This is a genomic window from Pseudomonas flexibilis, assembly GCF_000806415.1.
Taxonomy (GTDB): Bacteria; Pseudomonadota; Gammaproteobacteria; order Pseudomonadales; family Pseudomonadaceae; genus Serpens; species Serpens flexibilis.
Map to the genome: position 1 here is coordinate 218,150 of NZ_JTAK01000001.1, position 56,503 is coordinate 274,652.

The window sequence follows — 56,503 nt, forward strand, 5'->3', positions numbered from 1 at the left end:
CCGGCGAAGCGGTGGCGCGTCAGCTGCATCGCCTGCTGGCGGCCCGCGACCTGCTGGCCGCCGGCCCGGCCGCGCCGGCGCGCTTTCACACCAGTGGCGATCCCGAGGCGCTGCGCCGGGTGTTGCCGGTGCTCTGGCCGCATGCGGCGCGGCTCGAGGCGCTGCCGGTGGAACTCGGCGCGGCCTGAGTCTTCAGATGACGGGAAGTCCCAGCAAACGAGGACATTCCCGATGCGCAACGGATTACCCCTGGTGGCGGCATTTGCCCTGGCCGCGGCCACCTCCCCGGCAGCCCAGGCCGTGGATCTGACCCTGTCGGTCGGAGAGAGCCACGACTCCACGACGGTCGTGCGAATTGCCCTGGAATCGAGCTTCTCCCGCAGCTGGTGGCAAACCTCCACCGGACGACTGACCGGCTACTGGGACGCCGGTTACACCTGGTGGGAGGGCGACCTGACCTCCGACAACCACAGCCTGTCGTTGGCGCCGGTGTTCGTCTATGAATTCGCCGGCGAACGGCTACGGCCGTTCATCGAGGTGGGCATCGGTGTGGCGGTATTCGCCGACACGCAGATCGAGGACCGCGACCTGGGATCGATGTTCCAGTTCGAGGACCGCATCGGCGTCGGTCTGCGCTTTGGCCAAGGACATACTCTGGGTCTGCGTGCCATCCACTATTCCAACGCGGGCATCAAGAATCCCAACGACGGAGCGGAGGTCTACAGCCTGTATTACCGGTTGCCGCTGTAGGGGAAAGGGCGCACCGCTGGCAGGGAGAGAAGGCCTCTCCCTTGACGGGAGAGGGGGCGGGGGGAGAGGGTTGAGCACCCTACCTTCACGCACGTTCGGGAGGACTTCCCCCATGCGCATCCTGCTCACCGGCGGTACCGGTCTCATCGGTCGTCATCTCTGTCATCTCTGGCGTGCCCAGGGCCATGAGGTCTGGGTGTGGAGTCGCCGGCCGCAAGCCGTGCCGGCGATCTGCGGCGCCGGCGTGCAGGGCGTCGCCGAGCTGGTCGAGCTGGACGACCAGCCGCTGGACGCGGTGGTCAACCTGGCCGGCGCGCCCATTGCCGACCGGCCCTGGACGGCGGCACGCCGCCAGGAGCTGTGGGACAGTCGCGTCACCCTGACCGAGCAGCTGGTGGACTGGCTGGCGCGCCGCGCGCAGCGGCCGGCGGTGCTGGTCTCCGGCTCGGCCACCGGCTGGTACGGCGACGCCGGCGAGCAGCGGCTGGACGAGACGTCGCCGCCCGCCGACCAGGGCTTCGCCGCGCGCCTATGCGGCGCCTGGGAGGATGCGGCCTGCCGCGCCGAGGCGCTGGGGCTGCGCGTGGTGCGCGTGCGCACCGCGCCGGTGCTGACCCTCGACGGCGGCATGTTGCCGCGCCTGCTGCCACTGTACCGGCTCGGCCTGGGCGGGCCGCAGGGCAGCGGCCGGCAATGGATGCCCTGGATCCACCTGCACGATGAAATCGCCCTGATCGATTTTCTCGTCTCCCATCCCGACGCGAGCGGCCCGTACAATGCCTGCGCTCCGCAGGCGGTGCGCAACCGCGACTTTGCCCATGCGCTCGGTCGTGCGTTGCAGCGGCCAACCCTGCTGCGCGTGCCGGCCTTCGCCCTCAAGGGCCTTGGCGAGCTGTCCAGCCTGTTGCTCGGCGGCCAGCACCTGACGCCCCGACGCTTGCAGGAGCAGGGTTTCGCGTTTCGCTTCGCCGATCTGGATTTAGCCCTGGCCGACCTGCTCGGCCGCCATCGATAGGAAGTTGCATGACCGATCACGCGCTGTTGCTGGTCAACCTGGGGTCGCCCGAATCCACCAAGGTGGAAGATGTGCGTCGCTACCTCAACCAGTTCCTCATGGACCCCTATGTCATCGATCTGCCCTGGCCGCTGCGCCGCCTGCTGGTGTCGCTGATTCTCTGGAAGCGGCCCGCCGCGTCGGCGCATGCCTATGCTTCCATCTGGTGGGAAGAGGGCTCGCCGCTGATCGTGCTCAGCCGCCGTCTGCAGGCGGCGATGGCCGATCGCTGGAGCCACGGGCCGGTGGAGCTGGCCATGCGTTATGCCGAGCCGTCCATCGAGGGCACGCTGCGCTGCCTGGCCGAGCAGGGCGTGCGGCGCATCACCGTGGCGCCGCTGTACCCGCAGTTCGCCGACAGCACCACCACCACCGTGCTGCAGGAGATCCGCCGGGTCGTCGCACAGCATGGCTTCAGCTTCGAGCTGCAGTACCTGCCACCGTTCTTCGCTGAGGAGCCCTACCAGCAGGCGCTGCTGGCCAGCGCCAGGCCACACCTGCAGCAGGGTTTCGACCACCTGCTGCTGAGCTTCCACGGCATTCCCGAGTCGCACATCCGCAAGTTGGTCAAGGACCCGAAGCACGACCTGCGCGCGCCCAACAGCCAGGGCGTCAGCCCGGAAAACCTTGCCCTGTGCTACCGCAGCCAGTGCCAGCGCACCGCCGAGCTGTTCGCCGAGCGTGCGGGGCTCAAGGACGATCAGTGGTCGGTGTCCTTCCAGTCGCGCCTGGGGCGCAACAAGTGGATCGAACCCTACACCGAGCCCACCCTCGAAGCGCTGGCCGCCAAGGGTGTGAAGAAGCTGCTGGTCATGTGCCCGGCCTTCGTCGCCGACTGCATCGAGACCCTGGAGGAAATCGGCGACCGTGGCCGTGAAGTCTTCCAGGCCGCCGGTGGCGAGGAACTGGTGCTGGTGCCCTGCCTGAACGACCATCCGCAGTGGGCCGACGCCCTGAACCAGCTCTGCGAGCAAAAGGCCGTACCGCTGCGCTGATGCTGCGAAACCGTAGGGCGGACAACGCTTCACCTGTCCGCCAAGCGGTGCGCACGGCGCCTTCAAGTTGCCTGCCTTGGCGGACAAGAACGACGTTGTCCGCCCTACGCTCTGACGAAAGTGTGTCGGTTCTAAAGGCCCCGGCACGCCCTTTGCTTCGCGGCCTGACTACCGCCTGTTTCGTGACGGTTTCTCAGGTACGCCCATGCACTCCGCGCTTCACCACCACGCCGATGCTCTTCTCGCCGATACCGACCAGCGCAGCCTGGAAGCGCGCGTGGACGAGTTGCAGGGCCGTCTGGAGCAGTTCAGCCTGCAGCGCATCCAGGAGCTGGCCGACGGCGAGCGCCTGGCTCGGCGCCTGCAGAACATCGTCGACTTGTTGCCCGGTGGCGTGGTGGTTATCGACGGTCACGGCCGCGTGCGCGAAGCCAACCCGGCGGCCCGCGAGCTGCTCGGCGAGCCGCTGGTCGGTGCGCTGTGGCGTGACGTGATCGCCCGCTGTTTCGCGCCGCGCAAGGACGACGGCCACGAGATTTCCCTGCGCAACGGCCGACGCGTGTCGCTGGCCACCCGCTCGCTGGAGGCTGAGCCCGGCCAACTGGTGATGCTGCAGGACATGACCGAAACGCGCCTGCTGCAGGAACAGCTGGCCCGCCACGAGCGGCTGTCCAGCCTCGGTCGCATGGTCGCCTCGCTGGCCCATCAGGTGCGCACGCCGCTGTCCGCCGCGCTGCTCTATGCCGGTCATCTCAGCGAGCGCCCTCTGCCCTTCGAACAGCAGCAGCGCTTCGCCCTGCGCATCAAGGAGCGCCTGCAGGAACTGGAGCACCAGGTGCGCGACATGCTGGTGTTCGCCCGCGGCGAGCTGCCGCTGTCCGACCGCCTGGCCCCGCGCGAGCTGTTCGACGCCCTGCGCGCCGCTGCCGATTCGCATATCGAGGGCCTGCAGGTGCGCTGGCAATGCGACGCGCGCGGCGGCGAGCTGCTGTGCAACCGCGACACCCTGGTCGGCGCCATCCTCAACCTGGTCAACAACGCCGTGCAGGCCGGCGGCCCGCAGGTGCGGCTGAAGATCCACCTGGTGCGCCGGGGCGACACCCTGCGCCTGACCGTCAGCGACAGCGGCCCGGGCATCGAGCCGGCAGTGCTGGCGCGCCTCGGCGAAGCCTTCTTTACCACCAAGACCGCCGGCACCGGCCTGGGTCTGGCGGTGGTCAAGGCGGTGGCCCGCGCCCATCGCGGCGAGCTGTTGCTGCGCTCGCGGGTCGGCCGTGGCACCTGCGCCATTTTGGAGTTGCCGCTGATCCTGGCGGCCGAAGGAGTTCAGGAGTACGCATGACTACCAAGGTTCTGCTGGTCGAAGACGACCGGGCGCTGCGCGATGCGCTGGGCGACACCCTGGAGCTGGGCGGCTACGCCTTTCGCGCCGTGGAGAACGCCGAAGAGGCGCTGCTGGCCCTGGAGCAGGACAGCTATTCGCTGGTGATCAGCGACGTGAACATGCCGGGCATGAACGGCCATCAGTTGCTGGTCGCCATCCGCCAGCGCCAGCCGCAACTGCCGGTGCTGCTGATGACCGCCTTTGGTGCCGTCGAGCGCGCCGTGGACGCCATGCGCCAGGGCGCCGCCGACTATCTGCTCAAGCCCTTCGAACCCAAGGCGCTGCTGGATCTGGTTGCGCGCCACGCCAACGGCGTGCTGACCCTGAGTGAACATGACGGCCCGGTGGCCGAGGAGCCGGCCAGCCGCCAGTTGCTGGAACTGGCCGCCCGGGTGGCGCGCAGCGATTCCACCGTACTGATCTCCGGCGAATCCGGTACCGGCAAGGAAGTGCTGGCCCGCTACATCCACCAGTGCTCGCCGCGCGCCGGCAAGGCCTTCGTGGCCATCAACTGCGCGGCGATTCCGGACAACATGCTGGAAGCCACCCTGTTCGGCCATGAGAAGGGCGCCTTCACCGGCGCCATCGCCGCCCAGCCGGGCAAGTTCGAGCTGGCCGATGGCGGCACCATCCTGCTCGATGAAATCTCCGAGATGCCCCTGGGCCTGCAAGCCAAGCTGCTGCGCGTGTTGCAGGAGCGCGAAGTGGAACGGGTCGGCGCGCGCAAGCCGATGCCGCTGGACATCCGCGTGCTGGCCACCACCAACCGCGACCTGCAGGGCGAAGTGGCGGCCGGGCGTTTCCGCGAAGACCTCTATTACCGCCTCTCGGTGTTCCCGCTGGCCTGGCGGCCGCTGCGCGAGCGTCCGGCGGACATCCTGCCGCTGGCCGAGCGCCTGTTGGTCAAGCACGCCAGCAAGATGCGCCTGCCGCCGGTGAAGCTCTCGCCCGAGTCGGCCGATTGCCTGCGCCGGCATCCCTGGCCGGGCAACGTGCGCGAGCTGGACAACGCCATCCAGCGTGCGCTGATCCTGCAGCAGAACAACCTGATCCAGCCCCACGACCTGTGCCTGGACATGCCCATCGGCCTGGCGCCGCTGCCGGCTGCCGCGCCTGCGCCGGTGGCGGCAGCGGCGCCCGTGGCAACGTCCCTGCCGCCGCTGGCGGAAGAGGGCGGCGACGCCGGCGCGCTGGGCGAAGACCTGCGCCGCCGCGAGTTCGAGCTGATCCTCGATACCCTGCGCAGCGAGCGCGGTCGCCGCAAGGAAACCGCCGAGCGCCTGGGCATCAGCCCGCGCACCCTGCGCTACAAGCTGGCGCAGATGCGCGACGCCGGGCTGGATGTCGAGGCCTATCTGTTCGGGTAGGCCCACAGGTTTGGGCGGCGTCGCGACCACCCGCCCTTGGCACCCACCGGCCGGCGGCATAGACTGCGCGCCTTTCAAGCCCAGCCTTTCGTAATTGCCATGGCCGCCAAAGTCCAACCCTTCTGGAAACGCAAGACCCTCGCCGAACTGGACCAGGAGGAGTGGGAGTCGCTGTGCGATGGCTGCGGCCTGTGCTGCCTGCAGAAGCTCGAGGACGAGGACGACGGCAGCGTCTACTACACCCGCATCGCCTGCAAGCTGCTGGACCTGAAGAGCTGCCGCTGCACCGATTACGCCAATCGCCGCGCGCATGTACCGGACTGCATCCAGCTGACCCCGGCGCGCACCGACGAATTCAAGTGGCTGCCGCCCACCTGCGCCTACCGCCTGGTGGCCGAGGGCAAGGACCTGCTGCCCTGGCACCCGCTGGTCTGCAACGACCCCGATGCGGTACACCACGCCGGCATCTCCCTGTCCGGCAAGATGCTCAGCGAAACCGCCGTCGCCGATGAGGACTGGGAACAGCACCTGATTTTCCGCGCCGGTTGAGGTCGAAGCGGTTGATCCGCTTTACTGTCCCCCTCTCTTGCGCAGGAAGCCGCCATGCTTGCTCGTTCCACACTGTTGCTGTCCGTTCTGCTGACCGTGCTGCCGGCCTGGGCAGCCAAGGTCGACCTGGATTACCGGGTGAAATTCCTCCCCGCCGAGGACCAGGCCGAGGTCAGCCTGACCGTGGAGAAGGGCGAGGCCGTGCACCTGCTGGACTTCAACCTGGGCGAGGCCACCACCTTCAGTGACTTCCAGGCCGATGGCCAGTGGAGCCTGGCGGACGGGCGCGGCAGATGGCAGCCGTCCAGCGGCAAGGCCAGCCTGCGCTACCGGGTGCGCATCAGCAACCAGCGCAGTTCCGGCAGCTACGACGCCCGCATGACCGAGGACTGGGTCCTGATGCGTGGCGACGATCTGGTGCCGCCGGCGCGTGCCTCGCTGCGCGACGGGGTGGAGCTGATCTCGCGGCTGCAGTTCGACCTGCCGGAGGGTTGGAAGAGCGTCGAGACCGGCTGGACCCGGATCGGCAAGCAGCGTTTCCGCGTCGACAACCCCTCGCGCAATTTCGACCGTCCCACTGGCTGGCTGATCGCCGGCAAGCTGGGCACCCGCCGCGAGCGCCTCGGTCTGAGTGAAATCACCGTGGCCGCGCCGCTTGATCAGGGCATGCGGCGCATGGACATCCTTACCCTGCTGACCTTCGTCTGGCCGCAGGTGCAGCAGCTGTTCCAGCGCGATCCGGCCAAGCTGCTGATCGTCGGTGGCGGCGAGCCCATGTGGCGGGGCGGCCTGTCCGGTCCCAACTCGCTGTTCATGCACGCCGACCGGCCGCTGGTCAGCGAGAACGGCACCAGCTCGCTGTTGCACGAGCTGGTCCATGTCATCGCGCGTGTTACCGACCACGACAACAGTGACTGGATCAGCGAAGGCCTGGCCGAGTACTACGCCATCGAGTTGCTGCGTCGTGCCGGCGGCATGACCGAGGATCGCTATCAGCAGGTGCGCAAGCACCTGGCGGACTGGTCGAAGGATGTGAAGAGCCTGCGCGGCGAGCGGGCCAGCGGCCCGGTGACCGCCCGCGCCGTCTTGCTGCTGCAGGACCTTGATGGCGAGATCCGCAAGCGCAGCAACGGCCAGCGTTCGCTGGACGATGTCATGCGCGGCCTGATGCGCCTGGAGCGGGCCAGCACCCAGGAGTTCATCGATATCAGCGAGAACGTCATGGGCGGGCGCTCGAAGGTGCTGGACACGCGACTTCTGCGCTGAGTCGCGCCGCCGGCGTGACGTTGCTCGCGTTCTGGCACACCGGCCTGGCGGGCGGGCCGCGTTGGGCTAGCTTGCCTGCCGGGCGGCATCGGCTGCCCGCAGGACTTCAATGAAAAAGGAACTTTCCATGCGTAAACTGCTGTCCGCCCTCAGCCTGGCCCTCCTGGCCGGCACCACCTCCGTCGCCGCCCTGGCTGTCGAAGCCAGCGCCCAACCCCAGGCCGCCCAGAGCGCCCAGGTTGCCACCAAGGTGAATCTCAACACCGCCGACGCCGACACCCTGGCCCGCGAGCTGGTCGGCATCGGCGCCAGCAAGGCCGAGGCCATCATCGCCCACCGCCAGGCCCACGGCCCGTTCGCCACCGTGGATGAGCTGCTGGAAGTCAAAGGTATTGGCACTGCCATCCTGGAGAAGAACCTCAACAGGCTGAGCGTGCAGTAAGGCCACTCGTGGCACCGGAAGCCGGCCCTTGGGCCGGCTTTTTCATGGGCGGCTGGTGAGAGTCCAGCGGCGAAAACGAAAAAGCCCCGACTTGCGTCAGGGCTTTGAATTTGGCTCCGCGACCTGGACTCGACGGCGCAGCCGAACGCGCTTCAGCGCGGCCCCGAAGGGGTGAGGCCCGCAGGGCCGAATAACCTGGGACGCAGTCCCTGGTGAGAGTCCAGCGGCCAAAACGAAAAAGCCCCGACTTACGTCAGGGCTTTGAATTTGGCTCCGCGACCTGGACTCGAACCAGGGACCCAATGATTAACAGTCATTTGCTCTACCGACTGAGCTATCGCGGAACAGCGCAGCGTATCTTACTGATTCAAAACGGGAAGTCAACAGCCGTGGCTGGGGGTGGCGGGCGGCGGTTCCTTCCCGGTGAATCTGCGTTAGTCTGACTGCATGGCAGCGTCGCACCGCGCCGAGCATTTCAGGAGTCCAGCATGCATCCCCGTATCCAGGCCATCACCCTGCGGCTGATCGAACGCAGTCGACCCACGCGCGCCGCCTACCTGGCGCAGATGCGCGAGGCGGCGGACAGGGGGCCGCGGCGCAGCTCGCTGCCCTGCGCCAACCAGGCCCATGGCATGGCCGGCTGTTCCCGCTCCGACAAGCAGCGGCTGCGCCTGCCCGATCAGGCCAGCGTGGCCATCGTCTCGGCCTACAACGATGTGCTTTCCGCACACCAGCCGTACCAGTACTTCCCGGCGATCATCAAGGGCGCGCTGGACGAGATTGGCTCGGTGGGCCAGTTCGCCGGCGGTGTGCCGGCCATGTGCGATGGCGTGACCCAGGGTGAGGCGGGCATGGAACTGAGCCTTGCCAGCCGCGAAGTCATCGCCATGTCCACTGCCGTGGCGCTGTCCCACAACCTGTTCGACGCGGCGCTGTGCCTGGGCATCTGCGACAAGATCGTCCCCGGCCTGCTGCTCGGTGCACTGCGCTTCGGTCACCTGCCGGTGATCTTCATTCCCGGCGGGCCGATGCCCTCCGGGCTGTCCAACGAGAAGAAAGCCGCGGTGCGCCAGCTGTACGCGGAAGGCAAGGCGACCCGCGAGGAACTGCTCGAGTCGGAGATGAAGTCCTACCACAGCCCCGGCACCTGCACCTTCTACGGCACCGCCAACACCAACCAGGTGATGCTGGAGGTGATGGGCCTGCAGCTGCCCGGCTCGTCCTTCGTCACGCCCTACACGCCGCTGCGCAACGAACTGACCGCCGAGGCGGCGCGGCAGGTCACCCGCCTGACGCGGCACAGCGGCAGCTACCTGCCGCTGTGCGAGATCGTCGACGAGAAGAGCATCGTCAATGCGGTGGTCGCGCTGCTGGCCTCCGGCGGCTCGACCAACCACAGCCTGCACATCCCGGCCATCGCCCGCGCCGCCGGCATCCTGCTGGACTGGCAGGACATGACCGAGCTGTCCGCCGTGGTGCCCACCCTCGCCCGGCTGTACCCCAACGGCAGTGCCGACGTGAACCATTTCCACGCGGCCGGCGGCACGCCGTTCCTGATGGCCACGCTGCTGGACGCCGGCTTGCTGCACGCCGATGTCAACACGGTGATGGGGCAGGGCCTGCACGCCTACCGCCAGGAACCGTATCTGCTCAGTCAGACCCTCGAGCTGGCCTGGCGACCGGCGCCGGCGGCGAGCCTGGACGAGAACGTCCTGCGCCCGGTGGCCCGACCCTTCGCCGCCGAGGGCGGCCTGCGCCTGATGGAGGGCAACCTGGGGCGCGGCATCATGAAGATCTCCGCCGTCGCGCCCGAGCACCGCGTGGTGCAGGCGCCGGCGCGGGTCTTTGCCGACCAGGCCGAACTGGCTGCCGCCTTCCAGGCTGGTGAGCTGGAGCGCGATTTCGTCGCCGTGGTGCGCTTCCAGGGGCCGCGCGCCAATGGCATGCCCGAGCTGCACAAGCTCACGCCGTTCCTCGGCGTGCTGCAGGACCGTGGCTACAAGGTGGCGCTGGTCACCGACGGGCGCATGTCCGGCGCCTCCGGCAAGGTGCCGGCGGCGATCCACCTGTATCCCGAGGCCCATGAGGGCGGCCCGCTGGCGCGGCTGCGTGACGGGGATATCATCCGCGTGGACGGCGAGCAGGGGCGCGTGGAGGTGCTGCTGGACGAGGCCGAATGGCAGTCCCGCTCACCGCTGGCGCCGCCGCCGGACCATGGCGTGGGCAGCGGCCGCGAGCTGTTTGCCTTCATGCGCGCGGCCTTCGGTCCGGCGGAGCAGGGCGCCAGCGTGTTCAGCGCCCGCCTGGAACAGTTGCGCCAAGCCTGAAAACAAGAGGAGTCGATGTGATTTATCTACTGGATCTGCCGCTCGATGTCGTGGCGCACAGCCACAGCGATGCGGCACGCAGTGCGCAGCAGCTGGCCGAAACGGTGGCCGAGGCCTTGCGCGAGGCGATTGAAAGCCATGGGCGCGCCAGCCTGGTGGTCTCGGGTGGGCGCAGCCCGGTGGCCTTCTTCCAGTGCCTGTCCCGCGCCGAGCTGGACTGGTCGCAGGTAGTGGTGAGCCTGGCCGACGAGCGCTGGGTCGATCCACGCAGCACGCAGAGTAACGAGTACCTGGTGTGCAACTATCTGCTGCAGGGGCGCGCCGCTTCGGCGTCGTTCATCGGCCTGCATCAGCCTGCCGATTCGCTGGAGGCGGCCGCCGAGGCTGCCGAGTCCGCCCTCGAGGCGCTGCCGCAACCCATCGACGTGCTGGTGCTCGGCATGGGCGAGGACGGCCACACCGCCTCGTTGTTCCCCGACAGCCCGAACCTGGCGCAGGCCCTCGATCCGGAAGGCAGCCGCCGCTGCCTGCCCATGCAGGCACCGACGGAGCCCCGCGAGCGCCTGACACTCACCGCCCCAATGCTCCTGGCTGCGCGCCACCAACTGCTAGTGATCAGCGGTACGGCGAAGGTGGAAACTCTGCGCCGCGCCATCGCCGGTAACGACGTGCGGGAAATGCCGATCCGCGCCTTCCTGCACTACCCGTTGGAAATCCACTGGCACCCCGAGTGATCGTGGGACCTGTGGGAGCGGACTTGTCCGCGAGCTTGTCCGCGAGCTTGTCCGGTGGTTGCGCCTGGCCAGCGCCCCTGGCCGGGCGCCCCTAGCCGGGTGCCCCTAGCCGGGCGCCCAAAAGCTCGCGAATGAATTCGCTCCCACAGGTTCGGTGCGGTGCCGTTTCATTGCGTGTATGATTCGCGCCCCCTATATCGGACCCGCTACACCGGGAGGTGCCCAGATGACCGATCAGAACCAAGACCAATTCCCCCAACCCGTTTCCGGCGAGAAGCTGCAGAAGGTCCTGGCGCGCCTGGGCCTCGGCTCGCGCCGTGACATCGAGGGCTGGATCAGCGCCGGACGCATCAAGGTCAACGGCCAGGTCGCCACCCTTGGCCAGCGCATCGAACCGCACGACAGTATCCAGCTGGATGACCGCATCCTGCGCCTGGACGAAGCCGCCCAGGTGGTGCGCCGCGTGCTCATCTACAACAAGCCCGACGGTGAAGTCTGCACCCGCAGCGATCCGGAAGGTCGCCCGACCGTGTTCGACCGCCTGCCGCGCCTGCAGAGCGGCCGCTGGATCAACATCGGTCGCCTCGATCTGAACACCACCGGCCTGCTGCTGTTCACCACCGACGGTGAGCTGGCCAACCGCCTGATGCACCCGTCCTACGAGATGGACCGCGAGTACGCGGTGCGTGTGCGTGGCGAGGTCACCGAAGAGATGATCGAGACCCTGAAGGCCGGCGTCATGCTCGAGGACGGTCCGGCCAAGTTCACCGACATCCAGGAAGCCCCGGGTGGCGACGGCCTGAACCGCTGGTTCCATGTGGTGGTGATGGAAGGCCGCAACCGCGAAGTACGCCGCCTGTGGGAATCCCAGGGTGTGGTGGTCAGCCGTCTGAAGCGCGTGCGCTTCGGGCCGGTGTTCCTCACCTCCGAACTGATCATGGGCCGCTGGCGCGAAATGACCCAGAAGGAAGTCGACATCCTCAGTGAGGAAGTTGGCCTGACCCCCGTGGCCTTGCCGGAAGTCACCACCAAGTTCCGCGAGCGCATGGAGCGCCTGCAGAAGAAGTCCGCCAAGCCGCTGAGCCCCAGCGAGCGCCCGGGTCGCCACAAGCCGCGCCGTGACGACGCCCGGCCCGCCCGCCCGGGGCGTTCCGAGGTGGCCGAACGTCCCGGCGACGTCAAGCGCAAGCCGCGTCCGCAGGGTGATCGTCCGTTCGACAGCGAGCGCAAGCCGCGTCCGCAAGGCGACCGTCCGTTTGCCGGTGAGCAACGCAAGCCGCGTCCGCAGGGTGATCGTCCGTTCGATAGCGAGCGCAAGCCGCGCCCGCAAGGCGACCGCCCGTTTGCCGGCGAGCAGCGCAAGCCGCGTCCGCAGGGCGAGCGCCCGTTCGACAGCGAGCGCAAGCCGCGCCCGCAAGGTGACCGTCCGGCTGCCGGTGAGCAGCGCAAGCCGCGTCCCCAGTCTGAGCGTCCGGCCGACAAGCGTCCGGCCCGTCCGAATGCCGATCGTCCGGCTCAGGGTGAGCGTCCGGCCAAGCCGCGTCCGAAGGCTCCGGTGAATCGCCGCAGCGTGCCGGCCGGCGAAGGCATGCGCCCCGGCTTCGATCGCAAGCGCTAAGCAAGCCGCCCATAAAAAAACCCGCCATCAGGCGGGTTTTTTATTTCAACCGGGATTACTGCGCGTCGAACGCCTTGCCATTCACGCCCTTGCTGTCCGGCCCCATCAGGTACAGGTACACCGGCATGATCGCTTCCGGGGTCGGCAGGGTCAGGGGGTCTTCGCCCGGGTAGGCCTTGGCGCGCATGTCGGTGCGGGTGGCGCCGGGGTTGACGCTGTTGGCGCGCACCGGGGCGATGCCGTCCACCTCGTCGGCCAGCACCTGCATCAGCCCTTCGTTGGCGAACTTGGACACCGCATAGCCACCCCAGTAGGCGCGGCCCTTACGGCCCACGCTGCTGGAGGTGAACACCACCGAGGCGTCCTCGGAGAGCTTGAGCAGCGGCAGCAGCGTGCTGGTCAGCATGAACACGGCGTTGACGTTCACCTGCATGACACGCATGAAATTGTCGCCGGACAGCTGCTCCAGCGGCGTCAGCGGACCGAGGATCGAGGCGTTGTGCAGCAAACCGTCCAGGCGGCCGAATTCGCGCTCGATGGTCGCCGCCAGTTCGTCGTACTGGTGTGGCAGGGCGGTTTCCAGATTGAACGGAATGCTCACCGGCTCGGGATGGCCGGCGGCGACGATCTCGTCGTAGACGCGATCCAGGTTTTCCTCTGTCTTGCCCAGCAGCAGCACGGTGGCACCGTGGGCGGCGTAGGCCTTGGCGGCCGCGGCGCCGATGCCGCGACCGGCGCCGGTAACCAGGATGATCCGGCCCTTGAGCAGATCGGGACGGGCGGTGTATTCGAACATGACTCGGTCTCTCTACAGAAAAGGATACGGACTCAGCAGCCGCACAGCGCCTGGTCGATGACCTTGCGCAGCTCCAGCGGGTGGTTGATCACCGCGTCGGCGCCCCAGTTGCCGGGATTGTCCTCGGGGTGGATGTAGCCGTAGCGCACCGCCACCGTGCGCGTGCCGGCGGCCTGGCCGGCCTCGATGTCGCGGCGGTCGTCGCCGACGAACAGCACGGCGGACGGCTCGATGTCCATCTGCTGGCAGGCCAGCAGCAGCATGTCCGGGTGCGGCTTGCTGCGCGGCACATGGTCCGGGCACAGCAGCACCGCCGAGCGTTCGGCGAGCCCCAGGCCGCGCATGATGGGCTCGGCGAAGCGCAGTGGCTTGTTGGTGGCCACGCCCCACACCAGCCGGGACTTTTCCAGGTCGTCCAGCAGCTCGCCCATGCCGTCGAACAGGCAGGTCTCCACGGCGCAGTGATCCTGGTAGCGCTCGAGGAATTCCTGGCGCAGCGGCTCGAAGGCTTCGTCCAGCGGCGACATGTCGAAGGTGGCGGCCACCATGGTGCGGGCACCGCCGGAGACCACGTCGCGGATCACCGCGTCCGCCACCGGCGGCAGGCCGCGCTCGCGGCGCATGGCCTGGCACACGGCGATGAAGTCCGGCGCCGTGTCCAGCAGGGTACCGTCCATGTCGAACAGAACAGCGCGCAGGCGCATCAGGCCTCCTTGAGGGTCTGGATCATGTAGTTGACGTCCACGTCGTTCTCCAGCTTGTAGTGCTTGGTGAACGGGTTGTAGGTCAGGCCGATCATGTCCTTCACTTCCAGGCCGGCGGCGCGGCTCCAGGCACCCAGCTCCGAGGGGCGGATGAACTTCTTGAAGTCATGGGTGCCACGCGGCAGCAGGCGCAGCAGGTACTCGGCGCCGAGGATGGCGAAGGCGTAGGCCTTGGGGTTGCGGTTGATGGTCGAGAAGAACACCTGGCCGCCGGGCTTGACCAGCGTGTGACAGGCGCGGATCACCGACGCCGGGTCCGGCACGTGCTCGAGCATCTCCAGGCAGGTGACCACGTCGTATTCGCCGGGCTGCTCTTCGGCCAGGGCCTCGGCGGTGATCTGTCGGTATTCCACTTCGACGCCGGATTCCAGCTGGTGCAACTGAGCGACGCCCAGCGGCGCCTCGCCCATGTCGATGCCGGTCACCGTGGCGCCCCGGCGGGCCATGGCCTCGCTGAGGATGCCGCCGCCGCAGCCGACGTCCAGCACCTTCTTGCCGGCCAGGCCGACGCGCTCGTCGATCCAGTTGACGCGCAGCGGGTTGATCTCGTGCAGCGGCTTGAACTCGCTCTCCATGTCCCACCAGCGGTGGGCGAGGGCTTCGAACTTGGCGATTTCGGCGCGATCGACGTTGCTCATGACGGTTTCCCTGAAACTGGCGCCGCAGCCGGCGGCGGAAAAAGGTCGACATGATGCCAGTTTATTCGCGGCCTTGCCCAATGCTGCGCCGCTTGTCCCGGGCGCGGCCGGAGGTCCCGTGGCCGGAACGCCGCGCCCACCGGGCGGGTCTTCCCCGCAAACACCGACGAGGATCGGCACCATGCCCCGCACCCCCGCCCATGCAGACGAAGCGGCCCTCACCGCGCTGCTGCTGCGCCACGCCGAGCCGCTGCCGGCACTGGACGATCCGGAGTTCGCCGCCGCCTTCGACCGCTTCGGCGATGCGCGGGTGGTGCTGATCGGCGAGGCGAGCCACGGCACCTCGGAGTTCTACCGCGCCCGTGCGGCCATCAGTCGCAGGCTGATCGAGCGGCATGGCTTCTCCATCGTCGCGGTGGAAGGCGACTGGCCGGACGCCGCCGCCGTGGACGCCTGGGCGCGTGGGCGAACGCTGCACGACTGGCGGCAGACGGCCTTCCGGCGCTTTCCGCTATGGATGTGGCGCAACCGTGAAGTGGACGGCTTCGTGCGCTGGCTGCGCGACTTCAACCAGGGCGCCGCACGGCCGGTGGAGTTTCGCGGGCTGGATGTCTACAGCCTGGGCGCTTCGCTGGAGGCCGTGCTGCAGTACCTGGACGGCGTGGACCCCGCCGCCGCGCAGCGCGCCCGGCAGCGCTACGGCTGCCTGACGCCGTGGCAGGACGAGCCGGCCGCCTACGGCCAGCGGGTGACCCTGGCGGGCAAGCCGTCCTGCGAACAGGCGGTGGTGGAGCAGCTGCGCGAGCTGCTGGCGCTGCGCCTGGAACGTCTGCGCGAGGACGATGAGGCGTTCTTCCACGCCGAGCGCAACGCTCGGGTGGTGTTGGCCGCCGAGCAGTACTACCGGGCCATGTACCGGGGGAGCACCGCGTCCTGGAACCTGCGCGACCGGCATATGTTCGAGACCCTCCGGGCGCTGCTGGCGCATCGCGGCCCGGACGCCAAGGCGCTGGTCTGGGCGCACAACTCGCATCTTGGCAATGCCGGCGCCACCGAGATGGGCTGGAGCGGGCAGACCAACCTGGGCGAGCTGTGCCGCACCGCCTTCGGCCACAACGCGGTGCTGATCGGTCAATCCACCGACCGGGGCACGGTGGCCGCCGCCGACAACTGGGACGAGCCGATGCAGGTCAAGTCAGTGCTGCCATCCCGCTCCGATAGCTGGGAACGGCTGTTCCTGCAGGCCGGCCAGCCCGCCGCGCTGTACGACTGGCGCGGCCCCGGGCGCGCCGAGCTGCGCGCGGCCTTGTTGGAGCCGAGGCTGGAGCGGGCCATCGGCGTCATCTACCGGCCGCGCACCGAGCGGGTCAGCCATTACTTCCATGCCGAGCTGGGCGAGCAGTTCGACGCCTGGCTGTGGTTCGAGGAAACCCGCGCGGTGACCCCGCTGCCCGGTCCGCGCGCGGCGGGTGTGCCGGACACCTGGCCGTTCGCCGAGTGAGCCGTCACGGCGGGTAGCCGGTGATCTCGCGGATGCTGCGGTACAGCGGGCGCAGCTGCCGGTACATGCGCAGGTAGACCTCGCGGTACAGGCGCTCGTAAGTCGCCGCCGCTTCGGGGTTGGGGGTGAACAACCGGCCGGGGCGGGTCATGGCGGCGATCGCCGTGGGGAAGTCCGGATGCAGGCCCAGGCCCACCGCGCAGTCGATGGCCGCGCCCAACCCGGAGGTCTCGTACAGGTGCGGACGCTCGGCCGGCAGGTTGAAGATGTCGGCGGTCAGCTGCAGGGCGGCGTCGCTCTGCGAGCCGCCGCCGGACACGCGCAGGCGCTCGATGCCCGTGCCGGAGCGCCGCTCGATGCGCTCCTTGCCCTGGCGCAGCCCGTAGGCCAGGCCTTCGAGAATGGCGCGGTACAGGTGCGCGCGGGTGTGCACGTCGCCGAAGCCGATGATCGCGCCCTTGGCCTCCAGACCCGGTTCGCGAATGCCCGGCGACCAGAACGGCTGCAGGGTCAGGCCCATGGACCCGGGCGGCACGCGCTCGACCAGTTCGTCGAACAGCGTCTCGGCCTCCACGCCCAGCTCCAGGCCGCGCTGGCGCTCCAGGTGGCCGAACTGCTCCTTGAACCAGCTGACCATCCAGAAGCCGCGAAACAGCATGACCTCGGTGTTGTAGTGATCGGGCAGCGCGGCCGGGTAGGGCGGGATCGGCCGGTTGATCTCCAGGTAGCGGGCGCGGGTGGTGTTGATGGTCGCCGTGGTGCCGTAGGACAGGCAGGCGATGCGCGGGTCCACGCCGCCGGCGCCGAGCACCTCGCAGGCCTTGTCGGCGGCCGCGGCGATCAGCGGCAGGCCCTCGGGAATGCCGGTGTGTGCGCTGGCAGCGGCAGTGATGCGGCCCAGCGCTTCGCCCGGCTTGACCAGCTCCGGCAGCATCGCCGGGGTGACCGGCAGCGCCTGCCACTTCCAGTCGCCGGGCTTAGCCCAGCGCAGGCGCTTGTAGTCGAACGGCAGGTAGGCCACGCAGCTGCCCACCGAGTCCACGAAGCGCCCGCACAGCCGGTGGGTGAGAAACCCGGAAAGCAGCAGGAACTTGTCGGTGCGCGCCCAGATCTCCGGCTGCTGGGTGGCGATCCAGTTGGCCTCGGCCTGGCTGCGGAAGTGATCGACGGTGTCCTCGACGCGCAGCGCCCGGAACAGCCAGCCCCACGGGCCGCGGATGCGCCCCTGGGGCGGGCTGCGGCGCTGGTCGAGCCAGAGAATCGCCGGACGCAGCGGCCGGCCGTCGGCGTCGACGTTGATCAGCGTGCCGCGCTGGGTGGTCAGCGACACCCCGGCGATCAGGCCGCGGTCGACGCCGGTCGCCTGCCACAGCCGCCGGCAGGCCTCGCCCAGGCTCTGCCAGTAGTACTCCGGGTCCTGCTCGGCCCAGCCGGGCTGGTCCGCGTAGTAGGGATCGAGCTCCACCTTGCCCTTGCCGAGCAGGTTGCCGGCCAGGTCGAAGAGCAGCGCGCGCACGCTCTGGGTGCCGTTGTCGATGGCCAGCAGGTAGCGGGGCGCGCTCATGGTCGGTCTCCCGGCGCGTAACTGGCCTGCCAGAGCTGCTGGTAGTCGCGCAGTTCGCGCAGCCAGCGCCCGTCGCTCCAGCCCAGGCGCGGCTGGCACAGCGCGCGGATATCGGCCAGCAGCGCGGCGCCGCCGCGCGGCAGCAGCAGGCCCAGGCGGGTGCGGCGCAGCAGCAGGTCATCCAGGTGCAGCACCAGCTCGTCCTCGCAGGCCAGCGCCAGCTCCGCCCACAGCGTCGGCGTGGCGCCGACTCGTTCGGGGCCGATTTCATCGATCAGTTCGGCCAGGCGCGGCAGGTTGGCGCCGTGGCGCCCGGCCAGGCGGCGCTGCTGGCTCCGGCACAGCCCGGGCAGCGCCACGGCGGGTGCCGGGTGAAACAGCGGAGCGTCGTCCTCGCGCAGGGTTTCCCCCCACTGCGCCGCGCAGGCGCGCAGCACCTGCAAGGCCAGCAGGCGGAAGGTGGTGAGCTTGCCGCCGGCCAGGGTCACGCAGCCGGGCTCGCTCCACAGGGCGTGCTCGCGGGGCTCGTCGGAGGGCTTGCGGGAGCTGTCGGTCGCGCCGACCACCGGGCGCACGCCGGCCCAGGTGGAGAGGATGTCGGCGTGGCGCACGCCGGCGCCGGGCAGCAGCTGGGCGCAGGCGGCCAGCAGGTAGTCGGTCTCGGCGGCGCTGATGCGCGGTTCCTGGGCCAGCGGCTGGTCGTGATCCAGATCGGTGGTGCCGATCACCGTGGCGCCTTCCCACGGGAAGACGAACACCGGGCGGCCGTCCCGGGCGTGGCGAAAACTCAGCGCCTGGGCCGCCGGCAGGCGCCAGGCCGGCAGCAGCAGGTGGCTGCCGCGCAGCGGGCGAATGTCGCGGCTGCCGCGCAACTGGTCGCTCCAGGCGCCGGTGGCCAGGGCCAGCATGCGGCTGCGCAGGGTCAGGCGTTGGCCGCGCTCGCGGTCCTCGGCGAGCAGTCCGACCACCCGCCCGCCGTCGCGCAGCAGCTCGACCACGCGCACGCCGTTGAGCGCCTCGCCACCGGCGGCGCGCGCCTCCTGCAGCACGCGCAGCACCAGTCGTGCGTCGTCGGTGACGGCGTCGCCGAAGCGGCTGGCGCCGAGCAGTGCGGGGTCGTTCAGGCCGGGCGCCAGGCAGGCCAGTTCGCCGGCCGGGTGATAGCGGCGCTGGCGCTGGCCGGCCAGGGCGTCGTAGACGCCGAGCAGGCCGCCGAACAGGCGCGGCCCGGGAAAGCGGCCCCGGTAATGTGGGAACAGGAAGGGCAGCGGCTCGACCAGCCCCGGCAGCTCGTCGAGCAACCGCTGGCGTTCGCGCACCGCGTCGCGGGTCAGCCCCAGCCGACCCTTGGCCAGGTAGCGCAGGCCGCCGTGCACCATCTTCGACGAGCGGCTGGAGGTGCCCCAGGCGAAGTCGCGCTGCTCGAGCAGCAGGCAGCGCCAGCCGCGCCGGGCGGCCTCGCGCAGGATGCCGGCGCCGGTGATGCCGCCGCCGACCACGATCAGGTCCCATTCGCTGGCGGCCAGCTCGGGCAGCAGCGCGTCGCGCCAGGCGGCGTTCCAGGCCATGGTTCAGTCCTCCAGCAGCACGCCGGGGGCCAGGCGCTGGTCGGGATCGAAGTGCCGCGCCAGACTGCGCAGCGCCGCCAGGCCCAGCGGACCCTTCTCGTGTTCCAGATAGGGGGCGTGGTCGCGGCCGACGCCATGCTGGTGGCTGATGGTGCCGCTGTGGCGGGCGATGGCCTGGCTGGCCGCGTGCTTGAGCACCCGCCAGCGCGCCAGCGCGGTGGCGTAGTCCGGCCCCGGGCGGAACAGGTAGGTGGTGTACAGGCTCGAGCCCTGGCCGTAGACGTGCGACAGGTGGGTGAACACGTGCACGCGCTCGCCCTGGTCGGCCAGGCCGTGGCGCAGGCTGTCTTCGACCGCCTGCGCCAGCGCATCGACGTTGCCCCAGTCGGTGGCGGTTTCCAGGGTGTCCACCGCATAGCCGGCGCTCCACAGGCCGTGGCGCAGGTAAGGGAAACGGAAACGTCCCTCGGCCCACTTGCGGCCGAGCAGGGTGCCGGTGAACACCGCGCCGAAGCGCTTGAGCAGGCGCCGGGTCTGGCGCAGCGACAGGGCGTTCTGGCGGCGCTCGCCGGTCACCCCGAAGGTCAGCAGGCACTTGCCGGCGCCGGCGCCGCGCAGCGCCAGGTAGCGCTCCAGCAGGGCGATCTGCCGCGGGTGGCCGGCCAGCGCCAGCTGGGTTTCGGTCTCGATCGTGTTGGACAGGCGCAGCATCGACAGCGGAATGCGCGCCTGGGCCAGGGCGCGCACGCCGGCCAGGGCGCGCGGCCAGTCGGGCAGGAACACCGCGTAGAAACGCTCCTGCTCGGCCAGCGGGCTGACCCGCACCCTGACTTCGGAAATCACCCCGAAGCGGCCCTCGCTGCCCAGCACCAGCTCGCGCAGGTCGGGACCGGCGGCCGAGGCCGGGAAGGTCGGCAGCTGCAGGCTGCCGGCGAAGGTTTCCAGGGTGCCGCCGGCGAACAGCTGCTCGATGCGCCCGTAGCGCAGCGACTGCTGGCCGCTGGAGCGGCTGGCCACCCAGCCGCCGAGGGTGGACAGTTCCCAGGACTGCGGGAAGTGGCCGAGGGTGTAGCCCCGCGCGCGCAGCTGGGCTTCCACCTGCGGACCGTTGGCGCCGGGGCCGAAGGTGGCGATGCGGCTCTCCTCGTCCAGGTCGAGCAACTGGTTCATGCGCGCCAGCGACAGGGTCAGCACCGGTCGCGGCGAGGCGGCCGGGTTGATGTGTCCGGCCACCGAGGTGCCGCCGCCGTAGGGAATCACCACGGCGTCCTGCTGCCGCGCCCAGTCCAGCAGTGCGCGGATCTGCGCCGGGGTTTCCGGCAGGCCCACCGCGTCGGGGAACACGCCAAACGCGCCGGAGCGCATCGCCAGCCAGTCCGGCAGGCTCTGGCCACGGGCGTGGCGCACGCGGGTCTCGGCGTCGCGGGTGATCAGCGGGTGCTCGGGCAAGCGCGACGGCGGCACCTGGGCGAGCACCTCGGCGAGGCTGGCGTCGGCCAGCGGCTGGCCCGGCCCGAGCCGGGCGGCGAGGAACGCCGCGCCGGCGTCCGGCAGATGCACCTCGGTGCGTTCGTCTCCCCATCCGTTCCAGCGGCGCATGCCCGGTTCCCCTCTTGTCGGCCTCGCGTGTCGGCTGCCTATACTAGCCAGCCGCCCGCGCCGGTCATTGTCCGATCCGGCCAGGCCCATTCGCCAATCGAGCCAAACCACGACCGCATGCACACTCTCGGCTACACGGCGGTGCCCGTCCTGCTCAAGTACCTCAGTCATGCCCAGGCGCTGGGCCTGGATTGCGCGGCGGCGCGGCAGGCCGCCGGGCTGAGCGCCGAGTGCCTGGCCGACAACGGCCAGCGGGTGCCCAGCGAACAGCACGAGCGGCTGCTCGAGCACCTGCTGGGGCAGTCCGCCGACCCGCTGTTCGGGCTGCATGCGGCGCGCCACGTGCAGCCCGGCTCGTGGAGCGTGCTCGGCTACATCACCATGAACTGCGCCACCCTCGGCGAGGCGATGGCGCGCATCCTGCCCTACGAGCGGCTGGTCGGTGACATGGGCACCAGCCGCATCGACAACCGGGGTGACCAGGTGTGCCTGAGCTGGCACTGCCGCCACCCGCACCAGCCGGTGCGCCGGCACCTGATCGAGAACGTGCTGGCCTCCTGGCTGCATTACGCGCGCTGGATCGCCGGGGTGGAGCATTCGCCCGCCGAGGTGCACCTGGAACATGCGCTGCCGGCCGGCTGCCGGGTCGAGGACTACCAGCGGGTGTTCGGCTGTCCGGTGCTGTTCGAGCAGCCGCACAGCGCGCTGCTGGTGCCGGGCGACTACCTGCGCCTGCCGCTGCGCCAGGCCGACGCCGGCCTGCTGCGGGCCCTGGAGGCGCACGCCTTGGGTCTGCTCGACCGCCTGGAGGACGACCAGCCGCTACCGCTGCGGGTCCGCGCGGTGCTGCGCGAGATGCTCCGGGACGGGCTGCCGGGCAAGGAACGGGTCGCCGCGCGGTTCCATATGACCCCGCGCACCCTGCAACGCCACCTGCAGGCGGCTGGCACCAGCTACCAGGCGATCCTTGATCAGCTGCGCCGCGAGCTGGCCGAGCACTACCTGCGCCACGACGACCTGCCGATCCAGGACATCGCCAGCTACCTGGGCTTCGGCGAGCCGCGCTCGTTCCATCGCAGCTTCAAGCAGTGGACCGGGCAGACGCCGGGGGAGTATCGCCAGCGGCAGCGCTGACAGTGGCAGGCCGCGTTCAGTCGCGCGGCGCGGCGCGTCCGGCGGCGATCTTCGCGCCCCAGGCGCGGGCGGTGACCGCCAGGCGTTCCTCGTCGAGGCGTGTCAGCCGGCCGTCGTCGAGCAGCTGCTTGCCGCCCACCCACACATGCCGCACGCAATGCCGGCTGCCGGTATAGATCAGCTGCGACACCGGGTCGTAGACCGGCTGCTGGTACAGGCCGGACAGGTCGAAGGCCGCCAGGTCGGCCCACTTGCCGAGCTCCAGCGAGCCGCAGTCGTGCTCCAGGCCCAGCGCCCGGGCGCCGTTCAGGGTGGCCATGCGCAGCGCGCGGTGCGCGTCGAGGGCGCTGGCGTCCCGCTGCACCGCCTTGGCCAGCAGGGCGGCGGTGCGGGTTTCGCCGAGCAGGTCCAGGTCGTTGTTGCTGGCCGCGCCGTCGGTGCCGATGGCGACGTTGACGCCGGCCTGCCACAGGCGCTCCACCGGGCAGAAGCCGCTGGCCAGCTTGAGGTTGGACTCCGGGCAGTGGATGACGCTGCTGTTGCTTTCCACCAGGCGCGCCAGGTCCTCGTCGTTCACCTGGGTCATGTGCACCGCCTGGAAGCGCGGGCCGAGCAGGCCCAGGCGCTGCAGGCGCGCCAGCGGCCGCTCGCCGTGGGTGTTCAGGCTCTGTTGCACTTCCAGCGCGGTCTCGTGCACGTGCATCTGGATGCTGGCGTCCAGCTGTTCCGCCAGCATCATCACCTGGCCCAGCTGTTCGTCGGTGACCGTGTAGGGCGAGTGCGGGCCGAATGCCGCCGACAGGCGCGGATGATGGCGCAGCTCGTCGAACAACTGCAGGGTCTGGCGCACGGCGTCGCCGGCATCCAGCGTTCCCGGCACGGCGAAATTCATCAGCGGCACGCAGAGCTGCGCGCGCACGCCGGCGCGGTGCGCCACCTCGCTGGTCACTCGCGGGTAGAAGTACATGTCGGAAAAGCAGGTCACGCCGCCCTTGAGCTGTTCGGCGATGGCCAGCTCGCTGCCGTCACGGATGAAATCCTCGTCCACCCACACCGATTCGGCCGGCCAGATATGGTCCTGCAGCCAGGGCAGCAGCGGCAGGTCGTCGGCCAGGCCGCGAAACAGGCTCATGGCGGCGTGGCCGTGGGCATTCACCAGCCCGGGGGCGAGCAGCATGCCGGGCAGTTCGCGCACCTCGCGGGCTTCAAGACGCAGGGCCTGTTCGCGCGGGGCGAGCAGGGCGACGCGCCCGTCGCGGATGCCCAGCGCGTGATTCTTCAGCACCACGCCGGCCGGCTCCACCGGAACCACCCATTCGGGTAACAGAAGGAGGTCGAGCGGGGCGGCGGCGGGCATGGTGGCGTTCACAAAACCGATGGCAGGCCGGGCAGTGTACGGCTGCGCCGGGTGGGTTTGAAGGGGGGCGGCAATACGGCGCGGACCCCGTGCGAGCGAACTTATTCGCGAGCTTCCGGGGGCTGCGCGAAAAGCTCGCGGACAAGTCCGCTCCGACAGAAGAAGCAGTGCCCTGCACGGGACGCTGTGGGAGCGAATTCATTCGCGAGCTTTTGTGCGACCAAAGCAGCGGCCTGCGTAGGTGGCTGGGGCGTCGATGTGCGTATAATCCGCGCCCTTTGTGTCGGGTGGGCGGTGGACATGCGTGAGCGATTGCTGGCGGCGGAACGGGTGAAGGCGCTTGAGTGGCGCGAGGGCCTCCTGCATGTGCTGGACCAGCGTCTGCTGCCGGCCCGGGAGACCTGGCTGGCGCTGGACAGCGCTGGCGCCGTGGCCGAAGCGATCCGCGAACGGGCCGTGTGCGGCGCGTCAGTCGTCGGTATCGCGGCGGCCTACGGCCTGGTGCTCGGCCTGCGCGCGCGGCTGGCTGCCGGTGGTGACTGGCAGGCGGCGCTGGAGGCGGATTTCCAGCACCTGCGTGACGCGCAGCCGGGATCCGCCTACCTGGATTGGGCATTGACCTGCCTGCGCAATCGCCTGCGGCGGCTGGCGCCCGGCGAAGATCCGCAGGCGGCGCTGGAAGCCGAGGCCGGCAGCATCCTGGCCAGCGACCGCGAGGCCAATCTGGCCATCGCCCAGTTCGGCCTGGAGCTGCTGCGCCGGCATGACGAAGGTGTGCATGCCGTGCTGACCCATGGCAACGCCGGCGCCCTGGCCAGCGGCGGCTTTGGCAGCGCCCTGGGCGTGATCCGCGCCGGTGCGCTGGACGGGCTGGTCGAGCAGGTCTTCGTGGGCGAGGGCCGTCCCTGGCTGCAGGGCTCGCGCCTGACCGCCTGGGAACTGCACGGCGACGGCGTGCCGACCACCGTATGCGTCGACGCGGCAGTGGGGCATGTGATGAAGAGCGAGCGCATCGGCTGGCTGATCGTCGGTGCCGAGCGCATCGCCGCCAACGGCGACGTGGCGGCCGCCATCGGCACCTATCCGCTGACCGTTCTGGCCATGCACCATGGCCTGCGGGTGATGGTGGCGGCACCCAGCGCCTGCATCGATCTGGGCCTCGAGCATGGCGATGACCTTTCCCTGGAAGAGCGTGCGGCGAGCGAGGTGCTCGATCCGGCCAATGGTATCGGTGTGCTCAATCCGGTGCTCGACGTGACGCCGGCCGATCTGATCGATGTGATCGTCACCGAGCGCGGCGTGATCGAGCGTCCCGATGCCGCGAAGCTGGCCGGGCTGATGTGCCGCAAGCGCCTGCATTGAAGGGCGCGCGCGTCACGCAACATCCCGCCCGGTAACGGAAAGTTGCGGCCTGGGTCCTGAAGCCTGACGCGGCAAGCTGTGATACCATCCCGCGCTTATTGCAGGACCCTGCTGACTAAAGGAACCAGGCTTCCATGGGCGAACTGGCCAAAGAAATCCTCCCGGTCAACATCGAAGACGAGCTGAAACAGTCCTACCTCGATTACGCGATGAGCGTCATCGTCGGCCGTGCACTGCCGGATGCCCGCGACGGCCTCAAGCCGGTGCACCGCCGGGTGTTGTTCGCCATGAGCGAGCTGGGCAACGACTGGAACAAGCCTTACCTGAAGTCGGCCCGTGTGGTCGGCGACGTGATCGGTAAATATCACCCTCACGGCGACTCGGCGGTGTACGACACCATCGTGCGCATGGCGCAGCCCTTCTCGCTGCGCTACCTGCTGGTGGACGGCCAGGGCAACTTCGGTTCGGTGGACGGCGACAGCGCCGCAGCCATGCGTTACACCGAAGTGCGCCGCACCAAGCTGGCCCACGAACTGCTGGCCGACCTGCACAAGGAAACCGTGGACTGGGTGCCCAACTACGACGGCTCCCTGCAGATCCCCGAAGTCCTGCCGACCCGGATTCCCGCCCTGCTGGTCAACGGCTCGGCCGGTATCGCCGTGGGCATGGCCACCAACATCCCGCCGCACAACCTGGGCGAGGTGGTGGACGGCTGCCTGGCGCTGATCGACAACCCGGAGCTGACCGTCGATGAGCTGATGCAGTTCATCCCCGGTCCGGACTTCCCCACCGCCGGCATCATTAATGGCCGCGCGGGCATCATCGAGGCCTATCGCACCGGCCGTGGCCGCGTGTACATGCGCGCCCGTGCCACCGTCGAGGACATGGACAAGGCCGGCAGCCGCCAGCAGATCGTAGTCACCGAGCTGCCCTACCAGCTGAACAAGGCGCGGCTGATCGAGAAGATCGCCGAGCTGGTGAAAGAGAAGAAGATCGAAGGCATCAGCGAGCTGCGCGACGAGTCCGACAAGGACGGCATGCGCATCGTCATCGAGCTGCGCCGGGGCGAAGTCGGCGAGGTGGTGCTCAACAACCTCTATGCCCAGACCCAGATGCAGAGCGTGTTCGGCATCAACAACGTGGCCCTGGTCGACGGCCAGCCGCGCCTGCTGAACCTCAAGGACATGCTCGAGGTGTTCGTCCGTCACCGCCGTGAAGTGGTGACCCGCCGGACCATCTTCGAACTGCGCAAGGCGCGCGAGCGCGGCCACATCCTGGAAGGCCAGGCCGTCGCCCTGTCGAACATCGACCCGGTCATCGAGCTGATCAAGAAGTCGCCGACCCCGGCCGAGGCCAAGGAACGTCTGCTGGCCACCGGCTGGGAATCCTCCGCCGTGGAAGCGATGGTCGAGCGCGCCGGCGCCGATGCCTGCCGCCCCGAGGACCTGCCGGAAGAATTCGGCCTGCGCGACGGCAAGTACTACCTGTCGCCGGAACAGGCCCAGGCCATCCTCGACCTGCGTCTGCACCGCCTGACCGGCCTGGAGCACGAGAAGCTGCTCGGCGAGTACCAGGAGATCCTCAATCAGATCGGCGAGCTGATCCGCATCCTGACCAACCCGCAGCGCCTGCTGGAGGTGATCCGCGAGGAGCTGGAGCAGGTGCGCAGCGAGTTCGGCGATGCGCGCCGCAGCGAAATCATGGCGTCCCACGCCGACCTGACCATCGCCGACCTCATTCCCGAGGAAGAGCGCGTGGTGACCATTTCCCACGGCGGCTACGCCAAGAGCCAGCCGCTGGCTTCCTATGAAGCCCAGCGCCGTGGCGGCAAGGGCAAGTCGGCCACCGGCGTGAAGGACGAGGACTACGTCGAGCACCTGCTGGTCGCCAACAGCCACGCCACGCTGCTGCTGTTCTCCAGCAAGGGCAAGGTCTACTGGCTGCGCACCTACGAGATTCCGGAAGCCTCGCGCACCGCGCGCGGACGGCCGCTGGTCAACCTGCTGCCGCTGGACGAGAACGAACGCATCACCGCCATGCTGCAGGTCGATCTGGAAGCGCTGCGTCAGCAGGCGCCGGAAGACGACGAGCTGGATGAGGTGGTCGAACACGACGAGGTCGAGGATCTGGCCGAGGGCGAAGAGGCCGGCGAAGCCGAAGAGGTCGTGAGCGGCGCCTTCATCTTCATGGCCACCGCCAACGGCACCGTGAAGAAGACCCCGCTGGTGCAGTTCAGCAAGCCGCGCAGCAGCGGCCTGATCGCCCTGCGCCTGGAGGAGGGCGACACGCTGATCGCCGCCGCCATCACCGATGGCAGCCGCGAAGTGATGCTGTTCTCCGACGCCGGCAAGGTCATCCGCTTCAAGGAAGGCCACGTGCGCACCATGGGCCGTACCGCCCGCGGCGTGCGTGGCATGCGCCTGCAGGACGGCCAGCAGCTGATTTCCATGATCATTCCCGAGGGCGACGCGCAGATCCTCACTGCCTCCGAGCACGGTTACGGCAAGCGCACGCCGATCGACGAGTATCCGCAGCGCGGCCGGGGTGGCCAGGGCGTGATCGCCATGGTGACCAACGAGCGCAACGGCAAGCTGGTCGGCGCCATCCAGGTGCAGGACGGCGAGGAGATCATGCTGATCTCCGACCAGGGCACGCTGGTGCGGACCCGTGTCGACGAGGTGTCCAGCCTGAGCCGCAACACCCAGGGCGTCACCCTGATCAAGCTGGCCAAGGACGAGGTGCTGGTCGGCCTCGAACGTGTCCAGGAGCCGACCAACGTCGAGGATGACGCGCTCGAGGGCGAAGAGGACGCTGTGCCCGAAGCGGGCGAGGACGCCGACGAGGCGTCGGACGTTTAAGCGCACGTACGGGCGGCCAGGTGCCGCCCGTCGCGTTCCCGGGTAGCAGGCCGGGGAGACAAGAATTGACGAATCTGGCGCCCCGGCGCCAGATTTCGCACGAACAGCACCAGCGCCGGGTGGCCTGGTGTGCGGCGAATCGAGAGAGAACGACGTGAAACGAGCCCATAACTTCTGTGCAGGCCCCGCAGCCCTTCCCACCGCCGTCCTGGAACGCGCCCAGGCCGAGATGCTCGACTGGCACGGCAAGGGCCTGTCGGTCATGGAAATGAGCCACCGCAGCGACGAGTACGTGGCCATCGCCGAGAAGGCCGAGCAGGACCTGCGCGAGCTGATGAACGTGCCGAACCACTACAAGGTGCTGTTCATGCAGGGCGGCGCCAGCCAGCAGTTCGCGCAGATTCCGCTGAACCTGCTGCCCGAAGGCGCCACCGCCGACTACGTGGAGACCGGCATCTGGTCGAAGAAGGCCATCGAGGAAGGGCGCCGCTTCGGCAACGTCAACGTGGCGGCCAGCGGCAAGTCGCTGGACTACTTCGCCATTCCCGGCCAGAACGACTGGCAGCTGACCCCGGACGCCGCCTACCTGCACTACTGCAGCAACGAAACCATCGGCGGCGTGCAGTTCGACTGGGTGCCCGAGGTAGGTGACGTGCCGGTGGTGGTGGACATGTCCTCGGACATCCTGTCCCGCCCGGTGGACGTCTCGCAGTTCGGCATGATCTACGCCGGCGCGCAGAAGAACATCGGCCCGTCCGGCCTGGTGGTGGCGATCATCCGCGAAGACCTGATCGGCCGCGCCCGGGCCATCTGCCCGACCATGCTCGACTACAAGACCGCCGCCGACAACGGCTCCATGTACAACACCCCGGCCACCTACTCCTGGTACCTGGCCGGCCTGGTGTTCGAGTGGGTCAAGGAGCAGGGCGGCGTCGAGGCCATGGCCCGCCGCAACCACGCCAAGCAGGAACTGCTGTACAGCACCATCGACGCCAGCGAGTTCTACAGCAACCCGGTGAGCAAGAACGCCCGTTCCTGGATGAACGTGCCGTTCCGCCTGGCCGACGAGCGCCTGGACAAGGCCTTCCTGGCCGGCGCCGACGCCCGTGGCCTGCTGAACCTCAAGGGCCACCGTTCGGTGGGCGGCATGCGCGCCTCGATCTACAACGCCACCGGCCTGGACGCCGTCGAGGCGCTGGTCGCCTACATGGCCGAGTTCGAGAAGGAGCACGCCTGATGAGCGACGTCGATCAGCTCAAGGCGCTGCGCGTGCGCATCGACAGCCTCGACGAGAAGATCCTCGAGCTGATCAGCGAGCGTGCGCGCTGTGCCCAGGACGTGGCGCGGGTGAAGACCGCCAGCCTGCAGCCGGGCGAGGAGGTGGTGTTCTACCGCCCCGAGCGCGAGGCCTGGGTGCTCAAGCACATCATGGAGCTGAACAAGGGGCCGCTGGACAACGAAGAGGTGGCCCGCCTGTTCCGCGAAATCATGTCCTCGTGCCTGGCCCTGGAGCAGCCGCTGCAGGTCGCCTACCTGGGCCCGGAAGGCACCTTCTCGCATGCCGCGGTGCTCAAGCACTTCGGCGCCGCGGTGAAGAGCAAGCCGATGGCGGCCATCGACGAGGTGTTCCGCGAAGTGGCCGCCGGCGCGGTGAACTTCGGCGTGGTGCCGGTGGAGAACTCCACCGAGGGCGCGATCAACCACACCCTGGACAGCTTCCTCGAACATGACCTGGTGATCTGCGGCGAGGTGGAGCTGCGCATCCACCACCACCTGCTGGTGGGCGAGACCACCAAGACCGACAAGATCTCGCGCATCTATTCCCACGCCCAGTCGCTGGCCCAGTGCCGCAAGTGGCTGGACGCCCATTACCCGAATGTCGAGCGCGTGGCGGTGTCCAGCAACGCCGAGGCGGCCAAGCGGGTGAAGAGCGAGTGGAACAGCGCGGCCATCGCCGGCGACATGGCGTCGACCCTGTACGGTCTGACCAAGCTGCACGAGAAGATCGAGGACCGTCCGGACAACTCCACGCGCTTCCTGATCATCGGCAACCAGGAAGTGCCGCCGACCGGCGACGACAAGACCTCGATCATCGTCTCCATGCGCAACAAGCCGGGCACGCTGCATGAGCTGCTGCTGCCGTTCCACACCAACGGCATCGACCTCACCCGCATCGAGACCCGCCCGTCGCGCAGCGGCAAGTGGACCTACGTGTTCTTCATCGACTTCGTCGGCCACCACAAGGACCCGCTGGTCAAGGGTGTGCTGGAGAAGCTCGCCGACGAATCGGTGGCGCTGAAGGTGCTCGGTTCCTACCCCAAGGCTGTTCTTTAATCTTTCGGCGGGCTCCGGCGCGGGGCCCGCTGGCCGTCGAGGCTATACGCATGAGTGCTGATTTCCTTGCCCTGGCCGTGCCGGGCGTGCAGAAGCTGTCCCCCTACGTCACCGGCAAGCCGATCGAGGAACTGGCTCGCGAGCTGGGCATGGACCCGGCGCAGATCGTCAAGCTGGCCAGCAACGAGAACCCGCTGGGCCCGAGCCCGAAGGCGCTGGCCGCCATTCAGGATGCGCTGCCCGAGCTGACCCGCTACCCGGACGGCAGCGGCTATGCGCTGAAGCAGAAGCTGGCCGCCAGGTTCGCCATCGATCCGGCGGGCATCACCCTGGGCAACGGTTCCAACGACATCATCGACCTGGTGGCGCGCGCCTTCCTGGCGCCTGGCCTGAACGCCGTGTTCAGCGCCCATGCCTTCGCCGCCTACCCGATTTCCACCCAGGCCACCGGCGCGGAAAGCCGCGTGGTGCCGGCGATCAATTACGGCCATGACCTGGATGGCCTGATCGCCGCCATGGACGCCAACACCCGGGTCGCCTACATCGCCAACCCGAACAATCCGACCGGCACCTGGTTCGGCCCCGAGGAACTGGAACGCTTCCTGTCTCGCGTGCCCGCGCATGTCGTCGTGGTGCTGGACGAGGCCTACATCGAGTTCTCCGAGCCGGGCGAGCTGCCCAACGGCCTCGCCTACCTGTCGCGTTACCCAAACCTGCTGGTCTCGCGCACCCTGTGCAAGGCCTACGGCCTGGCCGGCCTGCGCATCGGCTACGGCGCGTCCTCGGCGGAGATCGCCGGCGTGCTGAATCGCGTGCGCCTGCCGTTCAACGTCAACAGCCTGGCCCTGGTCGCCGCCAGCGCCGCGCTGGATGACGAGGACTATGTGCTGCGCAGCCGCCAGGTCAACCGCGCCGGCATGCGCCAGTTGGAAGCCGGCCTGCAGGCGCTGGGGCTGAAGTGGATTCCCTCGCGTGGCAACTTCCTGGCCGTGGACTTCGGTCGCGACGCCGCGCCGATCAACGCCGCGCTGCTGCGCCAGGGCGTCATCGTGCGGCCGGTGGCCGGTTACGCCATGCCGACCTTCCTGCGCGTGTCGGTGGGCACCGAGGCGGAGAACGCCCGTTTCCTCGGCGCGCTGGAGCACGTGCTGCGTGGCTGATCTCAAGCACCCCCGCGAGGCGCAGCTCGGCCGTCTGGTGGTGGTCGGCCTGGGCCTGATCGGCGGCTCCTTTGCCAAGGGCATCCGCGCCACCGGCCTGTTCCGCGAGGTGGTGGGCGTCGACCTGGATGCCGAGTCCCGCCGTCTGGCGGTGGAGCTGGGCGTGGTGGATCGCTGCGAGGCCGAGCTGGCCGCCGCCTGCCAGGGCGCTGATGTGATCCAGCTGGCGGTGCCGATCCTGGTCATGGAAAAGGTCCTGGCGCAACTGGCGAAGCTGGAGCTGGGGCAGGCCATCATCACCGACGTGGGCAGCGCCAAGGGCAACCTGGTGCGCGCCGCGCGCCAGGCGTTTGGTCACATGCCGTCGCGCTTCGTGCCCGGTCATCCGATCGCCGGTTCCGAGCAGAGCGGTGTGACGGCGGCCAATCCGAAGCTGTTCCGCCGCCACAAGGTCATTCTCACGCCGGTGGCGGAGACCGATCCCGACGCGCTGGCGCTGGTCGGTCACCTGTGGCGCGCGCTGGACGCCGATGTCGAGCACATGGACGTGGCGCACCACGACCAGGTGCTGGCCGCCACCAGCCATCTGCCGCACCTGCTGGCCTACACGCTGGTGGACTCGCTGGCCAAGCGCAACGAGAACCTGGAGATATTCCGCTACGCCGCCGGTGGCTTTCGCGATTTCACGCGCATCGCCGGCAGCGACCCATTGATGTGGCACGACATCTTCCTGGCCAACCGGGATGCCGTACTGCAGGCACTGGACGATTTTCGCGACGACCTCGACGCTCTGCGCGCCGCGGTGGTCGAAGGGGATGGGCATCACCTGTTGGGCGTGTTCACCCGCGCCCGGGTGGCCCGCGAGCATTTCAGCAAAATCCTGGCCCGCCGGGCCTATGTGGACGCCATGCATTCCAATAACGATCTGATCTTCCTCGCCCAGCCGGGCGGCAGCGTCAACGGCCGAATCCGCGTGCCGGGCGACAAGTCCATCTCCCATCGTTCGATCATGCTCGGCTCGCTGGCCGACGGCGTGACCGAGGTGCAGGGCTTCCTCGAAGGTGAGGACGCGCTCGCCACCATCCAGGCGTTCCGCGACATGGGCGTGGTCATCGAGGGCCCGCACAAGGGCCGCGTCACCGTGCACGGCGTCGGTCTGCACGGCCTGAAGGCGCCGGCCGGCCCGCTGTACATGGGCAACTCCGGCACCTCGATGCGCCTGCTCTCCGGCCTGCTGGCCGCGCAACCGTTCGACACCACCCTGACCGGCGACGCGTCGCTGTCCAAGCGGCCGATGAACCGGGTGGCCAAGCCGCTGCGCGAAATGGGCGCGGTGATCGAGACCGGCCCGGAGGGTCGTCCTCCGCTGACCATTCGCGGCGGCCAGAAGCTCGTGGGCATGCATTACGACATGCCGATGGCCAGCGCCCAGGTCAAATCCTGCCTGCTGCTGGCCGGCCTGTATGCCGCGGGGGAAACCTCGGTGACCGAGCCGGCGCCGACCCGCGACCACACCGAGCGCATGCTGCGCGGCTTCGGCTATCCGGTCGAGGTCAAGGGTGCCACCGCCAAGGTGGAGAGCGGCCACACGCTGACCGCCACGCAGATCGAAGTGCCGGCGGATATCTCCTCGGCGGCCTTCTTCATGGTCGCCGCGAGCATTGCCGAGGGCGCCGAGCTGCTGCTGGAGCATGTGGGCATCAACCCGACCCGTACCGGCGTGATCGACATCCTCCGGCTGATGGGCGGTGACATCAGTCTGGAAAACCAGCGTGAAGTGGGCGGCGAGCCGGTGGCCGACATTCGCGTGCGCTCGGCCAAGCTCAAGGGCATCGACATCCCCGAGGACCTGGTGCCGTTGGCCATCGACGAATTCCCGGTGCTGTTCATCGCCGCCGCCTGCGCCGAAGGGCGCACCGTGCTGCGTGGCGCCGAAGAGCTGCGCGTCAAGGAATCCGACCGTATCCAGGTCATGGCCGATGGTCTGCAGACCCTGGGCGTGAAGGCTGAACCGACCCCGGACGGCATCATCATTCACGGCGGCCCGATCGGCGGCGGCGAAGTCTGGGCCCATGGCGATCACCGGATCGCCATGTCCTTCAGCGTCGCATCGTTGCGCGCCACGGCGCCGATCCGCATCCACGATTGCGCCAACGTCGCCACTTCGTTCCCCAACTTCCTGGCGCTGGCCGAGCAGGTGGGGATCCGCGTGGCGAAGGAATCCTGACCATGACGGCACCTGTCATCACCCTCGACGGCCCGAGCGGCTCGGGCAAGGGCACCCTGGCCGGCCTGCTGGCCAATCGTCTGGGCTGGAACCTGCTGGATTCGGGCGCCATCTATCGCCTGCTGGCCCACGGGGCCGGCAAGCGGGGCATCGACCTGGCCGATGAAGCGGCGCTGGTCGAGCTGGCCGGCCAGCTCGACGTGCAGTTCGTGCCTGGTCAGCCCGGTCAGGAACAGATCACCCTGCTGGATGGCGAGGACGTCACCCGCGCCATCCGTACCGAGCAGGCCGGCGCCGGCGCCTCCAGGGTTGCCGCGCTGCCGGCGGTGCGCGCCGCGCTGCTGGATCGCCAGCGCGCCTTCCGTGCCGCGCCGGGGCTGATTGCAGACGGTCGCGACATGGGCACGGTGGTGTTTCCTGACGCGCCGCTGAAGATTTTCCTGACGGCCAGCGTGGAAGAACGCGCACGCCGTCGCTATCTTCAGTTGAAGGAAAAGGGCGAGGCTGTTAACCTCGCGGGTCTTTTCGAGGAGATCCGCGCGCGCGATGAGCGCGACACGCAGCGGGCCACCGCGCCGCTCAAGCCGGCCGAGGATGCGCTGCTGCTGGACTCGACCGAACTGAGCATCGAGCAGGTGCTCGAAAGAATTCTTGGCGAAGCCGCTGCCCGCGGACTCGTCGGGTAAGTCGATCGCTTCGCCATACGAAGGGTCGCAAGGACGCTTGCAGGGAACCAGTCCATGTCCTGCGGGCGTCTTTTACATGAACGAACCCACATGAGGCTGGAGTGTGGCTTTGGGCGGATCGACCGCCCTTGAACTACAGGAATCAACATGAGCGAAAGCTTTGCAGAACTTTTTGAAGAAAGCCTGAAGTCCCTGGACATGCAACCCGGTGCGATCATCACCGGTATCGTGGTCGACATCGACGGTGACTGGGTCACTGTCCACGCCGGCCTGAAGTCCGAGGGCGTCATCCCGGTCGAGCAGTTCTATAACGAACAGGGCGAGCTGACCATCAAGGTAGGTGACGAAGTTCACGTCGCGCTGGACGCGGTGGAAGACGGCTTCGGTGAAACCAAGCTGTCCCGCGAAAAAGCCAAGCGCGCCGAGTGCTGGATCGTTCTGGAAGCTGCGTTCGCTGCTGAAGAAGTGGTCAAGGGCGTCATCAACGGCAAGGTGAAGGGCGGCTTTACCGTCGACGTCAACGGCATCCGCGCGTTCCTGCCGGGCTCCCTGGTCGACGTGCGTCCGGTGCGTGATACCACTCACCTGGAAGGCAAGGAACTGGAATTCAAGGTCATCAAGCTGGACCAGAAGCGCAACAACGTTGTCGTTTCCCGTCGCAGCGTCCTGGAAGCCGAGAACAGCGCCGAGCGTGAAGCTCTGCTGGAATCGCTGCAGGAAGGCCAGCAGGTCAAGGGTATCGTCAAGAACCTCACCGACTACGGCGCGTTCGTCGACCTGGGCGGCGTGGACGGCCTGCTGCACATCACCGACATGGCCTGGAAGCGCATCAAGCATCCGTCGGAAATCGTCAACGTTGGTGACGAGATCGACGTCAAGGTCCTGAAGTTCGACCGCGAGCGCAACCGCGTTTCCCTGGGTCTGAAGCAGCTGGGCGAAGATCCGTGGGTCGCCATCAAGGCGCGCTACCCGGAAGGCACCCGTGTTCAGGCTCGCGTCACCAACCTGACCGACTACGGCTGCTTCGCCGAGCTGGAAGAAGGCGTCGAGGGTCTGGTGCACGTGTCCGAAATGGACTGGACCAACAAGAACATCCACCCGTCCAAGGTCGTTCAGGTCGGCGACGAAGTGGAAGTCATGGTTCTGGACATCGACGAAGAGCGTCGTCGTATCTCCCTGGGTATCAAGCAGTGCAAGTCCAACCCGTGGGAAGACTTCTCCAGCCAGTTCAACAAGGGCGACCGCATCTCCGGCACCATCAAGTCGATCACCGATTTCGGTATCTTCATTGGCCTGGACGGCGGCATCGACGGTCTGGTTCACCTGTCCGACATCTCCTGGAACGAGCCGGGTGAAGAAGCTGTTCGCCGCTTCAAGAAGGGCGACGAGCTGGAAACCGTCATCCTGTCCGTCGATCCGGAGCGTGAGCGCATCTCCCTGGGTATCAAGCAACTGGAAGACGATCCGTTCTCCAGCTACGCCGCCACCCACGAGAAGGGCAGCATCGTTCGCGGTACCGTGAAGGAAGTTGACGCCAAGGGTGCTGTCATCGACCTGGGCAACGACATCGAAGCGACCCTGAAGGCGTCCGAAATCAGCCGTGACCGCGTCGAAGACGCCCGTAACGTGCTGAAGGAAGGCGACGAAGTCGAAGCCAAGATCATCAGCATCGACCGCAAGTCCCGCGTCATCAGCCTGTCCATCAAGTCCAAGGACGTCGAGGACGAGAAGGACGCGATGAAGGAACTGCGTACCAAGCAGGAATCCGAGTCCACTGGTCCGACCACCATTGGTGATCTGATCCGTGCTCAGATGGAAAACCAGAACTAAGTTCTGCTTTCCTGCTGGAAAAAGGGCGACTTCGGTCGCCCTTTTTTGTTGCCGGCTCGTAGGGTGGCCAACGCAACGCGTTGGCCACCGTGGCGGCCGGAAAGACGCCGACCGCCCTACACGAACACCTCCGCGAAAAACGCCTTCATGTCTGCCCACGAGCGCGCGTCGGCTTCGCGCTGGTAGCCGATATCGAGCGTATCCGTGCGCCGCTGGTCGGCCTGCGGGTTGGTGAAGCCGTGGCGGGCGCCGGGGTGGATCACCAGCCGGCAATCCGCGCCGGCTTCGCGCATTTCGTCCTGGAACGCCTGCAGCTGCTCTGGCGTGGTCATGCTGTCGGCCTCGCCATGTTCGACCAGCACCCGGGCCTTGACGCTGCCCGGCGTGGCCGGCACCGCAGGCGTCAGCCGGCCATGGAAGCTGACCACGCCCGCCAACGGCAGGCCCTGGCGCGCCATGTCCAGCACCAGCTTGCCGCCGAAGCAGTAGCCTATCGCGCCGATCCGGCGCGGGTCGACTTCAGGCTGACGCAGCAGCACATCCAGAGCCGCCTCGAAGCGCTGCCGGGTCAGCTCCACACTGGCCGTGGCGGCCTGCATGAGGGAGCGGGCCTCGCCCGGATCGGTGGTGGTCCTGCCGTTGCCGTACATGTCCAGCGCCAGGGCGGCGTAGCCCAGCGCGGCCAGCTCGCGCGCCCGCCTGCGGATGTAATCGTTGAGCCCCCAGAATTCGGGCGCCACCAGGACACCCGGTCGCGGGCCTTCCTCGGCCTCGTCATAGGCCAGGTAGCCGCACAGCGGCGTGCCGTCGGCGCTCTGGTAGGTGAGTTCGCGGGTTTGGATCTCGGCCTGGGCAAGGCCGCCGGAAGAGGGTGCGCTCATGACGTGTTACTCCGCTGGGGACCTATCAAGGAGGCAGTGAGATCGCCCACAGGTTCCCTGCGTCATTTTGTCCTGCAGGCCGGGAGGAGAAGTGGTAGGCTGCGCGCCGCCCTTGTCCGGGGCGAACCGCGAGCGCTTTACCCGAATGTCTGCCTCCTCCGATTCTGCCGGCTATATCCAGCGCGGCAGTGCCGATTACCGCCGGGCCACCCTGGCGCTGTTCTGTGCCGGTTTTGCCACCTTCGCTCTCCTGTACTGCGTGCAACCCCTGCTTCCGCTGCTGGCGGCGCACTTTCGCGTGTCCGCCGCCAGCAGCAGTCTGGCGCTGTCGCTGACCACCCTGAGCCTGGCCCTCGCCATGCTGGTGGCCGGCGCCCTGGCCGAGAGCTGGGGGCGCAAACCGGTGATGGTGGGCGCCCTGGGCCTGGCCAGTGTGCTGGGCATCGCCTGCGCGCTGGTCGATGACTGGCAGCTGCTGCTGGTATTGCGCACCCTGCTGGGGCTGGCGCTCAGCGGCCTGCCGGCGCTGGCCATGGCCTATGTGGGCGAGGAGTTCGACCCGCCGTCGCTGCCGGCGGCGATGGGGCTGTATATCGGCGGCACCGCGCTCGGCGGGCTGCTCGGTCGCCTGCTCGCCGGTCTGTTCGCCGATCTGGGTGGCTGGGAACTGGCCCTGGGCGGCATTGCCGCGCTTGGCCTGCTGGCGCTGCTGCTGTTCCACTGGCTGCTGCCACCGTCACGTCATTTCCGTGCCCAGCCGCTGTCGCCGCGCACGCTGTTGAACAACTTTCGCCTGCACCTGGCCAACCGCGAACTGCGCATCCTGTTCAGCGTCGCCTTCCTGCTGATGGGCGGCTTCGTCGCGCTGTTCAACTACATCGGCTTCCGCCTGGCAGCGGCCCCCTTCGGGCTGTCCTCGACGGTGATCGGCCTGCTGTTCACCGTCTACCTGGTCGGCATCCTCAGCGCGGGCTGGGGCGGGCGGCTGGTGCCGCGTTTCGGCGCCCCGCGCGTGATGCTCGGCGGCCTCATGATCATGCTACTGGGCGTGGCGCTGTGTGCGCTGCCCTGGCTGCCCGGCGTGGCGCTCGGTCTCGGCCTGGTCACCCTGGGCTTCTTTGCTACCCATGCGGTGGCCAGCGGCCAGGTCGGGCAACGCGCCCGGGGCGCCAAGGCGCAGGCCTCGGCGCTGTACCTGTGTGCTTACTACCTGGGTTCCAGTGTCATCGGCTATTGCGGCGGCTGGGTGTGGAGCCACGCCGGCTGGCTGCCGCTGCTGGTGCTGCTGTCGGGGGTATTCCTGCTGGCCAGCCTGCAGATCCTGCGCCTGGCCCGGAGCTGATCAGTCGACCCGCTCCGTCGGCCGGCTATCCGCAGGCGGGTAGGGCGGGGGGGTGATGCCCATCGACACATAGATGCTGGTGAAGGTGTCCATGCCCATCTGCGCCGGCTTGATCCATTCCACCGGCATGTACAGCAGGCCGCCACCCACCGGAATCGGCGCGGTAGGCACCAGCACTGCGAGGTAGCGCCGCCCATTGATCACGACGGGCTCCGGATTGGGCAGCAGCGCCAGCACCGCCACGCCGTCGCCGCCGAAGAAGCACCACACCGGGCTCATGGCGGCGATATCGGCATTTTCCTTCTGGTCCAGCAGGCCGACGAAGCGATCGGTCAGGCCATACAGCTTGCCCAGCAGCGGGATACGCTCGACCGTCAGCTTGAGCAGTTTCGACAGCGGCCCCTTGAGTCCCAGCTGTACGGCCAGGCCCAGCGGGTAGATGGCAACGATCAGGATCAGCGTGCCCAGCAGGTAGGCCAGCCCCGGACTCTCCACGAACGGATAGCCGAGTGCCGCGAACAGCTGGCCGACCGTGGTGGAGGGCCCGGCGAAGCGGTTGAGCAGGCTGACGATCCAGGTGACCAGCGCGAGGGTCAGGGTCAGCGGCAGAAGGGCCAGCAGACCGGCCAGCCAGGTGGTGACGATGGACTTGAAGCCGCGGGACAGGAGCATGGCGAATCCGGACAGGGAAGGCGAAGGGCCTACATTCTGGCCGTTCCGCTAGCCGCTGCAAGCGGGGTTCTGTCTCATTTTTCTACCGGCTCGCGATAGGCGCCGGGTGTCAGGTGCGTCCACTTGCGAAACGCCCGGTGAAACGCGGAGGCCTCCGAGAAGCCCAGTTGCTCGGCGATCTCCTGGATGGACAGCTCCGGGTGGCCGAGCAGATAGATGGCGCGGTCGCGGCGCAACTGGTCCTTGATGACCTGGAAGCTGCTGCCCTGCTCGCGCAGGCGCCGACGCAGGGTCTGCGGGCTGCAGTTGAGCTGGCGGGCCAGTTGCTCCAGATCCGGCCACTGGCGGCAGTCGCGCCCCAGCAGGCGCTGGATGCGCACGATCAGCGAGTCATCGCCCGCCGGGCGGCTGAGCAGGTCGGCGGGCGCCTGTTCGAGGAAGCGCTTGAGGGTGCGCTCGTCCTGCAGGAGCGGCTGATCCAGGTGCGCGGCGACGAAACGCAGCCCGGTGAAGTCGGCGGAAAAGTGCCGCACGCCGGGAAACAGCAGGTCGTATTCGACGACGTGCGCCGGCTGCGGATAAGCGAAACGAAGCTCCTCCAGCGCGATGCGCTGTCCGATCAGCCAGCTGGCCAGGCGATGCCAGATCAGCAATAGGCTTTCGCTGAGGAAGTGCTCCGGATCGTGGGTCGGGTCCACATGCAGGCACAGCCAGGCCTGCGCGCCCTCGCGGCGCAGGCTGAATTCGGGGCTGCCGGGAAACAGCCGGTAGAAGCGGATGCCGCGGCGCAGCGCCTTTTCCAGGGTGCCGCAATGGATGATGGAGCAGGCCATCATGGCGAAGGTGCCCGGCAGGCTGGGTTGGGCGGCCAGGCCCAGGTATTCGTCGTCGAGGCGCCGCCAGAGCAGGCGAATCAGTCGAGCGTACTGTGCGGCGGTCACCCGCGCGGCGGTCTCCTCCAGCACGGTCGGCGGCAGGCCGGCATCGGCGAGCAGCGCGGCAATGTCCAGGTCACGCGCCTGGGCCCCGTGTAGGGCGGCTCGGACGAAGTGGCTGGCGATGGTGCGTTCGCGCATGGTGGCTTCCCTGGCTCAGGCGCTCGATGGTAGTCAGCCGGGACGGGCACGGACAAGCGCGTTTACATCAGGCCGGCTGAGCGTTCGGGTCATTGAGCGCGCGACGCGCGCCGGCCTAGGCTTGCGGGACCTTCAAGAAGGAGCCCGCCATGACCGGTCCCCTGGCCTCACTAAAAGTCCTCGATTTCTCCACTTTGTTGCCCGGGCCATTCGCCTCCCTGCTGCTGGCCGACCTCGGCGCCGAGGTGCTGCGCATCGAATCGCCGACCCGGCCCGACCTGCTACGTCTGCTGCCGCCCCGGGTGCAGGGCGCCTCCGCCGCCCATGCCTGGGTCAACCGCAACAAGCGCAGCCTGGCGCTGGATCTCAAGCAGCCGGCGGCGCGGGAGGTGGTCTACGACCTGTTGCGCGACTACGACATCCTCATCGAGCAGTTCCGTCCCGGCGTGATGGAGCGCCTCGGCCTGGGCTATGAGGCCCTGAAGCGCATCAATCCCCGGCTGATCTACGTGTCCATCACCGGCTACGGCCAGACTGGCCCGTATCGTGAGCGTGCCGGACATGACATCAACTACCTGGCGGTCAGCGGCCTGGCTGCCGGCACGGGCCGGCGCGACAGTGGTCCGGTGCCGCCGGGCGTGCAGATCGCCGACCTGGCCGGCGGCTCGCTGCACGGCGTGGTGGGTCTGCTGGCCGCGGTGATCCAGCGCCAGTTCAGCGAGGAAGGCCAGCAGGTGGATGTCAGCATGACCGATTGCGCCTTCAGCCTGCATGCCCTGGGTGGCGCCGCCGCGCTGGCCGGCGGCGCGGAGCCGGGACTGGAGAACCAGCCGCTCAACGGCGGCGGCTTCTACGACTACTACCGCACCCGCGATGACCGCTGGCTGGCGGTGGGCTGCCTGGAGCCACAGTTCCTGCAGGCGTTCTGCCAGGCGCTGGGGCGTCCGGAGCTGGCGGCGCGCGGCCTGTCGCAGCGGGCGGAGGATCAGCTGGTCCTCAAGGAGGCGTTCGCCCGCGAGATCGAGCGGCACAGCCTGGCCGACTGTCAGGCGCTGTTCGCCGACCTGGACGCCTGCGTGGAGCCGGTGCTGTCGTTTTCCGAAGCCCTGCAGCACCCGCAGATCGCGGCGCGCGGCCTGGTCACCGAGGTCCCTGGCCCATCCGGCCCGCTGCGACAGCTGGCCTGTCCGCTGAAGTTCTCCGCCGGCCTGCCGCCACCGCGACACAGTGGCGCAGCGCCGGGCGAGCATGGCGAACAGGTGCTGCGCGAGCTGGGCTATGACGAGGCGCGGATTCAGGATTTGCGGGCCTGCGGGGCAATGGGTGGAGCGCGAACGTAGGGGGGGGGGAGCGTGTTTCTGGCCGCCAGGGGCATGACGAAGCGGCTAGCGACGAATGGACAGGACGATGGCTAATTGATAGCTTTGCGCCGCCCTGCCTCCGGCATCGGGCCCCTTCTCTTAGCCGTCTTACCGCAAGGATGTCTGCATGAAAAAGCAACTGCTGCTGCTTTCCCTGTCCTCCGTTCTGCTGGCAGGCTGTGCCCCGGCCAACATCACCTCGGCCAAATGGGATACCAACAACGGTGCGAACGTGACCACCCGCTGCGAGCAGGTGGATATGCGCTCCAAGAAGGAGATGGACAAGACTTTCGCCAAGTACGATGGCTGGAAGCTGGTCTACGTCTCCGAGTACACCACTGCCAATCGCTTCGGCACCGATGGTGTGGCCTGCTTCGAAAAGGCGCGCTGATCGCGACAGCGATTGGCGTTCCACACGACACCGGCCTCGAGCCGGTGTTTTTTTGGGCGCTTCTAATGAGTGCTGCCCAGGCGAGTCCAAGCTGTGGGAGCGAATTCATTCGCGAGCTTTGTGCCGCTGCACGAAAAGCGCGCGGACAGGTCCGCCCCCGCGACCGGGCTCAATCCAGCAGCGACAGGTTCACCGGGTCCTGGTGATTGTCTTCCACGCGCACGCTCAGGCGACCATCGCCCAAGCGGGCTTCCAGGCGCTGACCAACGTGGGTCTGGCGGGCGTCGCGGATGGCGTGGCCCTGTTCATCCAGCAGGATGCTGTAGCCCCGGCCCAGAGTGGCCAGCGGGCTGACCACCTGCAGCGTCTGCGCCAGCGCGGCGAGTTGCAGGCGGCGTTGGCGCAGGCCGGCCAGGGTGGCGCGCGGCAGGCGTTCGGCGAGGCTGTCCAGGCGCTGGCGCAGCAGGGCCAACTGACGCCCGGGATGGCGGCTGGCCAGGCGATGTTCCAGGCGCAGCAGGCGTTCCCGTGACTGTCCCAGACGGCGCTGCAGTGCCTGATGCAAGCGCCGCTCCAGATCGTCCACACGCAGCGCCAGCTGTTGCACCCGCTCGCCCGGATGGCGCAGGCGGCGCAGCAGGCCTTCCAGGCGCAGCTGTTCGCGGTGCAGGTGCTGGCGCATGCACAGCTGCAGGCGGCGCTCCAGCACCGCCAGGCGCTGCTGCAGGTCGGCGCTGTGCGGCGCCAGCAGTTCGGCGGCGGCCGAAGGCGTGGGCGCACGCACGTCGGCGACGAAATCGCAGATCGACACATCCGTTTCGTGGCCCACGGCACTGACCGTCGGGGTGACACAGGCCGCCAGGGCGCGTGCTACCGCCTCCTCGTTGAAGCACCAGAGGTCCTCCAGCGAACCGCCGCCGCGCGCCAGAATCAGCGCATCGAAGCCCTGGCGGTCGGCCAGTTGCAGGGCGCGCACGATCTGCGCGGTGGCCTCGCGGCCCTGCACAGCGGTGGGCACCAGCGTCAGCTCCACCTGCGGCGCGCGGCGGCGGAACACCGAGATGATGTCGCGGATCACCGCGCCGGTCGGTGAGCTGACGATGCCGATGCGGCGCGGATGGCTGGGCAGCGGGCGCTTGCGCTCGGCGGCGAACAGCCCCTCGTCGCTCAGCTTGCCCTTCAGTGCCTCGAAGGCCAGGCGCAGCGCACCGTCGCCGGCCGGCTCGACGCTGTCCAGGATCAGTTGGTAATCGCCGCGCCCCTCGAACAGCGAGACCTTGCCGCGCACCCGCACTGCCAGTCCGTCGCGCAGCGCCTGGCGCACGCGCAGGGCGTTCTGGCGGAACAGGGCGCAGCGCACCTGGGCCTGGCCGTCCTTGAGGGTGAAATACACGTGGCCGGAGGCCGGCCGGGCCAGGTTGGAGATCTCGCCCTCGACCCACACCTGGGCGAAGACATCCTCCAGCAGCAGGCGGGCACGGTTGTTGAGCTGGCTGACGCTCAGCACCTCGCGGTCGAGGTGGAGGCGTTCGAAGGGGTCGTTGCGCATGGCGGCGATGATACGCGAATCACTCGTGCCCGGCGCCGTGGTTGCGCTGGTAGGTCTGTTCGCCCATGGCGGCGATCTGGCCGTCGATCAGCGCCTCGAAGGGCCGTAGCAGCGCGTCGAAGCGCCGCTCCGGCTCCAGCCGGGCAAGGGTTTCCACGATGGCTTCCAGGGTGGACAGCGCCCCCGGCTGCGGCGCCTTGCGCAGGCGGTAGCGGGAGGTCAGTCCCTCCGGCAGGCACAGGCGCGGCAGGCTTTCCAGCACGGGGTTGAGGTACAGCAGCTTGCGCGCCTTGCGCCAGGTGCCGTCCGGGACGATCAGTTGCAGCGGGCGTTCCTCGGCGGATTGCGGCGCGGGCCGTTCGGCCTGTGCGCCGGGAAACAGCAGCAGGCTGCTGTAGGCAGGGTCGGCCAGGCGCTCGGCCAGCGCGTCGCCGAAGGTTTCGCCGACCAGCAGCTCGGCATTCACCAGTCCCAGCGCCGCCAGCCGGGCGGTGTTCAGCGCATGCCCGCTTTCATCCGGATGCTGCAGGATCAGCACCCGGGTACGGCTGTCCAGGCGCGGGATCAGCGCGCACAGGCAGTGACTCAACGGGCGACGGCAGCGGGAGCAGGTGGGGCGGGGCATGCGTTATCCATGGCCAAGTGAACGGGGAGTGAAAAACTCGCGGACAAGTCCGTCCACAAGAAGCGCGCCCCCTGGGTTCACTGCAGACTCTGCTGCCGGTCGCGCCGGTAGGGGAACACGTCGATCACCTTGCCCTCGCGGATGGCGTCCTGCAGGCTCTTCCAGTAGTCGGCATCGAACAGGTCGCCGTGCAGCTGGCTGAACAGGCGGCGCTGCTTGATGTCGCCGAACAGGAAGCGCGGGAATTCCTCGGGGAACACGTCGTTGGGGCCGACCGAGTACCAGGGCTCGGCGGACATCTCGTCCTCGGGGAAGCGAGGCGGCGGGATGTGCCGGAAGTTCACCTCGGTGAGGTAGCAGATCTCGTCGTAGTCGTAGAACACCACGCGGCCGTGGCGGGTGACGCCGAAGTTCTTCAGCAGCATGTCGCCGGGGAAGATGTTGGCCGCCGCCAGCTGCTTGATGGCCTGGCCGTAATCCTCCAGCACTTCGCGTTGCTGGGCCTCGCTGGCGCCTTCCAGGTACAGGTTCAGCGGGGTCATGCGCCGCTCGGTCCAGCAGTGGCGCACCAGCACGGTGTCGCCCTGCAGCTCCACGGTGGAAGGGGCCACCTCCAGCAGTTCGGCGAGGCACTCGGGGTCGAACTTGTCCACCGGGAAGCGGAAGTCGGCGAACTCCTGGGTATCGGCCATGCGGCCGACCCGGTCGACGCGCTTCACCAGCCGGTACTTCTCGATGACCGTGGCGTGGTCCACGTTCTTGGACGGCGAGAAGCGGTCCTTGATGATCTTGAACACGGTGTTGAAGCCCGGCAGCGTGAACACGCTCATCACCATGCCGCGCACCCCGGGTGCCATCACGAAGCGGTCGTCGGTGTTGATCAGGTGGTGAATCAGCGCGCGGAAGAACTCCGACTTGCCCTGCTTGTAGAAGCCGATGGAGGTGTACAGCTCGGCGATGTGCTTGCCGGGCAGGATGCGCTTGAGGAAGGCGACGAACTCCGCCGGGTAGGACACATCGACCATGAAGTAGGAGCGGGTGAAGGAGAAGATGATCGACACATCCGCCTCGTCGGTGATCAGCGCGTCGATGCGAATGCCTTCGCCTTCCTTGTGCACGAAGGGAATCGCCAGCGGCCATTGCTCGTCGGGGGTGTAGATGCGCCCGACCAGGTAGGCGCCCTTGTTGCGGTACAGCGGCGAGCAGAACAGCTCGATGGTCAGCGCCGGGTCCCTGCACACCCAGTCCGGCAGGTTGGCCTGCAGGGTGGCTTCCAGGCGGGCGAGGTCGCCTTCCAGGTCGATCCAGGGCACATCGAAGCGGTAGTCGTCGAAGATCGCCCGCAGCAATTCGGTGAGGTCGCCATTCGGCCGGTAGCTGCGCGTCTGCGCCGCGCGCCGGTGCGGGTGCAGCGCCGGGCGGGTGGTGTGGATGAACATGGTGCCGTCGCTGATGCAGTCATGGCTGAACAGGTGGCAGAAGATCGAGTTGAACCAGGTTTCCGCCAGCTCGTCGTCGCTGCGCGGGTTGATCTGCTCGATGTAGGCGCTCTTCACCAGCGGCCAGAGCTGCACGTCCAGCAACTGCTCAGCGGGAAACTCCCGGCGCAGCCGCTCGGTGGTTTCCTGGGCCTTGTCCTCGTAGAGGGCGATGCGCTCCGCCGAGGCCTGCTGGATCTCCTGCCACTGCGCCTGCTCGAAGCGCTTGCGCGCGCCGTCGGTGATCAGCCGGAACTGCTCGCGGTAATCGTCGAAGCCCTTGAGGATGGAACGGGCGATATCGGCCGGCCATTGCTGCGCCATGTTGGGGTCCCTGCTGGCTATGGAATGGCGAGCTTATGTCAGTCGGCCGGTGGCGGGAAGCCGGAGACCGCCGGCGCGGGCGGCCTGGCGGGTGTGCGGCGGGCCGTCGACTGCCCGAATAACAGCAGGCGCGCCCATGGCAGCCGCGCGCAGCCCTGGTAGGCGAGAATCGGCCCCAGCAACCCGGCCGCCAGTCCGCACAGGAACCCCAGGTAGTCGTGGCGCAGCTCCAGGCGCTCCAGGGCCAGGCGCATCCCGGCAGTGAAGAACACATGCAGCAGGTAGATGGCATAGGAATACACACCCAGCCGCGCAAGCAGGCGCAAGCGCACATTCGATGCGGCGGCCAGCAGGAGCAGCAGGGCGCTGAAGCCCAGGGACAGGCGGCTGAGCGTGCCGGTGTCGCTCAGCACGGGCGTCAGCCCGCCATAGCCGAGACAGAGCAGGGCGAGCATCGGTACCGCGATCCGCGAGTGGGTCCGGATGGCGGCTTCCAGCATCCGGAAATACAGCACGCCAAGGACGAAGTAGGGGAACAGGTAGAACGCCTGGCGCAGCGAGAACAGCACCGGCAGCTGTTCGCGGTGCGGGTAGATCACGCCAAGAGCCAGCAGCAACAGCAGCAGGCCGGCGTGCCTGCGGGTCAGGCCGCTGTGCTCCAGCAGGGCGAACAGGGCGAAGATCACCAGCAGCGCCTGCAGGTACCAGTAATGGGCGAACGGGTACAGGTGGAGCTTCCAGAATTCGTCCAGGACCAGTTGGGTGCTGGTGCCCGGCGTCAGGTACTGCAGTGTGGCGAACAGTGTGCCCACGCAGAGCAAGGGCAGGCCCAGGCGTCGCAGCTTGCCGGCCAGGAAACGGCCAGGCCCGCCGGATAACGGCCGGTAGCCGTACACATAGCCGGAGATGAAGGTGAACAGCGGCATGCGCAGGTGGCTCAGCGCCTCGTTGAAGCGATGCAGCTCGTGATCACCCGGTAGCCTGAGGCCGTTGGCCAGGGCTTCGGAACCCACCACGTGATAGGCGACCAGCAGCACGCAAGCCAGCCCACGCAGGGTCTCCATGGAGAGGTTCTGCCGCGCGGCATCCATGAACAGGTTTCCCAGGGGCGGTTCGGCAACATCCTTCCCGGTTTCCAGTATCCCTGAGTAGTCTGTGGCCGCTTCGCTCCGGCAAAGTTCAATGGCTGGCGCGGGGCGGCCGCCACGGTTGTGGAAGCGGATTCAGCCGCGAGCCTTTCGTGCTGGCCTGCACCCGATCGCGAATGAATTCGCTCCCACGGATCGTCCTTACTGCACCAGTTCCTGCTCGCTGAACAGGCCGTCGAACAGCATGGTGGACAGGTAGCGCTCGCCGGAGTCCGGCAGGATCACCACGATGTTCTTGCCCTGCATATCCGGGTGCTCGGCCAGGCGTACCGCGGCGGCCATGGCCGCGCCGCCGGAAATGCCGCATAGCACGCCTTCCTCGCGCATCAGGCGCAGGGCCATCGCCTTGGCCTCGTCATCGGTGATCTGTTCGACGCGGTCGACCAGCGACAGATCGAGGTTCTTCGGCACGAAACCGGCGCCGATGCCCTGGATCTTGTGCGGGCTGGGCTTGAGTTCCTGGCCGGCCATGGCCTGGCTGATGACCGGCGAGCTGACCGGCTCCACCGCCACCGAGAGGATCTGCTTGCCCTGGGTCTTCTTGATGTAGCGCGAGATGCCGGTGATGGTGCCGCCGGTGCCTACGCCGGCGACCAGCACGTCGATGGCGCCGTCGGTATCGTTCCAGATCTCCGGGCCGGTGGTCTTCTCGTGGATCGCCGGGTTGGCCGGATTCTCGAACTGCTGGGGCATGTAGTACTTCGCCGGGTCGCTGGCGACGATCTCGCTGGCTTTCTCGATGGCGCCCTTCATGCCCTTGGCTGGCTCGGTGAGCACCAGCTCGGCGCCCAGCGCCTTGACCACCTTGCGGCGTTCCAGGCTCATGGAGGCCGGCATGGTGAGAATCAGCTTGTAGCCGCGAGCGGCGGCGACGAAGGCCAGGCCGATCCCGGTGTTGCCGGAGGTCGGCTCCACCAGGGTCATGCCGGGCTTGAGCACGCCGCGCTCCTCGGCGTCCCACACCATGCTGGCGCCGATCCGGCACTTCACCGAATAGCCGGGGTTGCGGCCCTCGGTCTTGACCATCAGGGTCACGCCCTTGGGGCCGAGGCGATTGATCATGACCAGCGGGGTGTTGCCGATGGCCAGGGAATTGTCTGCGAAGATGCGGCTCATGTTCATTCCGTCGGTGGCTGGTTGACGAGGTCTGTCAGCCTATGCCTGTCGTGTCGGTCAGTCCAGCCGAACCGGGCCGGACAAGGCCGGTCAACTGCACGACAACGCCGCCGGGGAGAGTCGCCGATGAACCGACGTCAGGCCCTGCCAGTGTGGATCCTGCTGATCATTGCGCTGTTGCTATTGTTGCTGCATCTGGCGCTGCCTCAACTGGTCCGCAACTACCTGAACGACACCCTCGCCGACATGGGCGACTACCGGGGGCAGATCGCCGATGTCGACCTGGCCTGGTGGCGCGGCGCCTACCAGATCGAGGGGCTGCTGATCGAAAAAAAGAAAGGGGGCGTGCCGGTGCCGCTGCTCGATGCGCCGCTGATCGACCTTTCCGTCAGCTGGCGCGCCTTGTGGCAGGATCGGGCGGTGGTGGCCGAGGTGGCGTTCGTCGATCCGCAGCTGAACTTCGTGGATGCCCGTGAACCCGGGCAGGAGCAGACGGGGGAGGGCGTGGACTGGCGGGACCGCCTGGATGCGCTGCTGCCCATCACCCTCAACGAGGTGCATATCCGCAACGGCCAGGTCTCGTTTCGCAACTTCACTTCCGATCCGCAGGTGAACATCCATGCTGACCAGGTGGTGGGTACCTTCTACAACCTGACCAACAGCACCGATGCCGAGGGGCGCCGCGTGGCGGAGTTCGTCGGCGAGGCGCGTTTCCTGGAAGTCGCGCCCATGGAAGCCAATGCGCGCTTCGACCCCTTTACCGACTGGGAGGATTTCGAACTGCGCCTGCGGGTCACCGGCGTGCCGCTGGTCAAGCTCAACGACTTCAGCCGCGCCTACGGCCGTTTCGATTTCGCCGACGGCACCGGTGACCTGGTGATGGAAGTGGAAGCCGAAAACAGCCAGCTCGGCGGCTACATCAAGCCGCTGTTGCGCAACGTCGAGGTGTTCGACTGGGAACAGGATATCCAGGCCGAGGACAAGGGTTTCCTGCGCGGGCTGTGGGAAGCCATCGTCGGCGGCGGCCAGACGCTGCTGAAGAACCAGCGCAAGGATCAGTTCGCCACCCGGGTCGAGCTGTCCGGGACCATTCGCGATCAGGATGTCAGTCCCTTCCAGGCGTTCCTTGCCGTCCTGCGCAACGCCTTCATCGAGGCCTTCAGCGCGCGCTTCGAGCGCTCGCTGGAAGAGGGTGAGTAGCCCGTCGGCCTGCCTTCGACCGGAACGTGACCGAAACCTGGTGTCGCGTTCACAGAATCCCGGGTGCGGGGTATAGTCGCAGCCTGTTTCGCCGCGACGGGCGGCCCCACCGAGGAATTCTTCCCGATGAAGTTCGAAGGTACCCCTTCCTACGTCGCCACCGACGATCTCAAGCTGGCGGTCAATGCCTCCATCACCCTGCAGCGCCCGCTGCTGGTAAAGGGCGAGCCGGGCACCGGCAAGACTATGCTCGCCGAACAGCTGGCTGCGGCCTTCGGCGCCCGGCTGATCACCTGGCACATCAAGTCCACCACCAAGGCGCACCAGGGCCTGTATGAGTACGACGCGGTGAGCCGCCTGCGCGACTCCCAGCTGGGCGTGGAGAAGGTCCACGATGTGCGCAACTACATCAAGAAGGGCAAGCTCTGGGAGGCCTTCGAGGCCGAGGAGCGCGTCATCCTGCTGATCGACGAGATCGACAAGGCGGACATCGAGTTCCCCAACGACCTGCTGCAGGAACTCGACAAGATGGAGTTCTACGTCTACGAGACCAACGAAACCATCAAGGCCCGGCAGCGCCCGATCATCATCATCACCTCCAACAACGAGAAGGAGCTGCCCGACGCCTTCCTGCGCCGCTGCTTCTTCCACTACATCGCCTTCCCCGATCGCGAGACCCTGCAGAAGATCGTCGACGTGCACTACCCGGGCATCAGCAACGCGCTGGTGGCCGAGGCGCTGGACGTGTTCTTCGACGTGCGCAAGGTGCCGGGCCTGAAGAAGAAACCTTCCACCAGCGAACTGGTCGACTGGCTGAAACTGCTGATGGCCGACAACATCGGTGAAGCCGTGCTGCGTGAGCGCGATCCCACCAAGGCCATCCCGCCGCTGGCCGGCGCCCTGGTGAAGAACGAGCAGGACGTGATGCTGCTCGAACGCCTGGCGTTCATGAGCCGCCGCGCTTCCCGGTAAGCGAAAGACGGGCGTAGGGCGGGTTAGCGAAGCGTAACCGCCAGGCTGGCCAAGGCGATAACGCGGCACGAGACGGTGGGTTACGCCGCCGCGCGGCTAACCCACCCTACGACGGCAACATGGGAGAGGGGACACAGCGATGCATAACGGCAGCTGCCTGTGCGGGGCGGTGAAATACCGCATCGACACGCCCATCGAGGAAGTCACCCATTGCCATTGCAGCATGTGCCGCAAGGCCCACGGCGCGGCCTTCGCCTCCTATGCCGGCGTGTCGCCCGAGGCGTTCCACTTCACCGCCGGGGAAGCCCTGGTCGCCCGTTACCCGTCTTCGCCCGGCATCACGCGGACCTTCTGCAGTCGCTGCGGCGCCACCCTGCAGTTCATCGACGACCGCGCCGGGGAAATCGGCGTGGCCGCCGGCACGCTGGATTCGCCGCTGGGCGAGGTGCCCCAGGCGCACATCTACGTGGATTCCAAGGCCGACTGGTACCGCATCCAGGACGATCTGCCCCAGCACAGCGGCGACCTGTGAGTCGCCCATCGAGGTAAGCAATGCTGCTTGGTTTGTTCAATGAAATGCGCGCGGCCAAGGTGCCGGTGTCGGTGCGCGAGCTGCTCGACCTGATCAATGCGCTCAAGCACAACGTAGTTTTCGCCGACATGGACGAGTTCTACTACCTGTCGCGGGCGATCCTGGTGAAGGACGAGCGCCACTTCGACAAGTTCGACCGGGCCTTCGGCGCCTATTTCAAGGGGCTGGAGGATCTGGACCGGCACATCGAGGCGCTGATCCCGGAGGAATGGCTGCGCAAGGAGTTCGAGCGCCACCTGAGCGAGGAAGAGCGGGCGATGATCCAGTCCCTCGGCGGGCTGGACACGCTGATCGAGGAATTCAAGAAACGCCTGGAAGAACAGAAGGAAAAGCACGCCGGCGGCAACAAGTGGATCGGCACCGGCGGCACCAGCCCGTTCGGCTCCGGCGGCTACAACCCGGAAGGCATCCGCGTCGGCGACGCCGGCAAGCGTCAGGGCCGCGCGGTCAAGGTCTGGGACCAGCGCGAGTACAAGAACCTCGACGACCAGGTGGAGCTGGGCACCCGCAACATCAAGGTCGCCCTGCGCCGCCTGCGCAAGTTCGCCCGCGAGGGCGCGGCCGAAGAGTTCGACATCGACGGCACCATCGACCACACCGCCCGCGACGCCGGTCTGCTCAACATCCAGATGCGCGCGGAGCGGCGCAACACGGTCAAGCTGTTGCTGCTGATGGATATCGGCGGCTCGATGGACGCCCACGTGAAGGTCTGCGAGGAGCTGTTCTCCGCCTGCAAGACCGAGTTCAAGCACCTGGAGTTCTTCTACTTCCACAACTTCATCTACGAGTCGGTGTGGAAGAACAACATGCGCCGCACCACCGAGCGCTTTTCCACCTTCGACCTGCTGCACAAGTACGGCGCGGACTGGAAGATCGTCTTCGTCGGTGACGCCGCCATGGCGCCCTACGAGATCACCCAGGCCGGCGGCAGCGTCGAGCACTGGAACGAGGAAGCCGGCTACGTGTGGATGCGCCGCTTCATGGAGAAGTACAAGAAGCTCATCTGGATCAACCCGTACCCCAAGCACACCTGGGATTACACCGCGTCCACCTCGCTGGTACGCGAGCTGACCAACGATCAGATGTTCCCGCTGACCCTGCAGGGGCTGGAGGAGGGGATGCGCTTCCTGTCCAAGTAGGCAGCGGATGCACCGATGTCGCGTCCGGCGGCCAAGGCGTTGCCTTGACCCGCCTGACATCACTTCACTGCATATTCCCCGGCCGCCTGTTCCAGCCAGGTCTGCAGTTGCTTGCGCGGCACCTTGTCCTGCTTGGCCTGCTCCAGCTTCTGCAGCATGTAGTCCCGTTTCGTCGCGTCATCGCCGGCCATCGACAGCGCCAGGTCGCGATCGGCCCAGCGGCGAATGCGCACCATCAACCACCAGTGGAAATACAGCCCACTGGCCGTGGCGATGAAGATGATGAAGTAGTCCATGGCAATCCGACCCCGGTGCAAAAGCCGCTACCCTAACGGAACTGCCGGTCGTCTGGAAGTGACACCCCGGGCGCGGCCCCGGGGCATGCTTCGGAACACGGTGTTTCGGTCAAAGCGGAGGACTCCATGCGTACATCCCTGATACTGATTGCCAGTGTTTCCCTGAGCGGGCTGGTGCTGGGCGGCTGCGCCTCCAGCCTGACCGGCGATACCTACTCGCGTAGCGAGGCGCGTACCGTGCAGCTGGTGCGCATGGGCACCATCGAGTCCCTGCGGCCGGTGCGCATCGAAGGCACCAAGACACCCATCGGCTCGGGCGCTGGCGCCGTGGTTGGCGGTATCGCCGGCAGCGGCGTGGGCGGCGGCCGCGGCAGTGCCGTGGCGGCGGTCATCGGCGCGGTGGCCGGCGGCATGCTGGGCGCGGCGGCCGAGGAGGGCATCACCCGCACCCAGGGGGTGGAAATCACCGTGCGCGAGGATGACGGCAGCCTGCGCGCCTACGTGCAGGCCATGGAACCCAACCAGACCTTCCGGGTTGGACAGCGGGTACGCATCCTCACTGTGGATGGCACCAGCCGGGTGGCGCCGCTGTAGGATCGGGTCGCGGCCAAAGGGTGGACAAGGGAAGCGCTGTTCACCCTGCGGTTTGCAGGGCAGCGATTATTCAGATCCTGTACCGCGCATGGTCCGGTGGTGTGGTTTGCGGGTACGTGATGCCAGGCCGATCGCCGCGTTGTGGCACGCGACTGTTGGCTAATGGCACCTCTGCTAATTGTCTTTTGTAATAAAAAAAGCATGACGGCAATTCTTTGTTTATTTAAGAATGCTGCCGTTTCGCTCTGCGTGGGCGTCGAAAACATCACCAACCGACTCACGAGGTGCGATGAATGATTCTGGCACTGATCCTGGCCCTGCCTTTCCTGGGCGCTTTCCTGCCAACGCTGGCCGAGGGGCGTGGCCGCCTCGTCTGTGCGCTGGCCACCGCCCTGGCGCCGGCCATCGCCTTCGGCCTGCTGCTCAGTGAAGCCGGCCGGGTGTTCTCCGGCGAGGCACTGATCCTCCACCAGCCCTGGCTGACCGAGCTGGGCCTCAACCTCAGCCTGCGTCTGGATGGTCTGGGCTTCCTGTTCGCAGTGATGATCCTCGGCATCGGCCTGCTGGTGATCCTCTACGCGCACTACTACCTCGGCCGTCATGAAGCGGCCGGGCGCTTCTTCACCTACCTGCTGCTGTTCATGGGTGCCATGCTCGGCGTGGTGCTGTCCGAGAACCTGCTGCTGATGCTGGTGTTCTGGGAAATGACCAGCCTGTCCAGCTTCCTGCTGATCGGCTTCTGGTCACATCGCCGCGACGCGCGCATGGGCGCCGGCATGTCGCTGACCATCACCGCCGGTGGCGGCTTCGCCCTGCTGGCCGGCATCCTGCTGATCGGCCACATCGTCGGCAGCTTCGAACTGAGCGACGTGCTGGCCGCGGGCGATCTGATCCGTGAGCATGCGCTGTATCCGCTGGCGCTGATCCTGGTGCTGCTGGGCGTGTTCACCAAGTCCGCGCAGTTTCCGTTCCATTTCTGGCTGCCGCGAGCCATGGCCGCGCCCACGCCGGTGTCGGCGTACCTGCACTCGGCGACCATGGTCAAGGCCGGCATCTTCCTGCTGGCACGCCTGTACCCCGCGCTGTCCGGTTCCGACTGGTGGTTCTACCTGGTCAGCCTGACCGGCCTGTCGACCCTGCTGGTGGGCGCGGTGCTGGCGCTGTTCCAGACCGACCTCAAGGGCCTGCTGGCCTATTCCACCATCAGCCACCTGGGCCTGATCACCCTGCTGTTTGGCCTGGATGCGCCGCTTGCCAACGTGGCGGCGATCTTCCACATCATCAACCACGCCACCTTCAAGGCGTCGCTGTTCATGGCCGCCGGCATCATCGACCACGAGACCGGTACCCGCGACATGCGGCGCATCAACGGCCTGTGGAAGTACATGCCGCACACCGCCGTGCTGGCCATGGTGGCCTCGCTGGCCATGGCCGGGGTGCCGTTGCTCAACGGCTTCCTCAGCAAGGAAATGTTCTTCGGCGAGACCCTGCACCAGAGCCTGTTCGGCGGCTTCAACTGGCTGGTGCCGACCCTGGCCACCGTGGCCGGGATGTTTTCGGTGGCCTATTCGCTGCGCTTCATCCACGACGTGTTCTTCAACGGTGAGCCCATCGACCTGCCGAAGTACCCGCCCCACGAGCCGCCGCGCTACATGAAGATACCGGTGGAGATCCTCGTGCTGCTGTGCCTGGTGGTGGGCATGCTGCCGGCCTGGACGGTGGCCCCGTTGCTGGCCTCGGCGGCCAGCGCCAGCCTGGGTGGCCAGTTGCCGGAGTACAGCCTGGCGATCTGGCACGGCTTCAATATGCCGCTGGCCATGAGCACCCTGGCGCTGCTCGGCGGATTGGCCCTCTACGCGGCCCGCGGGCCGCTGTACGCCTGGTTCGACGGCTTGCCCTCCATCAATGCGCTGATGGTCTTCGATCGGGTGGTGACCAGCCTGGTCAACGTCGCCCGGCGGGTGACCCGCGCGTTGGAAAGCGGCTCGCTGCAGAGCTACCTGACCTGGGTGCTGGCCCTGGCGCTGCTGCTGGTGGTGGTGGCCCTGTCGCCGCTGCGCGTGCTGAGCGGCGAGCTGCAGATGACCCCGCTGGATCCGGTCACCGCGCTGGGCCTGCTGGTGCTGCTGGCCGCCGGGGCGCTGACGGTTGTCTTCCACCTGCGCTACCTGACCGCGCTGGCCATGATCAGCGTGGTGGGCCTGATGGTATCGCTGACCTTCGCTCGCTTCTCGGCGCCGGACCTGGCGCTCACCCAGCTTTCGGTGGAGGTGGTGAGCATCATCCTGATGCTGCTGGCGCTGTTCTTCCTGCCGCTGCGCACCCAGGTGGAAACCAGCAGCCTGCGCGGCCTGCGTGACATGGTGGTGGCCGTTGCGGTGGGCACCCTGGTGGCGGTGCTGGCCTTCGCCGTGCTGACCCGTCCCTACGAGACCATCGCCGGATTCTTCCTGGCCAACAGCGTGCCCGGCGGCGGCGGGACCAACGTGGTCAACGTGATCCTGGTGGACTTCCGCGGCTTCGACACCCTGGGCGAGATCAGCGTGCTGGCCATTGCCGCCGTGGGCATCTACGGCCTGCTGCATGGCCTGCACCTGCCGCATCCGCGCCGCGACTACCGTGGCCAGCCCTGGTCCACTGACAGCCACCCGATGATCCTCGATGTGCTGGCGCGCACCATCATGCCCCTGGCGCTGCTGGTCTCGGTGTTCATCTTCCTGCGCGGCCACAACCTGCCGGGCGGCGGCTTCATCGCCGGCCTGGTCACCGCGGTGGCCCTCGTGCTGCAGTACATCTCCCATGGCGTGACCTGGGCCGAGTCGCGCCAGCCGTTCAGCTACCACGCGGTGGCCGGCGGTGGTGTGCTGATCGCCGCGCTCACCGGCCTGGGCAGCTGGGCCTTCGGCCATCCGTTCCTCACCTCGGCGTTCGGTCATTTCCACATCCCGTACATCGGCGAGCTGGAGCTGGCGACCGCCATGCTCTTTGACCTGGGGGTCTATCTGGCGGTTGTCGGGGCGACGCTGCTGATCCTGTCCAACATCGGCCACGTGAGCCAGGCCGAATGCGAGGAAGTGCTCTGATATGGAAGCTTTGTATGCCATCACCCTGGGTGTGCTGGTCGCCAGCGGCGTTTACCTGCTGCTGCGGGCGCGCATCTTTCCCGTGGTGCTCGGTCTGACCCTGATCTCGTATGCGGTCAACCTGTTCCTGTTTGCCATGGGACGCCTGGTCACCGGCGCGCCGGCCGTCATCGGCAAGAGCACCGAATTCGCCGATCCGCTGCCCCAGGCGCTGGTGCTGACCGCCATCGTCATCGGCTTCGCCATGACCGCCTTCGTGCTGGTGCTGGCCCTGCGCGGCATGGGTGAGCTGCGCAGCGACCATGTGGATGGACAGGAGCCGCGTCAATGAATCACGCGATCATCCTGCCGATCCTGCTGCCGCTGTTCGCCGGTGCGCTGCTGATGTTGCTGCACCGCAGCGGCAAGTCGTTCAAGCGTGCGCTGTCGTTGCTGGCAACGCTGGCGCTGATTCCGGTGACCGCCTGGCTGGTGCTGCTGGCCGGCGACGGCGAGCTGCGCGTCTATGCGCTGGGCGACTGGCGCCCGCCGTTCGGCATCATCCTGCTACTCGACCGCCTGAGCGCACTGATGGTGCTGCTCACCGCTGTGCTGGCCGGCTTCGCCGCGCTGTACGCCAGTGCCGGCGAAGATGAGCGCGCGCCCAATTTCCATGCCCTGTTCCAGTTCCAGCTGGCGGGCATCAACGGGGCGTTCCTGACCGGCGACCTGTTCAACCTGTTCGTGTTCTTCGAGATCCTGCTGATCGCCTCCTATGGCCTGCTGGTCTACGGCAACGGCGCCGCACGGGCGCGGGCGGG

Annotated in this window: 49 protein-coding genes and 1 tRNA gene (2 of these 50 cut by a window edge); 33 read left to right on the forward strand and 17 right to left on the reverse strand. The window is 67.9% G+C overall.

The window, feature by feature from the left end:
• From murI to PT85_RS01160, 9 genes are all read left to right on the forward strand, one after another.
• Positions 1–188, forward strand: the end of a protein-coding gene (gene murI, locus PT85_RS01120; RefSeq protein ID WP_039560052.1) for a glutamate racemase. Its footprint begins 622 nt before the window's first position; 188 of the gene's 810 nt are visible here — the last part of the coding sequence; the start codon falls outside the window, past its left edge; the stop codon is at positions 186–188.
• A gap of 43 nt (positions 189–231) precedes the next feature.
• Complete coding sequence (locus PT85_RS01125; protein WP_039605692.1) at positions 232–750, forward strand: acyloxyacyl hydrolase; 519 nt, start codon at positions 232–234, stop codon at positions 748–750.
• A 112-nt stretch (positions 751–862) separates the two neighbouring features.
• The gene (locus PT85_RS01130) at positions 863–1,765 is read left to right on the forward strand and encodes a TIGR01777 family oxidoreductase (RefSeq protein ID WP_039605693.1); all 903 of its coding nucleotides are present in this window, start codon (positions 863–865) and stop codon (positions 1,763–1,765) included.
• A gap of 8 nt (positions 1,766–1,773) precedes the next feature.
• The gene (locus PT85_RS01135; protein WP_039605694.1) at positions 1,774–2,799 is read left to right on the forward strand and encodes a ferrochelatase; all 1,026 of its coding nucleotides are present in this window, start codon (positions 1,774–1,776) and stop codon (positions 2,797–2,799) included.
• Positions 2,800–3,004: 205 nt separating this feature from the next.
• Positions 3,005–4,141 carry a sensor histidine kinase gene (locus tag PT85_RS01140; RefSeq protein ID WP_081798314.1) on the forward strand — a complete coding sequence of 379 codons (1,137 nt, stop codon included), beginning with the start codon at positions 3,005–3,007 and terminating at the stop codon, positions 4,139–4,141.
• Positions 4,138–5,550, forward strand: a complete 1,413-nt coding sequence (locus PT85_RS01145) for a sigma-54-dependent transcriptional regulator (RefSeq protein ID WP_039560055.1) — start codon at positions 4,138–4,140, stop codon at positions 5,548–5,550. Before PT85_RS01140 ends, PT85_RS01145 begins: the two co-directional genes overlap by 4 nt.
• A 99-nt stretch (positions 5,551–5,649) precedes the next feature.
• Positions 5,650–6,099 (forward strand): YcgN family cysteine cluster protein, encoded by a 450-nt coding sequence (locus PT85_RS01150; RefSeq protein ID WP_027591272.1) that lies wholly within the window; start codon positions 5,650–5,652, stop codon positions 6,097–6,099.
• Positions 6,100–6,153: 54 nt separating this feature from the next.
• Positions 6,154–7,365 carry a hypothetical protein gene (locus PT85_RS01155; RefSeq protein WP_027591271.1) on the forward strand — a complete coding sequence of 404 codons (1,212 nt, stop codon included), beginning with the start codon at positions 6,154–6,156 and terminating at the stop codon, positions 7,363–7,365.
• Positions 7,366–7,492: 127 nt separating this feature from the next.
• Positions 7,493–7,807, forward strand: a complete 315-nt coding sequence (locus tag PT85_RS01160; protein ID WP_027591270.1) for a ComEA family DNA-binding protein — start codon at positions 7,493–7,495, stop codon at positions 7,805–7,807.
• A 268-nt stretch (positions 7,808–8,075) separates the two neighbouring features.
• Here the strand turns inward: PT85_RS01160 and PT85_RS01165 are convergent.
• Positions 8,076–8,151, reverse strand: a tRNA-Asn gene (locus PT85_RS01165).
• Between the two features lie 144 nt (positions 8,152–8,295).
• Between PT85_RS01165 and edd the strand changes: the two genes are divergently transcribed.
• The 3 genes from edd to rluB all read left to right on the forward strand — a co-directional run bounded on the left by edd (position 8,296) and on the right by rluB (position 12,486).
• Positions 8,296–10,134: a phosphogluconate dehydratase gene (gene edd, locus PT85_RS01170; RefSeq protein ID WP_039605695.1), complete on the forward strand. Its 1,839-nt coding sequence runs from the start codon at positions 8,296–8,298 to the stop codon at positions 10,132–10,134.
• 17 nt (positions 10,135–10,151) lie between these two features.
• Positions 10,152–10,868, forward strand: coding sequence for a 6-phosphogluconolactonase (pgl, locus tag PT85_RS01175; RefSeq protein WP_039562917.1), 717 nt, complete (start codon positions 10,152–10,154; stop codon positions 10,866–10,868).
• A 226-nt stretch (positions 10,869–11,094) separates the two neighbouring features.
• Positions 11,095–12,486 (forward strand): 23S rRNA pseudouridine(2605) synthase RluB, encoded by a 1,392-nt coding sequence (gene rluB, locus PT85_RS01180; protein ID WP_039605696.1) that lies wholly within the window; start codon positions 11,095–11,097, stop codon positions 12,484–12,486.
• A gap of 55 nt (positions 12,487–12,541) precedes the next feature.
• On the opposite strand, the gene PT85_RS01185 is transcribed toward rluB, so the two are convergent.
• From PT85_RS01185 to ubiG, 3 genes are read right to left on the reverse strand one after another with little or no spacing between them, the layout of a single operon-like run.
• Positions 12,542–13,282: a YciK family oxidoreductase gene (locus tag PT85_RS01185; protein ID WP_039605697.1), complete on the reverse strand. Its 741-nt coding sequence runs from the start codon at positions 13,280–13,282 to the stop codon at positions 12,542–12,544.
• A 32-nt stretch (positions 13,283–13,314) separates the two neighbouring features.
• Entirely contained in the window at positions 13,315–13,986 is a 672-nt protein-coding gene (gene mupP, locus PT85_RS01190) for an N-acetylmuramic acid 6-phosphate phosphatase MupP (protein WP_039605698.1), read from the reverse strand.
• Positions 13,986–14,684: a bifunctional 2-polyprenyl-6-hydroxyphenol methylase/3-demethylubiquinol 3-O-methyltransferase UbiG gene (gene ubiG, locus PT85_RS01195; RefSeq protein ID WP_027591358.1), complete on the reverse strand. Its 699-nt coding sequence runs from the start codon at positions 14,682–14,684 to the stop codon at positions 13,986–13,988. The genes mupP and ubiG overlap by 1 nt, the downstream gene beginning before the upstream one ends.
• 181 nt (positions 14,685–14,865) lie before the next feature.
• Between ubiG and PT85_RS01200 the strand changes: the two genes are divergently transcribed.
• The gene (locus tag PT85_RS01200) at positions 14,866–16,185 is read left to right on the forward strand and encodes an erythromycin esterase family protein (protein WP_039605699.1); all 1,320 of its coding nucleotides are present in this window, start codon (positions 14,866–14,868) and stop codon (positions 16,183–16,185) included.
• Between the two features lie 4 nt (positions 16,186–16,189).
• Here the strand turns inward: PT85_RS01200 and PT85_RS01205 are convergent, their stop codons facing one another.
• The 3 genes from PT85_RS01205 to PT85_RS01215 are packed head-to-tail and all read right to left on the reverse strand — an operon-like array spanning position 16,190 to position 20,916.
• Positions 16,190–17,749, reverse strand: a complete 1,560-nt coding sequence (locus PT85_RS01205; protein WP_039605700.1) for an FGGY-family carbohydrate kinase — start codon at positions 17,747–17,749, stop codon at positions 16,190–16,192.
• The gene (locus PT85_RS01210) at positions 17,746–19,317 is read right to left on the reverse strand and encodes a glycerol-3-phosphate dehydrogenase/oxidase (RefSeq protein WP_039605701.1); all 1,572 of its coding nucleotides are present in this window, start codon (positions 19,315–19,317) and stop codon (positions 17,746–17,748) included. Before PT85_RS01210 ends, PT85_RS01205 begins: the two co-directional genes overlap by 4 nt.
• 3 nt (positions 19,318–19,320) lie before the next feature.
• Entirely contained in the window at positions 19,321–20,916 is a 1,596-nt protein-coding gene (locus tag PT85_RS01215) for an FAD-binding oxidoreductase (RefSeq protein ID WP_039605702.1), read from the reverse strand.
• A 117-nt stretch (positions 20,917–21,033) separates the two neighbouring features.
• Here PT85_RS01215 and gliR point away from each other — a divergent pair, with 117 nt between their 5' ends.
• Positions 21,034–22,050 carry an AraC family transcriptional regulator GliR gene (gliR, locus tag PT85_RS01220; RefSeq protein ID WP_039605703.1) on the forward strand — a complete coding sequence of 339 codons (1,017 nt, stop codon included), beginning with the start codon at positions 21,034–21,036 and terminating at the stop codon, positions 22,048–22,050.
• A gap of 16 nt (positions 22,051–22,066) precedes the next feature.
• Here the strand turns inward: gliR and PT85_RS01225 are convergent, their stop codons facing one another.
• Entirely contained in the window at positions 22,067–23,407 is a 1,341-nt protein-coding gene (locus PT85_RS01225) for a TRZ/ATZ family hydrolase (protein WP_039605704.1), read from the reverse strand.
• 300 nt (positions 23,408–23,707) lie between these two features.
• Between PT85_RS01225 and mtnA the strand changes: the two genes are divergently transcribed.
• From mtnA to rpsA, 8 genes are all read left to right on the forward strand, one after another.
• A complete protein-coding gene (gene mtnA, locus PT85_RS01230) occupies positions 23,708–24,769 on the forward strand; it encodes an S-methyl-5-thioribose-1-phosphate isomerase (protein WP_039605705.1) in 1,062 nt (353 codons plus the stop codon).
• Between the two features lie 134 nt (positions 24,770–24,903).
• Positions 24,904–27,627 carry a DNA gyrase subunit A gene (gene gyrA / locus PT85_RS01235; protein WP_039605706.1) on the forward strand — a complete coding sequence of 908 codons (2,724 nt, stop codon included), beginning with the start codon at positions 24,904–24,906 and terminating at the stop codon, positions 27,625–27,627.
• Positions 27,628–27,781: 154 nt separating this feature from the next.
• Positions 27,782–28,864, forward strand: a complete 1,083-nt coding sequence (gene serC / locus PT85_RS01240; RefSeq protein ID WP_039561948.1) for a 3-phosphoserine/phosphohydroxythreonine transaminase — start codon at positions 27,782–27,784, stop codon at positions 28,862–28,864.
• The gene (gene pheA / locus PT85_RS01245; RefSeq protein ID WP_039605707.1) at positions 28,864–29,961 is read left to right on the forward strand and encodes a prephenate dehydratase; all 1,098 of its coding nucleotides are present in this window, start codon (positions 28,864–28,866) and stop codon (positions 29,959–29,961) included. The genes serC and pheA overlap by 1 nt, the downstream gene beginning before the upstream one ends.
• 50 nt (positions 29,962–30,011) lie before the next feature.
• Positions 30,012–31,121 carry a histidinol-phosphate transaminase gene (hisC, locus tag PT85_RS01250; RefSeq protein ID WP_039605708.1) on the forward strand — a complete coding sequence of 370 codons (1,110 nt, stop codon included), beginning with the start codon at positions 30,012–30,014 and terminating at the stop codon, positions 31,119–31,121.
• The gene (locus tag PT85_RS01255) at positions 31,114–33,348 is read left to right on the forward strand and encodes a bifunctional prephenate dehydrogenase/3-phosphoshikimate 1-carboxyvinyltransferase (RefSeq protein ID WP_039605709.1); all 2,235 of its coding nucleotides are present in this window, start codon (positions 31,114–31,116) and stop codon (positions 33,346–33,348) included. Before hisC ends, PT85_RS01255 begins: the two co-directional genes overlap by 8 nt.
• Entirely contained in the window at positions 33,345–34,034 is a 690-nt protein-coding gene (cmk, locus tag PT85_RS01260) for a (d)CMP kinase (protein ID WP_175444379.1), read from the forward strand. Before PT85_RS01255 ends, cmk begins: the two co-directional genes overlap by 4 nt.
• Positions 34,035–34,181: 147 nt before the next feature.
• Complete coding sequence (gene rpsA / locus PT85_RS01265; protein ID WP_039561958.1) at positions 34,182–35,864, forward strand: 30S ribosomal protein S1; 1,683 nt, start codon at positions 34,182–34,184, stop codon at positions 35,862–35,864.
• Positions 35,865–35,980: 116 nt separating this feature from the next.
• Here the strand turns inward: rpsA and PT85_RS01270 are convergent, their stop codons facing one another.
• The gene (locus PT85_RS01270) at positions 35,981–36,745 is read right to left on the reverse strand and encodes a dienelactone hydrolase family protein (protein ID WP_039605711.1); all 765 of its coding nucleotides are present in this window, start codon (positions 36,743–36,745) and stop codon (positions 35,981–35,983) included.
• A gap of 145 nt (positions 36,746–36,890) precedes the next feature.
• Between PT85_RS01270 and PT85_RS01275 the strand changes: the two genes are divergently transcribed.
• Complete coding sequence (locus PT85_RS01275) at positions 36,891–38,087, forward strand: MFS transporter (protein ID WP_039561963.1); 1,197 nt, start codon at positions 36,891–36,893, stop codon at positions 38,085–38,087.
• Here the strand turns inward: PT85_RS01275 and PT85_RS01280 are convergent, their stop codons facing one another.
• On the reverse strand, positions 38,088–38,759 hold the full coding sequence (locus PT85_RS01280) for a DUF502 domain-containing protein (RefSeq protein ID WP_039561966.1): 672 nt from the start codon (positions 38,757–38,759) through the stop codon (positions 38,088–38,090).
• Positions 38,760–38,833: 74 nt separating this feature from the next.
• Entirely contained in the window at positions 38,834–39,835 is a 1,002-nt protein-coding gene (locus tag PT85_RS01285) for an AraC family transcriptional regulator (RefSeq protein ID WP_039605712.1), read from the reverse strand.
• A gap of 149 nt (positions 39,836–39,984) precedes the next feature.
• Between PT85_RS01285 and PT85_RS01290 the strand changes: the two genes are divergently transcribed.
• Together PT85_RS01290 and PT85_RS01295 are read left to right on the forward strand one after the other, a co-directional pair.
• Positions 39,985–41,175: a CaiB/BaiF CoA transferase family protein gene (locus PT85_RS01290; protein WP_039605713.1), complete on the forward strand. Its 1,191-nt coding sequence runs from the start codon at positions 39,985–39,987 to the stop codon at positions 41,173–41,175.
• Between the two features lie 148 nt (positions 41,176–41,323).
• Complete coding sequence (locus PT85_RS01295; protein WP_039561971.1) at positions 41,324–41,587, forward strand: hypothetical protein; 264 nt, start codon at positions 41,324–41,326, stop codon at positions 41,585–41,587.
• A gap of 169 nt (positions 41,588–41,756) precedes the next feature.
• On the opposite strand, the gene xseA is transcribed toward PT85_RS01295, so the two are convergent.
• The 5 genes from xseA to cysK form a co-directional block, all read right to left on the reverse strand.
• Complete coding sequence (xseA, locus tag PT85_RS01300) at positions 41,757–43,136, reverse strand: exodeoxyribonuclease VII large subunit (protein ID WP_039605714.1); 1,380 nt, start codon at positions 43,134–43,136, stop codon at positions 41,757–41,759.
• Between the two features lie 19 nt (positions 43,137–43,155).
• On the reverse strand, positions 43,156–43,761 hold the full coding sequence (locus tag PT85_RS01305; RefSeq protein WP_039605715.1) for a tRNA-uridine aminocarboxypropyltransferase: 606 nt from the start codon (positions 43,759–43,761) through the stop codon (positions 43,156–43,158).
• 77 nt (positions 43,762–43,838) lie between these two features.
• On the reverse strand, positions 43,839–45,563 hold the full coding sequence (gene aceK, locus PT85_RS01310; protein ID WP_039605716.1) for a bifunctional isocitrate dehydrogenase kinase/phosphatase: 1,725 nt from the start codon (positions 45,561–45,563) through the stop codon (positions 43,839–43,841).
• A 38-nt stretch (positions 45,564–45,601) separates the two neighbouring features.
• A complete protein-coding gene (locus PT85_RS01315) occupies positions 45,602–46,654 on the reverse strand; it encodes an acyltransferase family protein (RefSeq protein ID WP_052237577.1) in 1,053 nt (350 codons plus the stop codon).
• 198 nt (positions 46,655–46,852) lie between these two features.
• Positions 46,853–47,827, reverse strand: coding sequence for a cysteine synthase A (gene cysK / locus PT85_RS01320; RefSeq protein WP_039561977.1), 975 nt, complete (start codon positions 47,825–47,827; stop codon positions 46,853–46,855).
• 126 nt (positions 47,828–47,953) lie between these two features.
• Here cysK and PT85_RS01325 point away from each other — a divergent pair, with 126 nt between their 5' ends.
• The 4 genes from PT85_RS01325 (at position 47,954) to PT85_RS01340 (ending at position 51,730) form a co-directional block, all read left to right on the forward strand.
• Positions 47,954–49,027, forward strand: a complete 1,074-nt coding sequence (locus tag PT85_RS01325; RefSeq protein ID WP_039605717.1) for a DUF748 domain-containing protein — start codon at positions 47,954–47,956, stop codon at positions 49,025–49,027.
• A gap of 126 nt (positions 49,028–49,153) precedes the next feature.
• Complete coding sequence (locus tag PT85_RS01330) at positions 49,154–49,999, forward strand: AAA family ATPase (RefSeq protein ID WP_039561980.1); 846 nt, start codon at positions 49,154–49,156, stop codon at positions 49,997–49,999.
• Positions 50,000–50,138: 139 nt separating this feature from the next.
• Entirely contained in the window at positions 50,139–50,531 is a 393-nt protein-coding gene (locus PT85_RS01335; protein WP_039605718.1) for a GFA family protein, read from the forward strand.
• 20 nt (positions 50,532–50,551) lie between these two features.
• Positions 50,552–51,730 carry a vWA domain-containing protein gene (locus PT85_RS01340; protein WP_039605719.1) on the forward strand — a complete coding sequence of 393 codons (1,179 nt, stop codon included), beginning with the start codon at positions 50,552–50,554 and terminating at the stop codon, positions 51,728–51,730.
• Positions 51,731–51,789: 59 nt separating this feature from the next.
• Here the strand turns inward: PT85_RS01340 and PT85_RS01345 are convergent, their stop codons facing one another.
• Positions 51,790–52,026, reverse strand: a complete 237-nt coding sequence (locus PT85_RS01345) for a hypothetical protein (RefSeq protein WP_039561985.1) — start codon at positions 52,024–52,026, stop codon at positions 51,790–51,792.
• 126 nt (positions 52,027–52,152) lie between these two features.
• Between PT85_RS01345 and PT85_RS01350 the strand changes: the two genes are divergently transcribed.
• The 4 genes from PT85_RS01350 to PT85_RS01365 all read left to right on the forward strand — a co-directional run.
• A complete protein-coding gene (locus PT85_RS01350; protein ID WP_039561986.1) occupies positions 52,153–52,620 on the forward strand; it encodes an outer membrane lipoprotein in 468 nt (155 codons plus the stop codon).
• A 293-nt stretch (positions 52,621–52,913) separates the two neighbouring features.
• A complete protein-coding gene (locus tag PT85_RS01355) occupies positions 52,914–55,703 on the forward strand; it encodes a monovalent cation/H+ antiporter subunit A (protein ID WP_039605720.1) in 2,790 nt (929 codons plus the stop codon).
• 1 nt (position 55,704) lies between these two features.
• Positions 55,705–56,034, forward strand: coding sequence for a Na+/H+ antiporter subunit C (locus tag PT85_RS01360; protein WP_039561990.1), 330 nt, complete (start codon positions 55,705–55,707; stop codon positions 56,032–56,034).
• Positions 56,031–56,503, forward strand: partial view of a monovalent cation/H+ antiporter subunit D gene (locus tag PT85_RS01365; RefSeq protein WP_039561992.1) — the beginning only. It continues 1,030 nt past the right edge of the window; the window shows 473 of its 1,503 coding nt (coding positions 1–473); the start codon lies at positions 56,031–56,033; its stop codon lies off the right edge, out of view. Before PT85_RS01360 ends, PT85_RS01365 begins: the two co-directional genes overlap by 4 nt.

What these genes read in the sequence shown, in the direction of transcription:
- PT85_RS01160 (WP_027591270.1), top strand. Translation starts at nt 7,493, where the DNA reads ATGCGTAAACTGCTGTCCGCCCTCAGCCTGGCCCTCCTGGCCGGCACC.
- PT85_RS01185 (WP_039605697.1), bottom strand. Translation starts at nt 13,282, where the DNA reads ATGTTCGAATACACCGCCCGTCCCGATCTGCTCAAGGGCCGGATCATC.
- PT85_RS01155 (WP_027591271.1), top strand. Translation starts at nt 6,154, where the DNA reads ATGCTTGCTCGTTCCACACTGTTGCTGTCCGTTCTGCTGACCGTGCTG.
- aceK (WP_039605716.1), bottom strand. Translation starts at nt 45,563, where the DNA reads ATGGCGCAGCAATGGCCGGCCGATATCGCCCGTTCCATCCTCAAGGGC.
- PT85_RS01360 (WP_039561990.1), top strand. Translation starts at nt 55,705, where the DNA reads ATGGAAGCTTTGTATGCCATCACCCTGGGTGTGCTGGTCGCCAGCGGC.
- rluB (WP_039605696.1), top strand. Translation starts at nt 11,095, where the DNA reads ATGACCGATCAGAACCAAGACCAATTCCCCCAACCCGTTTCCGGCGAG.
- PT85_RS01200 (WP_039605699.1), top strand. Translation starts at nt 14,866, where the DNA reads ATGCCCCGCACCCCCGCCCATGCAGACGAAGCGGCCCTCACCGCGCTG.
- PT85_RS01130 (WP_039605693.1), top strand. Translation starts at nt 863, where the DNA reads ATGCGCATCCTGCTCACCGGCGGTACCGGTCTCATCGGTCGTCATCTC.
- PT85_RS01210 (WP_039605701.1), bottom strand. Translation starts at nt 19,317, where the DNA reads ATGGCCTGGAACGCCGCCTGGCGCGACGCGCTGCTGCCCGAGCTGGCC.
- PT85_RS01305 (WP_039605715.1), bottom strand. Translation starts at nt 43,761, where the DNA reads ATGCCCCGCCCCACCTGCTCCCGCTGCCGTCGCCCGTTGAGTCACTGC.
- PT85_RS01140 (WP_081798314.1), top strand. Translation starts at nt 3,005, where the DNA reads ATGCACTCCGCGCTTCACCACCACGCCGATGCTCTTCTCGCCGATACC.
- edd (WP_039605695.1), top strand. Translation starts at nt 8,296, where the DNA reads ATGCATCCCCGTATCCAGGCCATCACCCTGCGGCTGATCGAACGCAGT.
- mupP (WP_039605698.1), bottom strand. Translation starts at nt 13,986, where the DNA reads ATGCGCCTGCGCGCTGTTCTGTTCGACATGGACGGTACCCTGCTGGAC.
- PT85_RS01125 (WP_039605692.1), top strand. Translation starts at nt 232, where the DNA reads ATGCGCAACGGATTACCCCTGGTGGCGGCATTTGCCCTGGCCGCGGCC.
- PT85_RS01315 (WP_052237577.1), bottom strand. Translation starts at nt 46,654, where the DNA reads ATGGATGCCGCGCGGCAGAACCTCTCCATGGAGACCCTGCGTGGGCTG.
- hisC (WP_039605708.1), top strand. Translation starts at nt 30,012, where the DNA reads ATGAGTGCTGATTTCCTTGCCCTGGCCGTGCCGGGCGTGCAGAAGCTG.
- PT85_RS01290 (WP_039605713.1), top strand. Translation starts at nt 39,985, where the DNA reads ATGACCGGTCCCCTGGCCTCACTAAAAGTCCTCGATTTCTCCACTTTG.
- ubiG (WP_027591358.1), bottom strand. Translation starts at nt 14,684, where the DNA reads ATGAGCAACGTCGATCGCGCCGAAATCGCCAAGTTCGAAGCCCTCGCC.
- PT85_RS01350 (WP_039561986.1), top strand. Translation starts at nt 52,153, where the DNA reads ATGCGTACATCCCTGATACTGATTGCCAGTGTTTCCCTGAGCGGGCTG.
- gyrA (WP_039605706.1), top strand. Translation starts at nt 24,904, where the DNA reads ATGGGCGAACTGGCCAAAGAAATCCTCCCGGTCAACATCGAAGACGAG.
- PT85_RS01325 (WP_039605717.1), top strand. Translation starts at nt 47,954, where the DNA reads ATGAACCGACGTCAGGCCCTGCCAGTGTGGATCCTGCTGATCATTGCG.
- mtnA (WP_039605705.1), top strand. Translation starts at nt 23,708, where the DNA reads ATGCGTGAGCGATTGCTGGCGGCGGAACGGGTGAAGGCGCTTGAGTGG.
- pheA (WP_039605707.1), top strand. Translation starts at nt 28,864, where the DNA reads ATGAGCGACGTCGATCAGCTCAAGGCGCTGCGCGTGCGCATCGACAGC.
- PT85_RS01150 (WP_027591272.1), top strand. Translation starts at nt 5,650, where the DNA reads ATGGCCGCCAAAGTCCAACCCTTCTGGAAACGCAAGACCCTCGCCGAA.
- rpsA (WP_039561958.1), top strand. Translation starts at nt 34,182, where the DNA reads ATGAGCGAAAGCTTTGCAGAACTTTTTGAAGAAAGCCTGAAGTCCCTG.
- PT85_RS01145 (WP_039560055.1), top strand. Translation starts at nt 4,138, where the DNA reads ATGACTACCAAGGTTCTGCTGGTCGAAGACGACCGGGCGCTGCGCGAT.
- PT85_RS01355 (WP_039605720.1), top strand. Translation starts at nt 52,914, where the DNA reads ATGATTCTGGCACTGATCCTGGCCCTGCCTTTCCTGGGCGCTTTCCTG.
- PT85_RS01330 (WP_039561980.1), top strand. Translation starts at nt 49,154, where the DNA reads ATGAAGTTCGAAGGTACCCCTTCCTACGTCGCCACCGACGATCTCAAG.
- PT85_RS01295 (WP_039561971.1), top strand. Translation starts at nt 41,324, where the DNA reads ATGAAAAAGCAACTGCTGCTGCTTTCCCTGTCCTCCGTTCTGCTGGCA.
- PT85_RS01280 (WP_039561966.1), bottom strand. Translation starts at nt 38,759, where the DNA reads ATGCTCCTGTCCCGCGGCTTCAAGTCCATCGTCACCACCTGGCTGGCC.
- PT85_RS01215 (WP_039605702.1), bottom strand. Translation starts at nt 20,916, where the DNA reads ATGCGCCGCTGGAACGGATGGGGAGACGAACGCACCGAGGTGCATCTG.
- PT85_RS01285 (WP_039605712.1), bottom strand. Translation starts at nt 39,835, where the DNA reads ATGCGCGAACGCACCATCGCCAGCCACTTCGTCCGAGCCGCCCTACAC.
- PT85_RS01345 (WP_039561985.1), bottom strand. Translation starts at nt 52,026, where the DNA reads ATGGACTACTTCATCATCTTCATCGCCACGGCCAGTGGGCTGTATTTC.
- PT85_RS01205 (WP_039605700.1), bottom strand. Translation starts at nt 17,749, where the DNA reads ATGAGCGCGCCCCGCTACCTGCTGGCCATCGACAACGGCACCCAGAGC.
- PT85_RS01275 (WP_039561963.1), top strand. Translation starts at nt 36,891, where the DNA reads ATGTCTGCCTCCTCCGATTCTGCCGGCTATATCCAGCGCGGCAGTGCC.
- PT85_RS01340 (WP_039605719.1), top strand. Translation starts at nt 50,552, where the DNA reads ATGCTGCTTGGTTTGTTCAATGAAATGCGCGCGGCCAAGGTGCCGGTG.
- cysK (WP_039561977.1), bottom strand. Translation starts at nt 47,827, where the DNA reads ATGAGCCGCATCTTCGCAGACAATTCCCTGGCCATCGGCAACACCCCG.
- PT85_RS01225 (WP_039605704.1), bottom strand. Translation starts at nt 23,407, where the DNA reads ATGCCCGCCGCCGCCCCGCTCGACCTCCTTCTGTTACCCGAATGGGTG.
- gliR (WP_039605703.1), top strand. Translation starts at nt 21,034, where the DNA reads ATGCACACTCTCGGCTACACGGCGGTGCCCGTCCTGCTCAAGTACCTC.
- PT85_RS01335 (WP_039605718.1), top strand. Translation starts at nt 50,139, where the DNA reads ATGCATAACGGCAGCTGCCTGTGCGGGGCGGTGAAATACCGCATCGAC.
- PT85_RS01270 (WP_039605711.1), bottom strand. Translation starts at nt 36,745, where the DNA reads ATGAGCGCACCCTCTTCCGGCGGCCTTGCCCAGGCCGAGATCCAAACC.
- PT85_RS01135 (WP_039605694.1), top strand. Translation starts at nt 1,774, where the DNA reads ATGACCGATCACGCGCTGTTGCTGGTCAACCTGGGGTCGCCCGAATCC.
- xseA (WP_039605714.1), bottom strand. Translation starts at nt 43,136, where the DNA reads ATGCGCAACGACCCCTTCGAACGCCTCCACCTCGACCGCGAGGTGCTG.